The following is a 56,579-nucleotide window of genomic DNA, read 5'->3' as shown; positions in this document are numbered from 1 at the left end:
GGTGCGCGGCAAAGTAGGCAATCTGCGGCTTGAACGAGCTGGCGTACGGCGCCGTTGCATCGACGATGTCGCGGCAGAATTCGAAAATCGCATCGCTGCGCCCGGCCAGCGCGGCCGGAAACTTCGTCGGCTCGGGGTCGAGGCCGACGCACAGCAGCGAGCCGGTGCGCAGCCAGGCGGCGCCGAGGGTCTGAGTGAAGGAGGTCATGGTGAAATGCTCGCGGAGAGCCGGTATGGGGGAAAACGGCGCGTATTTTACCCGGGTTGGCAGGCAATGCCCCCTGCTACCCGCCCGGCCGGGCCGCCGCGGCAGCAACGCCAGGCGCGCTCGCCGGACGAATGCGGCCCGGGCCCCGAAGCGCCCGGGTAAGTCCTAGGCCCGCGTGCGCGCGCCCTTGCTGCCGCGCGTCCCCGCACGGCCACGTGCCCCGGCGCGATGCGGGCTCGCCGCCGCGCGCATGTCCATGCGCTCGACCGCGAAGGAAAAGCGCCGCACGAGCCGCTCGCCCTGCGCGAGGACCGTCATGCCGTTCGCGTCGCCGCCGCCGCGTAGATTGACCGCGTTGATCGGGTGATCGACCGGCTCGAAGCAGAAGAAGTCCTCGCCCGGCGGCGTGTAGAGCACGTAGTAGTCGGTGTTCGCGCAGATCGAAAGCGAAAGACGCCGGCGCTCCCAGACCACGGCCGCGCGCCCGCTCCAGCCGCTGAAGGCGTGATTCACGAGCTGATCCGGCAACGGATAGGCCACGCCGAACTGCCACGCGGGCGGCGCGGGCACATGGCGCACCGGCAGCCAGTCGTCGCCCGAGAGCCACAGGCCGCTTGCGGGAGCGGAAAGCTCGGTGCTGGCGTCGCGCGCGAGGAACGGATGCACGCCCAACCCGAACGGCAGCGCGTCTCGTCCGGTGTTCTCCACTTCGAGCGCGATCGTGAGCGTCGCACCGTCGAGCGCATAGGTCAGCGCCGAGCGGTACGAATACGGCTCGCCATCACTGTGATCGAGCACGAGACGCACGTTCTCGCGGTCGGCGCTTTCGATGCTCCACGGCGCGAGCCAGCCGTCGCCGTGAATCGGCAACGGCTCGCCCGCACGATTGCGCGGCACTTCGATGTCGCGGCCGCCAAAGTGAAAGCGCCCCGCGCCGATCCGGTTGGAATACGGCAGCAGCGGGTAGCACGCGAGTTCGTTCGGGTCCATGCGCGCGCTCACCTGCTCGCAACGCCGGAACACAGGTTCGAGCACGCCTTCGCTGCGCCAGTCGAAACGTGTGATGCCGCCGCCCAGTTGGGGCGCGACGTCGAGTCTCAAGTAAGCGTTGGTGAGCGTCACGCAGGCAACATCGCTGGTTCCGGCAGCACCGATGGCGACCGCCGAGGTACTCGGCCCCGCGATCACCGGATGCGTGGCGGCTTCGAGCCGCGCGCGGCGCGCGGCGGCCGGCGTACCGGCTGCAGGTGCCGCAGTCGCAGCGGCCGGCTGAGCCGCAACGGAGGATGCGGCAGAAGAACTACGGGATCGAGCAGTTTGACGCACAGCGGAATTCGCGACGCTCATGAGCGGCTCCTGGAGAGGCATGAATGTTTGCCGCCCCGGTAGGCGGCGCACGGGCGGCTTGTCTTCCACACGGCGGGCAGCATTGTATTCAATGGCTGCCTGCGTTGGGTTGCCGCCGCTTCTTGTCTTCGCCCTTCTGTGATTCGTACTGGCAAAACTACACGCACTACTGAATAGCCTGCTAATCGACTGTTGCCTGCCTACAACGCCGATGCCCCGGATTCGCGCTGGCGCGCTGTGCCCTGGGGGCCATGCATCGGTCTCTCAAACCTGTGGCGGTCTGCCGCGAAAGAGCGGTTCCGCCAATCCCTCACGGCCCGTCTGGACCACGAACACGCCGCCGGCGTGGGGTTCGCGCGCTAGCGCTTCATCGTCCAGCCCTTCGCGCGCGCTGGTCACATAGAGCGCCGAAAGCCGCGCTCCGCCGAGCGTAACGCAGCTAGGCTGCGACGTGGGAATCTTTACGCGCTCGGTTTCCACGCCATCCGGGCCGTAACGCACCACGCATTCACCACCCCACTGCGCGTTCCAGAGACCGCCTTCGGCATCGACGGTCGAGCCATCCGGCTCGCCTTCGTGATTCGGCACCTGCACAAAGAGGCGATCGTTTGCAATCGTTCCATCGGCCGCGTAATCGCAGGCGCGAATCTCCCGCGTGAAGGAATCGGCGTAATACATGGTCGCGCCATCCGGGCTGAAAGCGATGCTGTTCGAGATCGCCGCTACCGGCAGCGGCAGTTTCTCCAGCGTGAGATCGTGATTGAGCCGATAAAAACCGCCGATCTTCTCGAACGGCTTGCGCTCGTACTTGGTGCCGAAAACAAAGCGCCCCTGGCGGTCGCAGCGGCCGTCGTTCAGACGCGTGGGCAGATCCGGCTCGACCTCGACGATAGGCGTGATCTCGCCCGTTTCCAGATCGAAGAATGCCAGCCGGGAGGCGAGGCCGATCAACAGAAGGTTCGGGTCTTCGCAGAGCGCGAAGCATGCAAGGCGCTCGGGCATCGGCCACGTCTCATGCGAGCCGTCTGCGCCATCGTAGCGCGACAGGCTCGCGCCTTCGATATCGTTCCAGTAGAGCCGCCCGCTGTGCGAGCACCACGTCGCGCCCTCGCCCAGCGTGTTCTGCGCGTCGACGAGCAGTTCGGCAACGGTGCCACGCGTATCGCTCATGCCCAGCCTCCATCGACGACGATCTCTTGCGCCGTGATCATGCGGCTGTCGTCGGCGGCGAGGAAAAGCGCCATGCGCGCGAGGTCTTCGGGCAGCAGTTCGGCGTCGATGCACTGGCCGCGCTTGATGTTTTCGCGTCCTTCGTCGGTGAGCCACAGGCGGCGCTGCTTGTCGGTCATCACCCAACCCGGCAGCAACGAATTCACGCGGATGCCGTACTGGCCGAGATCCTTGGCCAGGCCGCTCGTGAGCCCCTGCACCGCAGACTTGCTCATCACATAGACCGGATAGTCGCTGTTCTTGAGCCTCCAGCTAATCGAGCCGAGGTTGATGATCGAGCCGCGCTTCGCAGCCTTCATGTCCTCGGCCACGGCCTGCGCGGCGAACAGTTGATGGCGCACGTTCACCGCGATGCCCGCGTCGAACGATTCGGGCGTGACGTCCGCTAGCGTGTGACGCTTGTCGTTCGCGGCGTTGTTCACGAGCACTTCGATGGGCCCGAGCGCCGCCTTCACGTTGGCGATGGCGGCGCGCAGCGCGGCGATGTCGGTGAGATCGACGGCCGCGAACAACGGCTTGTGCCGCGAATCGCCAAGCTGGTCGGCCAGCGCCGCGCCCGCGCTCGCGTCGATATCGAAAAAGGCGACGCGCGCGCCCTGCGCCGCGAAGTGCTCGACGAACGACGCGCCGATACCGGTCGCACCGCCCGTGATGAGGACGACGCGATCCGCGAGACTCGGGTAACGCGCGTAGTTTGCGTGCGAGTGTGCACTGGACGACATAAGCTCAGGCTCCTTCGAAGATCGTTTAATCGCGTGCGCCGCGGTTCTTCAACTGATCGAGCAGCACCGCCGCGAGCAGGATCGCGCCGCGCACGAGGTACTGATAGAACGCGTCGATATTGAGCAGGTTCATCACGTTCTCGACCGTACCCATGATCAGCACGCCAATCACCACGCCCGAGATCGTCGCCCGCCCGCCCAGCAGCGAGACGCCACCCAGCACGCACGCGGAAATCACGTTCAGCTCGAACCCTTCGGCCGCGTTCGGCTGGCCCGAGGTGATACGCGCGGCGAGAATCACGCCCGCGAGCGCCGTCACCGCGCCCTGGATCAGGAAGATCCACACGCGCGTACGTTCGACCTTGATGCCCGCGAGACGCGACGCTTCCGGATTGCCGCCGATCGCCAGCGTGTTGCGACCGTACACGGTCTGATTGAGCATCACGCCAAACACGATGAAGCAGATGAGCGTGACCCAGATCGGCAATTGCACGCCGAAGAAAGCCATCGTACCCATCGCGATGAAGGTATCCGACGACACGCCCACCGCCTGACCGTGCGAAACGATAAAGCCAAGACCGCGCACGATTTCCATCGTCGCCAGCGTCGTGATCAGCGCGTTGATGCGCAGATACGCGATCACCGCGCCGTTCACGAAGCCGATCGCCGCGCCCGCCGCCACCGCCGCGACGATCGCGATGAAGGTGTTGTTGGTGGCGTTGAGCACCATCGCGCACAGCACGCCTGCGAATGCGACCGTCGAGCCCACCGAGAGGTCGAAGTCACGCGAGGCGAGACAGAACATCATCGTGCAGGCCACCATGCCGATCTGCGAGACCGACAACGCGAGGCCCAGCATGTTATCGATCGAGAAGAAGTGATCGACGGTCAGCGACATCACGGCAAACATGACCACAAAGATCACGATCAGGCTGTATTCCGTGATCTGCTGCCACCACTTCTGCTTGTCGCTGGACTTCGGGATCAGCGCATCGGCGGCGCTATGCGCCACGCTCTTGGCCGCGTCTGCGGCTTCGGCCGCCAGGTTGTCTCGTTGCATTTGCATCACTCCTTCCCCATCAAGCGGCACGACGCTGCGCGCCTTGCGGCAACGCCAGGTCCAGCACCGCATGTTCGCTCGCCGCGCTGCGCGGCAACTCGCCCGAAATGCGGCCCTCGCGCATCACCACGATGCGGTCCGAGACGCCCAGCACTTCCGGCAATTCCGATGACACCATCACGATCGCGCAACCGCGCTGCGCAAGCTGATAGATGACGTTGTAGATTTCGTGCTTCGCGCCCACGTCGATACCGCGCGTGGGCTCGTCGAGAATCACCACCTTCAGATCGGGTTCCGCCAGCCAGCGCGACAGAATCGCCTTCTGCTGGTTGCCGCCCGAGAGAAAACGGATCTTCTGGCGGCGGCTCGGCGTCTTGATCTTCAGCAGCTTGATGAAGCGATCGGCTGTTTCGGCTTCCTTCTTGCGGTCGAGGAACATGCCCGCGCGCAGGAAATGGCGGCGGCAACTGATGTTGATGTTCTCCGATACCGTTGCCATCGCAACGATCCCCTGCTCCTTGCGGTCTTCGGGGCACAGCACGATGCCATGACGGATCGCGTCGCTTGCGCTCTTCACGCGGATCGTCTTGCCGTCCAGTTCGATCTCGCCCGCACGGCGCTTGTTGGTGCCGTAGATCAGCTGCATCAGCTCGCTGCGGCCCGCGCCCACGAGGCCGAAAAAGCCGACGATCTCGCCCGCCTTGACCTCGAAACTCGCGGGCTGCGCGAGCGGATGCCCTTCGACGCCACGCACCGCGAGGCGCACGTTGCCATGCTCGCGCGGCGAATAGTTGTAGATGTCGCTGATCTCGCGGCCCACCATTTCCGCCACGAGCGTTTCGCGCTTCACCTCTTCGAGCTTCTCGTGCGAAGCGATCTTGCGACCGTCGCGGAAGATCGTGCAGGCGTTGCACAGCTCATAGATCTCGTCCATGCGATGCGAGATGTAGATGAGCGCGCGATTGTCGGCGCGCAGTTCGCGCACGAGCTTGAACAGCACTTCAGTCTCGCGGTGCGAGAGCGAGCTGGTGGGTTCGTCGAGCGCAATCACGCGCGCATTGCGCAACAGCGCCTTGCAGATTTCCACCATCTGCCGCTGCGCGATGGAGAGCTTGCGCAGCTTCGCGGCGGGATCGAGATCCACGCCCATCGCGGCCAGACGCTCGCGCACGAACTTGCGCGCCTCGCCACGCTTCACCCAGCCGAGCGCGTTGGGCAGTGCGCCCAGCAACAGATTCTCCGCGACCGTGAGGTCCGGTACGTATTGCAGTTCCTGGTGAATCACGGCGATGCCCGCGCCGATCGAAGCCGCCGCGTCGGCGAACTTCACTTCGCTGCCGTCCACGAGAATGCGGCCCGAATCGGGCTGATACTCGCCGCCGAGAATCTTCAGCAGCGTGGACTTGCCCGCGCCGTTCTCGCCCATGAGGCCATGCACTTCGCCGGCGTTCACCTCGAACGACACGCTGTCGAGCGCGCGCACGCCGGGGAACACCTTGCCGATATTGTCAAAACGCAGTGTCGCTGACACTTCGGTTTCCTCTCTTTCCCGCTCATTCGATAGGCCGCGCGCGCGGCCAGCCTGTGCTTCATGGGCACGCTGGCCGCCGCTGCGGCGGGAAACACTTCCAGTCACGCTAGCCGCGTGATTACTTCGATGCGAGGCCCATCTGCTCGCGCACCTGGGCCACGTTGTCGCGCGTGGCCAGCATGCCGGTCGTCAGCGTCAGCGCCGGCGGCTCCTTGCCTTGCGTGATCCACGTGTACATCAGGTCCGAAGTCTCTTCGCCGTGACGCTTCGGGCTGATGATGACGGTGCCGTAGAAGCCCGTCGGTTCCGGCTTCTTGAACTCGTTGAGCGCCGAATCCGAGCCGCCGATACCAATGCCGATCATGTTGTCGGCCTTGAAGCCGCGGCCTTCTGCGGCGCGCACGGCGCCCAGCACGGCTTCGTCGTTCAGGCCGTAGGCGACCCAGTGCTTGAACTGCGGGTTCTTCGTCAGCGCGATATTGGCGGCGTTGAAGGCGTTTTCCGTGTCGGTCTTCGCCTGCGGCGCGGCGATAATGTTCGCCTTCGGGAAGCCCGCGGCCACGAGCGCATCGGTTGCGCCGCTCGTGCGGTCGTGTGCGGTCGGCAGTTGCTCGTAGGTCACGTCGATCGCGCCAACGTCCTTCATATCCCAGCCGCGCTTCTTGATCTCTGCGGCGATGCCGTCGCCCACCTGCTTGCCGATGTTGTAGGCGGAAATGCCCATATGCGGCACGGACTCGATCGGCTTGCCCGAGCCATCGACGAGACGGTCGTCGACGGTCATCATCTTGAGCTTGTCGGCCTTGGCCTTGGCGACGATGCCCGGCCCGAGCTTCACGTCAGGCGTGCAGATGATGAAGCCCTGGGCCTTCTGCGCAGCAAGGTTGTCGATCGCGCTCATGACCTTTTCGCCCGACGGCGCGCCGATCTTCACCAGCGTGAAGCCCTTTTGCTTCGCGGCCATCTCGGCGAACTTCCATTCGTCCTGGAACCACGGCTCTTCGGGCTGCTTCACGAGAAAGCCGATCTTCACCGGATCGGCAGCCTGCGCGACGGGCGCCTGAACGAGTACGGCGGTCGTCGCGGCCGCGATCAGCGTGAGGAAAATCCTGCGTTGCATGATGTCAGTCTCCTGTCTTCTTCAGTCACGGGAAGGGTAGCGGCCGCTTTTTTCTGCCTTCGCCCGCGCGCGGCCAGCGCTGCGGCGAAAGTGCTTCGTTGTCTTTACGACGTGTCTCTGCTGCGTTGTCTTGCCTTCGTGCTGCTTTTTATTGCTTGCTTGACTACCTGGGTACTGCGAAATCTCTACGCCTCACGCTATTCGTGATGCAGCGCGGTACGCCCGCCGTCGATCGTGATGCAGCTCGCGTTGATGAACGGCGCTTCATCCGAGGCGAGAAACACGGCAGTCATCGCCACTTCCTCCGGCTTGCCGATGCGCTTCATCGGCGGCAATTCGAGCGTCGCGCGGCGCGCCGCCTCCGGGTCGGGTTGCGCGTTCCACCAGTCGTGCGTCAGTTGCGTCTCGATATAGCCCGGCGCGATTGCGTTCACACGCACGTTCTTCGGCGCGTATTCGATGCCGAGCGCACGCGTGAGGCCAATCACGCCATGCTTGGCGACCGGGTACGGAAAGCAGCCCGGAATGATCTGGAACGCGTGGGTCGAGGCGATGTTGACGATGCTGCCCGCGCGGCGTTCGATCATGCCCGGCAGCACGGCGCGGCAGCCGTTCCACACGCCGTCGAGATCGACGGCGAAACAGCGCCGCCAGTCGTCGTCGGTCATCGTGAGCGGATCGGCGAATACGTTGATGCCCGCGTTGTTCACGAGCACGTCGACGGGGCCGAACGCGCGCTGCGCTTGCTCCACGGCGGCCTGCACCGAGGCGGACTGCGTAACGTCGGTTTGCACGGCCAGCACCTTCGCACCGACATCGCCGGTCGCTGCGGCGATCTCCTGAGCCGTAGCTTGCGCGGTCGCGAGGTCGAGTTCGGCGAGCACCACGGCCGCGCCCTCGGCGGCAAACGCGCGCGCGATCGCCGCGCCGATGCCGCGTCCAGCGCCCGTCACGAGTGCAACCTTGCCCGTCAGACGGTTCACGCCGTCACTCCTTGCGCCCTGGCCGTTTCGAGCCAGCCGGCGATAAACGCGAGCGCGTTGGCGCGCGTCGCGGCCACGTCCTGGCCCGGCTTGTAGAGCGCCGAGCCAAGACCGAAGCCGCTCGCGCCCGCCGCCAGTTGCGGCCCCATGTTGTCGGGCTTCACGCCGCCCACCGGCAACAGCGGCACGACCGGCGGAATCACGGCGCGCCAGGCCTTCGTCACTTCGGGGCCGAGTTGCTCGGCCGGGAACATCTTGAGGCCGTCCGCGCCGCACTTGAGCGCTGCGAACGCTTCGGTCGGCGTGGCGACGCCCGGCACGCAAGCGAGGCCTTGCAGCTTCGCGGCAAGGATCACCTCGGTGTCCGCGTGCGGCATCACGATCAGTTCACCGCCCGCGGCCTTCACGTCGCGCACGCGCTCGGTCGACAGCACGGTGCCTGCGCCGATCATCGCGTCGGCAGGCAGCGTCGCGCGCAGCGCTGCGATGCTTTCGAGCGGCGACGGCGAGTTGAGCGGCACCTCGATGATCCGGAAACCCGCCTCGTAGATCGCGCGGCCGTGCTGGGCGGCCTCGGCGGGCTTGATGCCGCGCACGATCGCGATCATCCGGCACGCGGCGAACGCGGCCACGAAGCCAGCGTGAGGCGTGTACGGAGCGGGCAGGTTCAGTTCGGGTTGCATGTACGTGTCCTGTAAATGACGTTGGCAGTCGTGGCTTGTCAGACGTTGTTCAAGCGCCGGCGTTGACGAGGCCCGCGCGCACCGCGATGCACCAGAGGCCGCGCTCGGTCGCGCCGCGCACGATCTCGGCGCCCGTGCAGCCGAACTGCGCCAGCGCCTGCCGATAGCGCTCGCACAAGGCATCGGCCCCGATCAGCCGCGGCGCGCAGGCAGAAAGCGCGACGTCGCGGCGCGCCAGCACCGCTTCGAGCCCGGCGAGTTCGTGGCCGATCACGAGACCCGAGAGATAGTCGGGTTGTTCGTCGGCGGCCAGTTGGTCGGTCAAACCCAGCGTGCGTGTGCTGAACGCGGTGGCGAGCAGCCCCGCGCTGCCGTGTTCGCGCGCCACCGTCACGCCACGCAGAAACGCGGCCGTGTCCGGCGCGGCCGGGTGCTTCATGGTGCGGCCGAGAATCGTGTGCGCCGTGAGCGCCGCGTAGACTTCGCCCGTCATGAAGGTATAGAAACGCGCGATGCGCGCGTCTTCCAGCACCGCCCATTTCGCGTGCGTGCCCGGCAGGCCGATGAGCGCCGTCTGGGCTGTCGGTGTGCCCTGCCCCTGAGCGCTCCCGGTTTGCGCGAGCATCGCGCCAAGGATCTGCGTTTCCTCGCCGCGCATGACATTGGGCAGCGCGCCTGGCTCCAGCACGCCGGGCACCACGGCGATCTCGGCGCCGCATGCCGCGCGCACCTTGACGATGCCGGCCACGAGCGCGTCCTCGCCTGCGGGCGTTTCCACGTAAGGCGCCTGTACCCAGCCCTGCGCGCTGCCCACCATGCCCGCGGCCAGCACGGGCAGCGACGGCGCTTGCGCGAGCCACACGCCGCACGCTTCGTCGAATGCGGCGTCGAAACCGCCCTCTTCGGCCGGTACCGGCAGATTCATGATTCCCGCCGTCGACATACGGGTGTCGAGCACCTTGCCCGCCGCATCGAAGAGATACGCGCGCAGCGACGTCGTGCCCCAATCGAGCGCGATCAGTGCGGCCTTACCTGGTTTGCCGTGTTCCATGTGCTGTTCTGTCGTGCGGCCGGTCATCGGCGAATCCTGCGCGTGGCGGGCTGCGGCGCGCGCCAGCCGAGTTCCTGCGAAATCGCCCGCGCCTCGCGCTGCAAGACCGGAATCAGTTCGTCCATGCGTTCGAGCGGCATGTAGGGAATCGTGCTCGCCACCGAGAGCGCCGCGACGATCGCACCCGAAGCGTCGCGCACCGGCGCCGCCACGCAGCGGATCGAAATTTCGTTCTCCTCCAGATCGAAGGTATAGCCACCTGCCGAGTAGGTGGCCATGCGCTTGATGAAGGTGTCGGGGTCGAGGCTGTGATCGGGGCGGAAACTCACGGCGGCCAGCGTGCGCCGCGACGCTTCGAACAGATCGCGCCAGGACTGCGGCGTGAGGTCGAGCATCATCGCCTTGCCGATGCCGGTCGAGGCGAGCGGCATGCGGTGCCCCACGCGCGAGCGCATTTCGAGGCCGCGCTGGCCGGGGATCTTGTCGATGTAGAGCACATCGTCGCCGTCGCGCACGCCGAGGTGGATCGTGTCGAGCGTGGCGTCGGCGAGGGCTTCGAGGTGCGTACGGGCGACAGCCGTGAGCGGCATCTGTTCGAGCGCGATGGTGCCCAGTTCGATCAGCTTCGGGCCGAGCAGATAGCCGCCCTGCACCTGGCGCAGATAGCGCGCCTGCACGAGGCTCGACACGAGCCGGTGCGTGGTGCTGCGCGTGGTGCCGAGCACCGCGCCGAAGGAGCGCAGATCGCGCACGCCGGCCGCAGCGGCTTCGAGGATCGCGAGACCGCGCAGCAGCGTCTGCGTGCCGGCTTGCGCCGAACCGTCGAGCAGCGTGCCGGGCAGACCGACGATCTCGTCGGTGGCGGCGCGGCCTTTCGGTTGCAGAGGCGGTTGCGCTTGCGGGGCTTTCGGCGGCTGGACGGGTTCGTCGACGCTGTCGAGGCGTTCCGCGAGATTCGGGGACATCGCTTTATTCATGGCGAGTGTCGATCAAGGAAAACGGGAGATGAACGCGCGGCGTCAGACGACGGCGCGCGGGCCACGGTTCGGGGTGCTGCGGCGCGCTTTGGCGCAGGACGGCGGACGGCACGAGGCCGCGCACTTCGCGGGCTGGAACATGGCAAACGTCTCCGGTTTGGCCCGCTAAAACACGCGTTAGACGCGCTTGCGGACTTTTTCTTTAGGTCTGGCCGATGGGGTTCGACGCGCGGTCTTGCGATCTTGCGGACTGCGATGCACGTCGTATCGGATGGATCGGATTGTAGGGCGGTTTTTCCGGGATCTCCAATATGTGATTGGGTCGCTCATATATTGGGAATTTCAGTCTTATCCGGATGGATAACGTTACGGCGATCTTGATGGAATCGAGGGCGCGATCGCCCGTCCCTCCAGAGACTTGAGCCATGTCATCCCCGGCGTGTGCCGGGGTCGCTCAACGCTCTGGAGGACATATAAAATTTTGTATAACCTCAAACTTGAAAAGCGCGTGAGGTTCTGCGGCAGCGCGTTAGCCGATCTTCAGACATTTCCCGTCAACGCCCGCAAAGAGGCCGGACGGCAGATTCGTCTCGTGCAGGGGGAGAAGAGCCGGACGACTGGAAGCCGGTCAATCCGGTCGGGCCGGGTACGCGTGAAATCCGTGTTCGGGACAGAGGTAACGCGTACCGCGTCCTCTACGTGGCAACGTTTCGCGACGCAGTCTACGTACTGCATTGCTTTCAGAAGAAGACCGACAAGATTCCCTTTGCCGATATGTCGTTAGCCGCCCGGCGATATCGTGCAATACGGGCGACAAGCAACCAGGAGCATGAACCATGAAGTTCGAAACCTTCGACAACGTATGGGACGCCATCGAGGACACACCCGGTGCAGCGGCGAACATGGAAATGCGCTGTCAGTTGATGTTTGCGCTCGAGGAGCACATCAAGCGTCACCAGATGACGCAGGCGCAGGCCGCGGCGCTCTTCGGCGTCACGCAACCGCGCGTCTCCGACCTCATGCGCGGCAAGATCGGGCGCTTCGGTATCGACATGCTCGTCAACATGGCCGCAACGGCTGGCATGAAGATCGAGCTGAGAATCCATGAAGGGCCGCCGCGCAAAGCCAATGCGCAAGAAAAAACGGCCACCCGATAACCCGGGCAGCCGCTCTCAGACTCTCAACGCGTGACGCATTTCACGCCACGCCAGCCTCACTTGCCGGCCGGCGCCTTGTACGCAATGCAATCCACTTCGACCTTGCAGTCCACCACCATGCTCGACTGCACGCAGGCGCGTGCGGGCGGATGCTCGCCGAAGTATTCGCGGAACACCTTGTTGAAGGACTGGAAGTCGCGCGCGTCGTCGAGCCACACGCCGCAACGCACGACGTGCTCCGCGCCGTAGCCGGCTTCCTTCAGGATGGCGAAGACATTCTGAAGGGTCTTGTGCGACTGCTCAACGATACCGCCGTTGATCACCTCGCCGTTTTCCATCGGCGTCTGGCCCGACACATACAGCCAGCCGTCGGCTTCCACTGCGCGCGCGAACGGCAGGTGTTGCCCGCCCTGGCCCTTACCGCCTTCCGCTCCAATTCGTTTCATCTTTTGCTCCTTTGCGTTCGTGCGGCGCGCGAGCAAGGTGCCGCGCGCCGGGGTCTAAATTGAGTGCCTAGAATGGCGTGGCGTCCGTGCCGGTTTCCCGCTTGCCGCGCGCGACGAAATGGCCCGCGCGCTCGCCCGTGGGCTGGCCATCGCGGTATGAGAGCACGCCGTTCACCCACACTGCGTCGATACCTTCAGCCACCTGCTGCGGCTTGTCGAAGGTCGCCGCATCGCGCACCGTGGCGGGATCGAACAGCACGAGGTCGGCATGCCAGCCCACGTGCACCTCGCCGCGCTGTGCGAGACCGAAGCGCCGCGCCGTCAGCCCGGTCATCTTGCGCACCGCCTCTTCGAGCGGCAGCAGCTTCGCGTCGCGCGCGTAATGGCCGAGTACCCGCGGAAACGCGCCCCACAGTCGCGGATGCGGCAGCGGATCGTTGGGCAGACCATCGGAGCCCACCATCGTCGCCGGGTGCGAGAGGATGCGGCGCACGTCGTCCTCGGACATGTTGTGATAGACCGCGCCGGCCGGTTGCAGACGCTTGCCGGCTTCCTGCTGCGACACACCCCATTCGGCGGCGATGTCCTTGATGAGCTTGCCCGCCTGCTCGGGATGCGGCGTCGACCACGTGATCGTGATGTCGATGTCGCCCGTCACCTGCTTCAGATCGAGCGTCGACGAGCTGCGGCTGTACGGATAGCAGTCGCAACCCACCGGCTGATACTTGCGCGCGCCATCCAGCGACGCCAGCACTTCCGTGCTGCGCCCCCAGTTCGACGGACCTGCGCATTTCAGATGCGAAATCACGACCGGCACGCGCGCATGCTTGCCGATGTGATACGCCTCCTCCATCGCCTCGAGGATCGCATCGAATTCGGTGCGCATATGCGTCGTGTAGAGCGCGCCCGCGAGCGCGAGCGGTTCGGCGAGCGTGGCGACTTCTTCCGTCGACGCCTCATAAGCCGAGCCATAAGCGAGCCCCGTCGACAGGCCGAGCGCGCCGTTGGCCAGCGCTTCTTCGAGCTGCTCGCGCATCGCGTTGATCTCCGCGCCAGTCGCCGCGCGCTTGAGATCGTCGAGATGGTTGTTGCGCAGCGCCGTGTGGCCGACCAGCGCGCCGACGTTCACGGCGGGCTTCGCCGCATTCACGGCCGCCACGTACGCCGCGAAGGTCGGGTACTGGAACGCCTCGCGCGCGCCGAGCAGATTCATCGGATCAGGCGGATCGCCCTTGAGCGAAACCGGTGAGGCACTGATCCCGCAGTTGCCGACGATTACCGTCGTCACGCCCTGGCTGATCTTGGGCAGCATCTGTGGCGAGCCGATCACATGGGTGTCGTCGTGCGTGTGCACGTCGATGAACCCAGGCGCCAGCGCGCGGCCATTGGCCTCGACCACTTCTTCGGCGAGCCAGTTCGACAGATTGCCGATGGCGACGATGCGTCCGTCGCGCAGCGCCACGTCGCGTTCGACGGGCGGCGCGCCCGTGCCGTCATAAAGCATGGCGCCAACGATCAAGGTGTCGGCAGCTTCGGGATGCGAATGCATGTCAGGGTCTCCTGTCGATCCCATACGTAGGTGTGTCAAACGTGGTCGTTCAACTTCAATCGGGAAACTTCAGTCGCCGAGCGGCTGCCGCTCGCCGCCGCGCCCGGCCGTGCCGCGATGCGCGTCGAGCGTGTGCTTCATGCGGCGCAGCAATTCGCGGCTCTCCTCGGGCTGCGCCAGCGCAAGCTCGGTGACGAGTACGTCGAGCGCCATCATCATCGCGTAACGCGACGACGACGGCTTGTAGATGAAATCGGTCTCGCTCGCGACGATCGGCACGAGCCAGTCGGCGAGCGCGGCCAGCGGCGACGCGGGCGCGGTGAGTGCGATCAGCTTCGCGCCGTAGTCGCGCGCGATGCGGCAGGCGTCGAGCAGTTCGGGCACGCGGCCGGTCACCGAAAGCGCGACGACCACGCAATCGGGCGAAAGCGTGCTCGCGACCATGCGCTGCAACAAGCTGTCCTGATACGACGCGACCGGACGGCCGAGACGCACGAGTCGAAAACGCATTTCGTCGGCGAGCGCGCTGGAACCGCCACCCATGCCGAACACGTAAATCATGCGTGCCTGCGCGAGCGCGGCGGCGGCGTCCGCGAACGGCGCCTGGCGCAGCAGTTCGTGGTTGCGCGCGAGCGCGCCGTGGATCTCTTCGTACACGCGCGTGGCGAGCGATTCGTCGCCCGGCGAGTCGTCGCCCGAGAGACTGGTCGACGAAGCGGTGTCCGCCCGCGCCTTGCGGCGCTTGCTCTTGTCTACGTCCTTCTTTGCACCATTGCCTGAGACCTCGCCGGGCGAGGCGCGCAGAAAACGTTCGCCCACGGCGGCGGCCTGGGCCAGTCGCAGCTTGAGTTCACGCACGTCGTGGCAACCCACGGTCTTGGCGAAGCGCGTAACCGACGCCACGCTCACGCCCGCGCGCCGCGCCAGTTCGCCAATACTTGCGCGCGCGGCGGCAGCAAGGTCATCGAGAATCAGGGCGGCGACGTCGCGCTCGGCCGGACGCAGATCCGGCACGCATTGCGCGATGCGCGCCACGATATCGAAACGGCCAGGCTCGGCGGCGGAATTCATGAGAGTCAGGCAGGATGAGAGAAAGGGCAACGAAGAATGTCTGTTAATAAATAACATTTCACGCAGAGATGGTACTTTGTGTACTATCTCCGAGTCAACGCCAGAAGCTGTCGACACTGTAATATCAGGCGTTATGGAGCATATGGAGCGAACTAAAATGAAAGTTACAAACTATCAGAGTGCGACGATCGACCCGAACAGCAAGGGCCTCGGCAACGTGCCCGGCGCGAGCGTGCCGCTTGGCGACGCTGGGCGCCTCGAATGGAATCTGCTCGCCGAGGACGTGAGTCTGCCGGCCGCCGTTCTGTATGCGGATCGCGTCGAGCACAACCTCAAGTGGATGCAGGAATTCGTCACGCGCTACGGCGTGAAGCTCGCGCCGCACGGCAAAACTACGATGGCGCCGCAACTGTTCCGCCGCCAGATCGAAACCGGTGCGTGGGGCATCACGCTCGCCACGGCGCATCAAACGCGCGCGGCGTATCGCGGCGGCATCTCGCGCGTGCTGATGGCCAACCAGCTGGTGGGGCGCCGCAACATGGCGATCATCGCCGAACTGCTGAGCGACGCGGACTTCGAGTTCTTCTGCCTCGTCGATTCGGTCGCAGGCGTCGAGCAACTGGGCGAATTTTTCCGTGGCGCTCACCGCACGCTCAACGTGCTGCTGGAACTGGGCGTACCGCGCGGGCGCACCGGCGTGCGTGACGCCGAAACGCGCCGCGCTGTGCTGGAGGCGATCGAGCGCTACCCGGATTCGCTCAAGCTCGCGGGCGTGGAGATTTACGAAGGGGTTTTGAAGGAAGAAAGCGAAGTGCGCACCTTCCTGCGCGACGCCCTCAACGTGACCGAAGAACTCACCGCGGCAGGCCGCTTCGCGCGCACGCCGGCGCTGCTCTCGGGCGCGGGATCGGCGTGGTACGACATCGTCGCCGAGGAATTCGCCAAGGCCACGCAAGCGGGCACGATCGACGTCGTGTTGCGCCCGGGCTGCTATCTGACGCACGACGTGGGCGTCTACAAGCAGGCGCAGTCGGACATCCTCATGCGCAATCCGGTTGCGCGCGAAATGGGGGTGGCGCTGCTGCCTGCGCTCCAGCTATGGGCGTGCGTGCAGTCGATCCCGGAACCGGGCCGCGCGATCATCGGCTTCGGCAAACGCGATGCGGCGTTCGATGCGGGCTTTCCGGAGCCGTCGCGGCACTACCGCCCGTCGCGTGACGGCGAGGTGCACGGCGCGCCGCGCGAGATCGACGCGAAGGAAGGCTGGCAGGTGTTCCAGATGATGGATCAGCACGCCTATCTGCAGATTCCCGCTGGCGCGGACATTCAGGTCGGCGACATGATCGGCTTCGATATCTCCCACCCTTGCCTCACCTTCGACAAGTGGCGTCAGGTGCTGATGGTCGACGACCAGTATCGTGTGACGGAAGTGATCGAAACGTTCTTCTGATCGATCTGCGCTTCTCGCGCACTTTCAGTCGATCGCGGCGGCGCCCGGCGCGCCGCCCTCTTGCGCAATCCGCGCCACGGCCACGCCGATGCGCTCCTCCATCATGCGCAGCGCGCCCGAGAGCGCATTGAGCGCATCGTCGGGCAACGACATGGTCACTTCCAGGAAATCGTTGCGGCGCGGCAGCCCCGCCTCCACGACGTCGCGCCCGGCCTTCGTGAGTTTGACGTTGGTGATGCGGTTATCGCGCTCGTCGGCGCTGCGGGCGATCCAGCCGAGCGACTCCAGCGGCTTGAGCTGCCGCGTGAGCGCGCCCGGGTCCACGCGCAGGCGCTCGACGAGCCGCTTCTGCGACGACGCGCCGTCCTGCTCGTGCAAGGCGAGCAGAATGCGCCAGCGCGGCAGCGGATGCCCCACCTGCGCCTCGAATGCCGACATGAACGCGCGATAAGTGCGTCCGAATTGCTGGACGATGGCGATGCGATCCTGTGCTTCCATGCTGTATTTTCCTGGCTGAATTCAGCCTGATTCCTGATTTCCGGATGCGTTTTAGGCACGCCCTCAATCGGCGTGGATCACCGGCTCGAGCTTGCGCTGCAGCTTGACCGGCGGCACGCGCCGCGTTTGCCAGACCGACAGCAGCGCCACGGCCGCCGCCACGGCGATACCCAGATGGATCGCGCCGACCAGCGCCTCGCGCGCGGCCTCGAGCAGCGGCGCGCCATTGTGCCCGGCCTTCATCAGTTCGCCAACGAGCGAGGACTGGGCGTTCCGGTTGATGAGAATCTGCGGATCGGCGAGCTGCGGGAACCAGTGCAGCGCGCCATCGGCGTCGAGCGCCTTGTGCACGCCGCTCGAATAGAGCTGCGTGACGAGCGTCCCGGTCAGCGCCGTGCCGATCATCCCGCCGATCATGCGCAGCGATTGCAGCAGCGCGGTGGCGATGCCCAGATGCTCGCGGCCCGCGGTCTGCTGCGCGAATACCGTGAGATTCGGCATCACGAAACCAAGGCCGAGCCCACCGACGATCATCACCGCCATCAACAGCCAGCGCGGCGTTTCGTGCGACGCCAGCGCCACCGCGAAACACGCGAACGCCAGCATCGAAAAGCCGATGTAGAGCATGCGGTTCGGATTGCGAATGCGCGACACGATGCGCCCATTCGCAATACTGCCGATCGTGATGAAGACCACCAGCGGCGTGATGACGACGCCCGCCTCGTTCGGCGTCATGCCGAAGCCGCCCTGGAACAGCAGCGGCGCGTAGAACAACAGCGAGAACATCGTGAAGCCGCCCAGCACCGCGAGCTTGAAGAGCGCGTTGAGGCTCGCGTTGCGGAACATGTCGACGGGCAGGATCGCCTGCGGGCAGCGCCGCTCCCATTGCCACAGCGCCCAGCCCGAAGCGGCGGCCAGCGCCAGCAGCCCGAGCGCCGCGAGCGTCACGCCATGCTCGGGCAAGCGCTCGACGAAAAGCTGCAAGCTGCCGAGCGTCACGGCGATCAGCAGCGCGCCGGGCCAGTCGAGGCGCATGCGCTCCTTGTGCGTCACGTGGCGCAGATGCGGCAGATAGCGCCAGACGAAAAACAGCGAGAGCAGACCGACCGGCAGATTCACGTAGAACACCGAACGCCAGCCGTAGTACTGGGTGAGAAAGCCGCCGAGCGACGGCCCGACCGCATTGGCGATGCCGAACGCCGAACTCATCAGCACCTGCCAGCGCAGGCGCACGACCGAATCGGGAAAGAGATCGGGGATGCAGGCGAACGCGGTGCCCACCAGCATGCCGCCGCCGATGCCCTGCAGCCCGCGCGCGATCACGAGAAACATCATGCTGTTGGCCGCGCCGCATAGCACCGAGGCGAGCGTGAAAACGACGATCGACGCAATCACGAAGGGCTTGCGGCCGTAGTAGTCGCCGAGTCGACCAAAAATGGGGACGGTGATCACCGAGGTGAGCAGATAGGAGGTCGCGACCCACGCGTAGAGTTCGAAGCCGCGCAATTCGGCGACGATGGTGGGCAGCGCGGTGCCGACGACGGTCTGGTCGAGCGCAACCAGCATGGTCACGAACGACACGCCGAGCATCGCCAGCAGCGACTCCCGGAACGGCAGCACCTGGCCGCTAGAGTGATGGGCGGCGGTATGAACGGCCATTTTTTGATCCTGCAACGATTGACGCGTCAAAGGATTCACATCTTAGCATGCCCGATCCTCGATAAACTGGGGGTCGAGCGGCGTTCGCCGCACCGTCTTGCGGGAGACTTATGGCGTCATTCACCGAATTTTCCGAATCCGACCTCGCCGCGCTCAGGCACGCGAAGCACGAGCTGGAAACGCCGCCGCTCGGCATGAAGCTCGCCGCGATCGTCGGCGCGCCGATTGAAAAGTTGATCGCCAGGTTGCCTGCGGTGGCGAACGACAAGGTCAACGACGCGACCCAGGCAGCGTTGCGCAAATGCCTGCAAATCGCGCTCAAGACGCTCGGCAAACAGGGCGAGAACACCCTCGCGGTGGTCGCACCCGCGAAGCCAAGCAATCTGCTGCACAAGTTCGCGGTGGCGACCACGGGCGCGGCGGGCGGCGCATTCGGCCTCTTCGCGCTACCGGTCGAGTTGCCGGTGACGACGACGCTGATGTTCCGCTCGATCTGCGACATCGCGCGCAGCGAGGGCGAAGACCTCACGAGCCCGGACGCGCAACTCCAGTGCCTCACGGTGTTCGGCATGGGCGGGCGCTCCACCGCCGACGACGAAGCCGACTTCGGTTACTTCGTCGTGCGCGGCGCGCTGGCGCAGGCGGTCTCGAAAGCTTCGTCGGAGATGGCCACCAAGGGCTTCGCGGCGCAGGGTTCGGCGGCGCTTCTCAAACTGATGCAGACGGTAGCCGCACGCTTTTCCGTCCAGGTGAGCGAGCAGGTGGCGGCAAAGTCGATACCGGCGATCGGCGCGGTGCTCGGAGCGATGGTGAACACGGTGTTCATCGACCACTTCCAGAACGTCGCGCATGGCCACTTCACCGTGCGCCGGCTCGAGCGCCGCTACGGGGAAGCCGCCGTACATGCGGCCTATGAAGAGATCGAGGTCTCGCTCGATTGAGCGGTTGCGTCGCGCCCCGGCGGCGCGCTCTTTTGCGCGCGCGCGGTCGCGTCGATGGCCGTCACGCGCTTGACGAAGCGCGCCGAATCGTCGAGCGCGCGGCGCGCCTCCGGCATGAACGGCGCGTAGATCGGCCAGATATGCGGCAGACCGCGCCCGATCTCGCATTCGACCTGAACACCGGCCGCGCGGGCGCGCTGCGCCACGCGCAGAGTGTCGTCGAGGAGCGTTTCGGTGCTGCCGGCCAACATGAAGAGTGGCGGCAAGCCCTGAAATTCGGCATAGAGCGGCGAGACGTAGGGATCGGTCGCACTCGCCGCGCCCAGATACAGCGCGGCGACGCGCGCGAACACGTCGCCGCAGAACATCGGATCGCGGCCATCGTTCGTGCGGATCGACTCGCCCGTCACGGCCAGGTCGGTCCACGGCGAGTAGAGCAGCGCCCCCGCTGGCAATCGCACACCGGCATCGCGCAGAGCAACCAGCGTGGCGAGCGCGAGGCCGCCCCCCGCCGAATCGCCTGCAATCACGAGCGATTCGGGCCGCACGCCATCGGCGAGCAAACGCCGGTAGGCTGCCAGCGCGTCGTCGAGCGCCGCGGGAAATGGATGCTCGGGTGCGAGCCGATAGTCGAGCGAAAAGACGTCGGCATCGGCACGCGTGGCAAGGCCAAAGGTGATCGCACGATGCGTCTTCGGCGAACAGAAGTAATAGCCGCCGCCGTGCAGATAGAGCACCGTGCGCGGCGCGCCGCCCTCGCGCACGAGCCACTCGCCGCGCAACGGCGCATCGCCAGGCGCGCCCGCACTCAACGGCTCGCCAGTCTGCTCGCGCAATTGCCAGCCCTGGGGCACCTGCGGCAGCCACAAGCGTTTCGAGGTGCCCGCGCGCGTGCGGGCGACATCGATCGGAGCACGCGTCACGGGCAGAAAACGGCGGCGCAGCGTCCAGCAGATAAAACGGTTTTGCAGGCTCATGACGTGGTGCGCCTTCCGTTAGCCCATCCTGTCAAGCGATCATCCGGCCATCGCTTTAGTTGGCGGGCAGCACCTGGCCGCGAATCTCGCCCGAGGGATTTTGTTGCGTGTGCACGTTGAAGTACCACTGCCCGGCCATCAGATCGGTGACCTGTTTGTCGTTGAGCGTAGCGGAACCCTTGATCGGACTGGCCGTTTCACCCTTCGGAATCGGCACCTGCACGTTCGCATTCTGGCCGACTGGAGCGGGGCCGTGGAAATGCGCGGCCGTCACCGGCGTCGAAAGGCCCTCGTAGGTGATGGTCCAGGTCAGCGATTTGGTGGAGGTATCGAACGTGGCATTGAGCATGCCGTGACCGTGACTCACGCGGGGCGGCACTTCGCTGGAAGGTTCGAGATCGGCCTTCAGCGCGACGGTGTCGGCGAAGGCGGCGCTGGAGCCGAGGACGCAGAGTGCGAGAGCAAATTGCAGCGAACGAAGCGCTTTCATCAGGATTTCTCCATTTGTTGTGACGCGCTGCACCACAAGGAACAGAGGGCCGCAGCCGCGTAGCCACATGCTAGAGCAAATCCGTCAAAATTGTTCGATGCTGCATGGCCTGCGGCAACTCGGGCATACAGGCGCAACACAGGAAAAACACAGGCAAAAAAAAGGAGCACCGCGAACGGTGCTCCTAACCCAAGTACTACCTTCTACTGAACTACCCGTTTGTGTATGCGGCCCGGTTCTATGTCGGACCGACGACATCCTTCGAACAACACGCCAATTAGAAGCGGTGACGAATACCCGTCGAGACGATGCCCTGGTTCTTCGACGACGAAAGGCCGCCGCTCGAGGTGTAGCCGACTTGCGTCAGACCCACCGCGTTCGCACCGGCGCCCCACACGCCCACGCCTTCCAGGTAGACGTCGGTGCGCTTCGAGAGCGCGTAGTCGGCTTGCAGGCCGAACTGGTTCCAGTGCGCCGAGTTGCTGCCCGTGCCTGCGTTGAGGATGTCGCCGTTGGCGTTCGTGTACGTGTACATCGCGCCGATACCGAGTGCCGGCGTCAGGTCGTAGTGCAAGTTGGCTTCGAGGTTGTTGAAGCGCAGCGATTCGCCGCCGCCGTTCAGGCGCGTCTGCGTGAACACCACGCCAGCGACGGCCGGGCCAAACGTATAGCTCGCGCCGGCGCCCCACGTGCGCTGACGCTGCGTTGCGCCGAGGGGATCATTGACGACGGCGCCCGCGGCATTGCGGTCCATGCCCTGCGCCTGCAGGTAAGCTGCGCCAAGACGCAGACCGTTGTAGTTGTAGCCCATGCCGGCGCTGTACGCACGGTTGTTGGCGAAGCCGCCAGCCTGGTTCGAGAACGCATACGCGCCGCCGAACTGGAAGCCGGAAAGGTTCGGGCTCGTGTACTTGATCGCGTTATTCAGCGAGAACGTGCCATTGCCGTTGTCGTTGTCGAGCGTGTGCGCGAAGTAGGTGCCGCCCCAGCTGCCGACGGCGGTAAGCGGCGCGACGTAGTCGACCACGGAGTCGAACTGGCGACCGAGCGTCACCGTGCCGTACTGTGCTTGCGACAGGCCAACGTACGACTGACGATTGAACAGGCCGCCGTTCTGCTTGCCGTTCGTGACGTCGAAGCCGCTTTCGAGGGTGAAGATCGCCTTCAGACCGCCGCCGAGATCCTCAGCGCCGCGCAGGCCCCAACGGCTAGCCTGAACGTTGCCGCTCGTCATGGCGTAGTTTGCGTTGCCGCCCACGTTGGTCGTGTAGGTGAAACCGGCATCGACCACGCCGTAGAGCGTCACGCTGCTTTGTGCGTACGATGCCGAAGCAAAAGTCGCGGCGACTGCGGCCGCGATAACCAGACTCTTTTTCATTGCGCTTCCTTTGATGCGTAGCCTTACGGCTGAAATGTGGACCGCTGTGCCGGCAATGCACCGGCTCGCTCAATCCTCAGCGCCACATTCAGGCGGCGCCGGATTAGTAGGCAAGCCGAAGTTTATGGGCGTCGGTTCAGGCAGCCACACCACTCAAAGGCAAAAGGCTTTTTGAAAAAGTCGAACATTTTTTATGCGATATGCGCGATCGCTTGATGCGCAAAGCATTCGCTCAATCTCGATTTCCCATCGCAGCGCTGGCTCGGCAATCTATCCCGATATAACGTTGTCACAAGGCAACACGCAACAGCACGCGGCAACACGATCAATTTGGGACAAGCCGCCGATTCGGATCAATCCCATTCCGTGAGCGCATGTGCCTCGGTACGATCCGGCAATGCTTGCGTCGTCGTCCTGCAGCGAGCCTCATTCCATTTCCGATGAACAGCGCTCGCGCGCTGCTGCATTCCATGTCGAAGCCTCCCAAGACCATCAATCAGCTTCAGGCAATGCGCGTGTTCCTGAGCGTTGCCGAGCACGGCTCGTTTGGCCGTGCCGCAGCAAGTCTCGCGCTGTCGAATGCGGTGGTGACGCGCTACGTCGCGCTGCTTGAAGTGCATCTGCACACGCGTCTGATCAACCGTAATACGCGCAGCATTTCGCTCACTGAAGCAGGCAACGCGTACGCACAGGTATGCCGGCAGGTGATAGAGGATCTGGAGCGCGTCGAAACGCAGATCGCGCATGGCGTGTCGGTGCCATCGGGCACATTGCGCGTGGTCGCGCATGCTTCGTTCTCGCTGCATGGCCTCACGCCGCTGCTCAAGCAATATCTCGCCGAGTGCGATCAGGTGCGCCTCGCGCTCACGCTGCTGCATCGGCCGGTCGATCTCATTGAGGAAGGTTTCGATGTCGGCATCGTGGCGCCCCGTCAGGTGAGCGGGGGCACGCTGATCCGGCGCCCGCTCGTGACGGTCGCGCCGGTCGCCGTCGCGTCGCCCGCCTATCTCGAAACGCATCGCGCGCCCAAACATCCGGCCGAGCTCGCACGACACACCCTGCTTGCGCCATCAGCCGACATCCACGGCAACGAATGGCACTTCGATGGCGCTGATGGCGCGCGCGTGCCGGTGCTGATCGACGCGGCCTATGCCGTGAACAATTCGGTGATGTTGCGCCAGGCGGCGCTCGCGGGAATGGGCGTCACGATCCTGCCGGCGAACCAGGTGGCCGCCGATCTCGCACAGGGCGCACTCGTGCGCGTGCTCGCCAACTACGAAATCCGCGGCGCCGACAAGGAACTATCGCTGGTCTATCCGGGCCGCCGGCACGTGCCCGCCAAAACACGCTCGTTCGTCGATTTCACGGTGGACTGGTTCCGACAGAACGACGCGACGCGTTAGCCGATTATCAGCACAACGTGTAATAGTTAATTGATCGTTTTTATCTCGATTTCTGGCGGCTCGCGAACTATCCTCTTGTTTGCGAGAAGTGACTCTTCATCGAAGGGTCTCCAAGCTTGAACGCGGCTCCGGCCGCGTTTTTTTTCGCCTGTTTTTGGCGTTATTCCACATAACAGGCGGCCCCGCATTCATTTCTGACAGCGCCGCCAGTTTCGCGTCATTTTCAGATCATCTTCCGCATGAAGCGATCCCTCAGCCGAGCAATGCGGCCTGCTGTTCGATGCCATCGAGCATGTCATGGCAGGTGCGCATGAGCGCCAGACCTTCTTCGCGTAGCTGCTGCGGCGTGTGACAGTTCATGTGACGCCGGTAGGTTTCGAGCACGGCGAGCAACGCCGGATAGTGCAGCACGCCCACCGCGCCCGCAAGCCGGTGATGCCACTCGCGCAGCCGCGCAAGATCGACCCCATCCAGCAGTTCCGGCAGCGCATTGAGGTCGTCGCGCACCGCGCTCACGAATGACCCGAGCAGCGTCTTCACCGTCGCCTCACTGCCCCACACCTGAATCATGTGCGCGAGATCGAGCGGCTTGCCCGCGCCGTTCACGCTGTTCGCACTGCCCGCCGCACCATCGCGCGCTGTCTCGCGGGTGCCTTGCGCATCGGGCTCGCTCGCCGCAGCGCGTTCTTGCACTGTGCGATGCACGCCCTCCGCGCCGAACCAGCGCGCAAGATACTCACGCAGCGTCGCGACGCGTGTGGGTTTGATCAGGCAATCGTCCATGCCCGCTTCGCTGCACAGACGCATGTTTTCGGGCGCGGTGTTCGCCGTGATGCCGAGAATAGGCAGGCGCGTTGCGCCTTGTGCCTCTCTTCCCGCGCCCTTGCGTTGGACACGCGCGGCCTCGATCTCCCGCACGCGTCGCGCGAGGTCGTAGCCTGAAACGTTCGGCATATGACAATCGGTGATGAGGCAGCCGTAGCGCGTCTTCTTCAACGCATCGAGCGCCTGGGCACCGTCGTCGACGACATCGCACGCGAAGCCAAGCAGCGCAAGCTGATGACGAATCAACTCCTGATTGACCGGATGATCCTCCGCGACCAGAATCAGCCGTCCCGCCTCGCGCTCCCTCTCGCGATCGGGTGCGGCGAGCGCGGTTTCGGTGGCGAGAGCGGGCTGCGCCGCAGTCACAGGCAGACCGGTAATCGCCATCGCACACGCCGCACCGAGTCCGCGCCACGATAGAGGGTTGATGCTCACACGCACACAGCCGTCCGCCACCCGGTAACCGCTCGGCTTCGGCTTTTCCGTCAGGTGGATGAGCGGCACGCCCAGGCCGTCGAGCTCGGCCGCCAGCGACTCCGACGTGAACACGAGGTCCACGCCGTCTCGCGCCGCCAGCTTGCGCAGCGCATTGAGCGCACGACGCGCCGACTCCGCACGCGACATGCGCATGCCAAGCGACACGCCAAAGTGCATGAGCGCCTCGGCCACGGGCGCGTCGTCGCAAAGGACGACCGCGCGCTTGTCGCGCAGGCCGTTCGCGTGGCCGGCCTGAACTTCCACAGGCAATTCGATATGCAGTGTCAGGCAGGTGCCCAGGCCCACTTCGCTGCGCAATTCGAGTGCGCCGCCCATCAGCGCGGCGAGCTTGCGGCAGATCGTGAGACCGAGCCCCGTGCCGCCGAAGCGCCGCGTGGTTGAGGTTTCCGCCTGGACAAAGGGTTCGAAGAGCTGCGCTTGCGCCTCGTGCGCGATGCCGATGCCCGTATCGGCCACCGAAATCGATACACGTTGACGTTGCGGCTCGCGCACGGCGTTCGCGGCCACGCTCACGCTGACTTCGCCGTGCGGCGTGAACTTGATCGCATTACTGAGCAGATTAAAGAGTATCTGCCGCAGTCTCACGCTGTCGCCACGCAATTGCGCAGCCACGTTCGCACCGACATCCACGCGCACCTTGAGCCCTTTCTCGTGCGCGCGCCCGGCAAGCAGTCCCACGGCGTTGTCGACCAGCTCACGCAAATCGAACGGCTCGGAGGCGATCACGAGCCGCCCCGCCTGGATCTTCGAATAGTCGAGCAGATCGTCGAGGATTTGCAACAGTGCCCCCGCCGACTCGTGCACCATGCCGACCATCTGCGACTGGTCTGGGTTGAGCGGCGTGCGCTCCAGCACCTCCATGAGGCCCAGCACGCCGTTCATCGGCGTGCGAATTTCGTGGCTCATCATGGCGAGGAAATCGTCTTTCGCACGCGAGGCGGCTTCCGCCAGATCGCGCGCGCGCGATAGTTCGGCGGCGCGCGCGTGCTCGACATTCGCGTCCACCGCGTAGCCGCTCCAGACCACTGCGCCGTCTTCCGCGCGGCGCGGCACGAACTCCGCACGCACCCACGGCTGCCCGGCCGCGCCGCGCAGGCGGAATTCGGTGTTGACCGGCGTGAGCAGGCGCGCCGATCGTTCGAGCGCCACCACGAGCCGCGCGCGGTCGCCACGGTACACGCGCGCCAGATCGAGCGCGCGGGTGCGCATGCGCTGTGTGGCGGCCTCGCCAAGCAATCGCTGCGTGTCGCCGCCCAGGTACGGAAACGTGTACTGCTCGTCAGGCCCGCGGCGCAACTGGAACACGATCGCGGGCAGCGAGCGCGTGACATCCGAAAGCAGCCGCTCGGACGCGCGCGCACGCATTTCGGCGCGGCGAATGTCAGTGATGTCGATCATTGTGCCGAGCACGCAAAACGGCCGATCGCGCGCGTCACGGCATAGACGCGTCCAGAAAATGCCGTGGCGCCGCCCCGCTTCGTGCATGCCCGGGGCGAGCGCCTCGTCGAACGTGAATTCGACGCGCTGCCCTTCCCCCTCCTCGATGGTCTTTGCATAGAGCGCGTCCATGAGGCGGCTGTTCTGTTCGCCCCAGGCCGACACGGCGCCGCCGGTGCGACCCAGCACTTCGTCGCGGCGCAGACCGGTCGCCTCCTCGAAAGCGCGGTTCACCGCCAGGTAGCGGTTCTCCAGATCGCGCGCACCGAGCGGGTACGGAATCATCTCCGTCATGGAGTCCTGCAGCTCGACCTGCTTCGCGAGCACCTGCTCGGCGCGGCGGCGTCGGCGCATCTCGCGCTGCAGCAGCACGTAGGCGCGCAACGTCACGAGCAGCACCACGCCAAAGGCGATCAGGAGCGGCAGCAGCCGCAACGCGTTCATGCTCCAGCCGCCACTGCGCCCGGACGCGGCCGCAGTCCAGCGATTGCGGATGACCTGCTGATCGGCCGGCGACATCGCGTCGAGCGCGCGATCGATCAGCATCTTGAGCGGCGCGAGGTCGCCACGCACCGCGAAGGCCGCCGAATCGTCAGTGCCGATCGCGCCCACCACCTTGAGCGTTTCGAGGTATTGCCGGCTGAGGGGGCCGTCGAGCGCAGCGGCGTCGCCCACCAGCAAATCGGCATCACCACGCTGGACCTGCGCGAGTCCCGCTTCGAGCGTTGCGGCGCGCTCGGTGCTCAGCGGCAACGCCGTGCCGAACAACTGTTGCGCGGAGGGCGCGTGCGGCGCCAGGACGACGCGGCGATCGGCGTAATCCTTGAGGCTGCGCGACATCGGCTCGTCGCGGCGCCCAACGATCACGAGCGGATAGTGCTCGAAGGGCTGCGTGTAGAGCGCGCCCGCGGGCAGGCCGCCGTCGCCGCCGGCGGTCGCGAGCATCGCGAACTCGCCGCGCCGGAATGCCGCGCCGGCGTCCAGCCAGCTTGCGATCGGTACGGGCTCGAACGTGATGCCGAGTGTGCGGCTCAGATAGTCGAGATAGTCGTTCGCCATGCCCGCCGCACGGCCGTGGCGGCTCGCGTAGCTAAAGGGCAGCCAGCCCGGATCGAAGCCGACCTTCAGCGGCGGCAGCGAGCGCAGCCACGCGCGCTCGTCAGGTGCGAGGACGAATGGGGAGGCGCGCGGCCCTGTGCTGCGCACCTCACCTGCGTCGAGCCAGCGCGTGCGCAACGCCGCAGCGACTGCCGGACGCACACCGCCGGCGGCCACGTTCAACTGATCGCGCAACGGCAGTTTCGAGACCGGCACGCCAAAGCGCAGTTCGCGCACATTGAAGTTCTCCTCGAAGGCCACGCGCAGGCCACGGTAGGCAGCGAGGGAAAGCTGGTAACGCACGACCGGAGCGAAGCCGACATAGACATCGGCGTCGCCCTGGACGAGCGCGCTCAATGCGGCGCTGGTAGTGGCGAATGTGAGGATATCGGCATGCGAAAAGCGCTCGCGCAGGACCGCTTCAAGCACATAACCGCGTTCGACGGCAATGCGCACATGCGCCTCGCGCAGCGCCCCGGTCGCAAGCGTCGTATAGCCGGCACGCGTGACAACGGCGCTATTGCCTCTCAGATACGGCACGGTGAAGGCAAGACAACGCTCACGCTGCGGGGTGCGCGCGATACTCATGACGACATCGATTTCGGCCGCGCACGCGCCCGCGAGCAGCGCACTGACGCTCGGATACACGCGCGGCACGAGCTGTACACCCGGGCCGACAAGCTGGCGCAGGTAGTCGGCGCTGAATCCGCTCACGGTGTTGCCGTCGAGCACCTCCAGCGGCGCCCAGCCACCGGCCACGACGCCCACGGTGAGGTTGGACGCAACAACGCCCGAAGCGGACGTCGGAGCACGCGCTGCCGCGGACGCGACCTGGACTTGCGAGGCGGACTGCGGCGCGCGCGCGATGACGCCGGCCGGCTGCCCGGCGAGCGTAGCGAAGGTCCCGCCCGAAGCCAGCGCGACGCCTGGCAGGCAAACAAGCAACAACAGCAGGCGTGGCGCGCTACGCAACAGCGCGCGCGGCAGAGCGCGCGCTGCGAGTGCAAGAACAAGAGCAAGCAAAAGGAAGGAGCGGAAGGCGCGAAAGACAAGCGCGAGTGGCGTATCGTTCAGCGGCGCGCCCATCTCTACGACCCGGCTGTTCATGCGCCACCGGACTGCTCGCCCGCTGCGGACAAGGTGCGCAGGCGGTGGCGCATCGCCACGCGATAAAAGACACCGGCCGCGATGCCGCCCAGCATGGGTGCGGCCCAAAACAGCCAGAGCTGGTCGAGCGCCCAGTCGCCGACGAACAGCGCAGGTCCGGTCGAGCGCGCCGGATTCAGGCCACCGTTGCTCACGGGAATCGCAATCAGATAGGCCACCGCGAAGCAGGCACCGAGCGCGGCTGGCGCCAGACGGCGCCGTTGCGGCGAATCCGACATCACGAGGTGAAGCAGTGCGAAGGCGAACGTCAGGGCCAGTTCGACGATGAGCACGGCGGTGAACGCATAGTCACCGGGTGAATGCTCGTCATAACCGTTGCTGCCGAAGTCGGAGACCGCGAAGGCAAAGCCCGGGCGACCGCTAGCGACCGCGGCTAGCAACGCTGCGCCGGCGAATGCACCGGCTGTCTGCGCGAGGATATACAGCGCGACATCGCGTGTGGGAAAGCGGCCTGAGATTGCGTAACCGATCGTGACGGCAGGATTGAAGTGCGCACTGGCCGCGCGCCCGCAGGCGCAGCTTGCCACGGCGAGAGCAAGACCGAAGGCGGCAGCCATGCCGAAGCCGTTCCAGCCTTGCGTGGGCGCGCTCACGTTGAGCGCCGTGCCCGCGCAGCCCGCGAACACGAGCCATGCCGTGCCTGCGGCTTCGACCGCCAAACGCTTGCCGAGCTTCATCGTCCTGTGTCCCCATCCGGTTACTTCGCGCTAGCCGGCACCGGTGTTGCTGCCTTGTTGCTGCCTTATCGGAAACGGGATCGGAGGATTCGCGATGCCCGACAGTTCGCGCGTCGAGCTGAAAATTATGATCAGACGTGTTCTCTGATTAGATAGGACAACTCCTAAAATCCGGAAGAAAATGCAACGCGTAGCGCGCGATTAAATCTGACAGGTAGACGGTGCGCCACGACGCGCCGCATAGGCGCGTCGCTCAGGTCAGACCTATCTGCATCGCGAAATCGATCAGATCACGCTCCGACAAGAGACCGAGCTTGCGCATGGTGCTGCGCTTCTGCGTGCTGATGGTCTTGGTGCTGCGCCCGAATCGCTGCGCGATGTTGCCGATCGGCATGCCCTGGGCGTAGAGCTGGAACACTTCCCACTCACGCACGCTCGGTACGCCCTGAGTTCGCGCCATCTGCGCACTCACGCGCTCGAGCGTCGTGCGCGCGAATGGCGACAGGTACGAGGCGCCCGCGCTGGCCGCGTCGATCGCAGGCAGTAGCGCATGCGACGCGTCGCGTTTGTCGACGATGGCACATCGCCCTTCCTGATGTAGTCCGCCGAGTATCACGCCGCTCGACACCATCGTCAGCACGACGACAGCCGGCCCGGTGCGTGAGCGCACGAGCCGCCGCAACATCGCGAGCGAGCTGTAGTAGCCATGCATACCGGGCATGCAGACGTCGGCGACCACGACGTCGCAGGCATGCGCGTCGAGCTCACAGGCGAGCGCATGGGTGTCGCAGGCCTGCGCCACGACGGCCATGCGGCCCGTGCCGTTCAATAAGCCCGTGACGCCGACACGCACGCATTCGTGGTCGTCGGCGACGATCACGCGCAGCGGCGCGCCATACGCAGGGTGTTCGTCACGGGGCCGACATGCACAGGTCGCGCGCACAGCGATACCGCGAGCAGGCGCGATCCCGCTCACTCGTCCGCCTCGTCCTGCACGACACCGCACTCGATCGCGAAGCGATACAGCTCGATATCGCTCGTGAGCGCCAGCTTCTTCATGGCTGCGCATTTCTGCGCACTGATGGTCTTTACGCTGCGCCCGAGCAGATTGGCGATTTCGGTAACGCCAAGGCCAGTGGCGTAATACGAGAGTACTTCGTACTCGCGCCGCGACAGCACCCTGTGCACATGCTCACGCCGCTCCTCGCGCGCGGCTTTTTCGAGCAGATCGCGGATTGCCGGCCCGACATATTGCTCCTGGGCCATAGCGGAAGCGATGGCGAGCGGAATCAGGTCGATACGGTCTCGCTTGCTGAGCAGGCCTTCGATGTCGAGTTCGAGCGCTTCGCGCAACACGCGAGCGTCGTCGTCCATCGTAAGCACCACAACGGGTTTGCCCACATGCTCACGTTGAAAGCTGCGAATCGCGTCGCGGCCCTCATCGTATCCGTCGCCTGGCATATGCAGATCCATGACGACGAGATCGAATTCGTGCCGCGCCGCTTCGTCGAAGAGTTGCGCCACGGTTTGCGCGCGCGCAACGATATCCACGTTCGGGAGCGTGGCGATCAGGTTGTCGAGCGCGAACAGGACCAGCGGATGGTCGTCGGCCACGAGGATGCGCAAGGACGTGGCGGGCTTGCCAGCATCTGCGGCGACCGGCTGCGCTGCGCCACGCTCGGCGCCCTCGCGCCCGAATCCCGACGACAGATGCACAGACCACACCTGGGCCTGAGTGTGTGGCATAGCTCTCATAGCAGACCGTGAGCCCTCACGAACGCAAACAGGCCAGCGTCGTTGCTCACGCCAAGTTTCGCCATCGCATCACGCTTCTGGCGACTCACCGTGCGGACGTCGCGATCGAGCGCACGGGCGATCTCTGTGATCGTGCGACCGTGTACGAACTGGCGGACGACTTCCGATTCTCGCGGTGAAAGACGCGGCACGCGCGTGCTTTCGGCGCGCTCCGTGCCCGCCGCCGCAAGCTCTTCCAGGATCGAGCGGCTCACGTAGCGCAGGCCATTGCCTGCGCCGCGCACGGCGCCCGTCAGTTCCTCCATTGGTTCGCTCTTTCGGATTAACGCCGTGACGCCGGTATTCATGACAGCGCGCAGGATGGCAACGTTCGCAATACTCGTGAGCACGACAATGCGCAATTGCGGCCAGTCACGCCGCAAACGCCGCACGAGGTTCAGACCATCTTCTGCTTCACCCGGCACGCCGGGCATCGTGAGGTCGGTGAGCACGACGTCGCACGGCACCGTTTCAAGCGTGCGGAAAAGCGCGCGTGGGCCGGATGCCTCGCCGACGACCTGGATATCTCCGGCCTCTTCGAGTGCGGAGCGCACACCAAGCAATACGAATGGATGATCGTCTGCGAGGACGACTCTGAGTTTCAAGTTGGCTCTCTCTCGATGGGATAGGGATATCGGATCGGCCGATGTGCGCCCGATCCGCGACCGGAAAGCGCCCTTGTCTTGGTTGCGAAAAGCGCAACTTATCTAAAAACCCCATATGAACATTGATTAAAGATTGCCAGAATCAGAAATGTCCTAATCGTCAAACTTCCATAAAGTTAATTATCGAATCAGTTATGCGAAGTAAATCATTGTGATTCGCATATTTCACGTTTTCGCTTAAGACACCGTGTCATCCAATGAAAATCAAACCGTTGCACCACTCCGAGCGCTGCGCCCCGTTTGCTGAGCCGAAGGCGAAGCCTCGATGCCGCCTTGCGTCCCGCTCGCGCGCGCCGGGTTCGATACCGCCGGCGCGAATGCGGGCCACGCGAGCGCCGCGCAGGCCGTGGCAGCCCCCCACACCGCGGGCCACCCCGACACAGCAAGCAGCCACGGTATGGCGGACGGTGCGACCCAGAACGCGATGAATGCGCCCGTGTTGCCCATCGCGAGCGCGCTGCCAACCCGATCCTGGCCCGCCAGCGTCGCGAGTTCGGTAAAGGCCACGCCGTGCCATGCCGACGCGGCGATCCCGCCCGCCACAAGCAGCACGGATAGCGCGATCGAGAGCGACAGCGACAAGTCAGGACCATGCCGAACTGCGTGCATGCAAAACGCCGTCGCTGCGGCCAGCAGGGCGAAGAGCACGACGGTGAGGGCCGCACAGGTGCGTAGCCAGGCGCCACGGTTCCCGTGCCGGTCGGTCCATCGGCCGCTCCAGACGCGCAAAACCGCTGCGCCAGCCTGCACCACCGCGAGCGACACGCCGATCGCCATACCACCCACATGGACAAAATCGTGCAAAAACACGCTCGCAAACGAAATCACGGCGACCTGTGGCATGCACAGAGCCGCGATACCGCCGACCAGACGCCAGACCTGCGCGCGACGCAAAGGCGAGCGCGTACGCGCCTGGCCGTCCGACGCTGCGCGAGCCGCCGCGTCCGGGGCTACGGCGTCGGGTTCATGCACCCAGAGAATCGTGAGGATTGCAGAGAATAGGCACATTGCCGCGAGTGCACCATACACCCAGGCGAATCCTGCGTAAGCGGCCAGCGCAGGCAGCAACAGCGCGCCGATGCCCGCGCCTGTCGGCACCGCGGTCTGCCGGATACTCATCGCGAGACCGCGCTCGGCCGGCCCGAACCACGCCATGACGGCGCGCCCACTCGAGCCATTGACGCTGCCGCCCAGCAATCCAATGGCGAGAAATCCCGCCGCCAGCGCGTGCGGCCCCGGCACGTTGAACGCACCCGGCGCGCCCCAGCCCGCCATGATGGCAAGCGCCGCCATCGTCGAGCCCAACCCCATTAGCAGCACGCGCCGGTCGCCCCAGCGATCGGTTAGCAATCCCCAGGGTAGTTCGCTCAGCACGATGCCAAGCCCGAGCATGCCGAGCACGAGGCCGAGCTCGCCCGTGTCGATGCGATAGGCCGAGCGAATCCACACCGCCGTCGCCGGAATTCCCGAAAACGCCGCCGCAAAACTGGCGTTGGCCATGACCCCGGCGCCCAGTACTTTCCATCGATGCGACGTCTCGCGTCGGTTCGCCTGATGCATGATGACCTCCATAAAGGCATTGACTCAGGCCATGCTAAGGGCGCAACATCGTTCGGAAAAGTTGGAAAATCAAATCATTTAAATCGGAATTTCCGAAACTTTAGACATGAACGCACGCGGTCTCGATCTCGCGCAGTTACGCACCTTCCTCGCCGTCACCGAAGCGGGCAGCGTCTCGGGTGCCGCCGAGCGCGTATTCCTTTCGCAGTCCTCGGTGAGCGAGCAGTTGAAGAAGCTGGAAGAGCGCATCGGTCAGCCGCTGTTCGTGCGCAGCAAGCAAGGCGTCGCGCCCACGCCTGCGGGTGCGAAGCTCGTGGAGCACGCGCGCCGCATCGTCGCGATGTGCGACATCGCGTTCGACGACATGCTGGGGCGCTCGCTCGACGGCGAGGTGCGTATCGCCATCACCGATTACTACCGGCCGCACGACGTGGCCGCGATCATCCGGCGCTTCGCGAGCCAGCATCCGCGCCTGCGTCTGCACGTGACGGTGCTGCCCAGCGCCGTGATCGAGGCGAGCGCCGGGGACAACGTCTTCGATATCGGTCTCTCGCTGCGCATGGTCGATGCCCCGGCGTCGCGCGCGACGGCAAAAGCGGCGCAAGCGGCCCACGCCAAAGGCGGCCAGAGCACCGTGATCCGGCGAGAGAAGCTACTGTGGGTGGGCGCGCGCGAGACCCTGCGTGACCATGCGTCGCTCGCACCGCCGTGGCCGCTGGTGCTGTTGCCCTCCACCTGCCAGTTGCAGCGCTATGTGGTGAAGCTGCTCGAACGCGCGCGCATGCCGTATCTGATTTCGCATTCGGCGTCGGGCGTCGCCGGGTTGCAGCTGGCGCTCAAGGCGGGACTGGGGATTTCCTGCCTGAATGAATCGGCGATCGGCGAGGGCGTGGAGGTCTGCCCCGCGTCATTCGGTCTGCCGGCGCTGCCTGCGGCGGAATTTCATCTGCTGCCGGGGCAGCCCGGCGAGAGCGCGCACGTGACGCACGCGCGCGAGGCGCTCGCGGGCCTGCTGGGCTAGCCGGCCCGGCTCAATGGTTCGGTAGGGCGCCTCAGGCTTTCGCGCTCACCAGGTCGGCGAAACGCAGCAGATCGACATTGCCGCCCGAAATCACGATGCCCACGCGCTTGCCGCGCAGGTCCAGCTTGCGCTGCAAGACCGCCGCCGCCGCGAGGCACCCCGTCGGCTCGATCACGAGTTTCATGCGGCTCGCGAAGAACTTCATCGTCTCGACGAGTTCGGCATCGCTCACCGTGACGATCTCCTGCACGCGCTCGCGGATCACGGCGAAGGTGTGGTTGCCCAGATGTTGCGTCTGGGCGCCGTCGGCGATCGTTTTGGGCGTGTCGATGTGGACGATCTCGCCCGCCTGGAAGCTGCGCTGGCCGTCGTTGCCCGCTTCCGGTTCCACGCCGATCACCGTGCAGCGCGGCGCAAGCGCGTGCGCCACCGTGGCGCACCCGGAGAGCAGGCCGCCGCCGCCGAGCGGGGTGAGCAACACGTCCAGCTCGCCCGCGTCCTCGAACAGCTCCTTGGCCGCCGTGCCCTGCCCCGCCATGACATGCGGATGATCGTAGGGCGGAATCAGCGTGAGGCCGCGCTCCGCGGCAAGACGCTGGCCCAGTGCTTCGCGGTCTTCGGTATAGCGGTCGTAGAACACGACTTCGCCGCCATAACCGCGCGTGGCCTCGACTTTCACCGTCGGCGCGTCGTGCGGCATCACGATCACCGCTTTCACGCCGAGCAGTTGTGCCGACAGCGCGATTGCCTGGGCATGGTTGCCCGACGAGAACGTAATGACGCCGCCCTGCTTCTGCTGCGGCGTGAACTGCGCGATGGCGTTGTAGGCGCCGCGAAACTTGAAGGCGCCCATGCGCTGAAAGTTTTCGCACTTGAAGAACAGCTCCGCGCCCGCGAGGGCGTTCGCGGTGCGCGACGTCATCACGGGCGTGCGGTGCGCGACGCCGCGAATGCGCTCATGGGCGGCGGCAACATCTTCGAAGGTGATCGGCAAAGTGCTCATGGTCGGTGCTCGCTGGGCAGGTAGGTGTAGACGGTCGGGCGCGCCACGCCGAGTGTTCGCGCGACTTCGGCAAGCGCGTGGCGCAGGTTCAAATGGCCGCTTTCGGCGAGTTCGCGCACCGCTTCGCGGCGCTGTGCGAGCGTCATGCCGATGGGCGTGGTGTTGCGCGCAGCGGCAAAGCGCTCGAGCGCGGCGCGGATGGTTTCGCGCACCTCGCCATTGGCGTGCGGCGCGAGCGTTTCGGTGACGGGCGCAGCCGGGCCGGTCTGCATCAGTTGCCCAAGGCCCGCCGTGACGGCGCCGAGCAACGAGACATCCATGTTCAGGCAGATGGCCGCGACGCACTCGCCCGCACTGTTCTTCAGGCCGATCGAGGTGCTCTTGACCGCCCGGCCATCAGGGAAGCGATTCGGGTAGTTGGCGACGACGTCAGGGAAGCCCGGGTCGGCGATGCGCGCGAGCCCCATTTCGGTGGCGGCGTCGCCGACCTGACGGCCCGACAGATTGTTGGCGATGGCGACGACCGAATGCTCGGGCGCCGTGAGATCGTGCAGCACCACCTCGACGAGCGGCGCGAGTGTCTGGCCGAGCGCCTCGACGATCTTGCGGCCCTCGCGCAGGAGGAGCTCGGCGTCACGTTGATTCTGGCGCTGGGTTGCGCCGGGTTGGGCTGGCTTCGTCATGCATGACATTTTGACGGTTTACGACAAAATGTCAAACTCTGACATCGTCTCCTAATGGGCAGACGTTCCCCGCAGACTTACTTGCTCGAGAAAAAGCGGGCGAGAAAAGCCGTGACGAGATTGCGCGCACTGGCGCGTGGGGACGCCGACGCAGCAGGAATCTGTTGCAGGCGGGTGAGATCGATAAGCGGGCTGGGACTCAAGGCTGGACTCCGGTTCGACGCAGCGACATGCCACGCCTCAGGGAGAAACAGCTTAGGGAGGCCGCGCTGGCGCCTGAATCGGACGAATACGAAAAACGCCCTTGCAGCGGCCGGCTGCAAGGGCGTTTTGATCAGGCTACTGCGGGAGGTACTGCGCGGGTGAGCGCTTAGAACGGAATATCGTCGTCCATTTCGTCGAAGCCGCCACCTGCGGGCGCGCTCGGACGGCCACCGCCGCTCGCGCCGCCACCGCTCGAACGCGGAGCGCCACCGCCGCCGCTGTTGCCACCTGCGGCACGGCCACCGCCGCGCGGCGCGCTGTCACGGCTGTAACCGCCGTCATCGCCCATGTCGGCGCCTGCCGACGCGCCGCCGCTGCGGCCGCCCAGCATCTGCATCTGGTCTGCGACGATTTCCGTCGAGTAACGGTCCGTGCCGTCCTGCGCCTGCCACTTGCGCGTGCGGATACGGCCTTCGATGTACACCGACGAACCCTTCTTCAGGTATTCCGAGACGATCTCGGCCAGACGGCCGAAGAACGCCACACGGTGCCATTCGGTCATTTCCTTGAACTCGCCGGACGCCTTGTCCTTGTAGCGGTCGGTCGTCGCGAGGCGGATGTTCGCCACGGCGTCGCCGCTCGGCAGATAGCGCACTTCCGGCTCGGCGCCGAGATTGCCGACGAGGATCACCTTGTTCACGGATGCCATGAAATTCTCCTGTTGATTCAGTTGCGAGGAGCGGCCGCGCCCGCGTTGCGCCAGGCGCACGCATCGCAGTCATTGTGCGACTGCCGGGCACGGATTGCCTCCGCGAAATGTGTGTTGCCGCGAAACGCGTGCGAGTGCGCGCGTTCGCTTCGAGTCAGATTCAGGCCCGCTTGACTTCAGCGCGCTTGGGCGGGGCCTTCATGTTGGCCGCGATTATAAGCCAGCACGCCACCAGCCCCGAGCACGTGTAGAAAACCGCGCTCGCGCCGTCGTGCTTGAGCATCCAGCCGCCCACCACGCCGCCCAGCGCAAGGCCAATCGACTGGGTGGTGTTGTAGACGCCCGTGGCCGCGCCCTTGCGGTTGCCCGGCGCGAGCTTCGACACCAGCGAGGGCTGCGACGCTTCCAGAATATTGAAGCCGAGGAAGTAGACGAACAGAACGGCCGCCACGATTGCAATGGTATGCGCAAGCGAGCCCAGCAGCAGCTGGCCGATCAGGATAAGCCCAATGGCCGATACCACCACCGCCTTCATCTTGCCCTTCTTCTCCGCCGCGATGATGGCAGGCACCATCAGCACGAAAGACAGGCCCATCACCGGCAGGTAAATCTTCCAGTGCGAGGCAACCGGCAGGCCTGCGTCCACGAGCAGACGCGGCACGACGAGGAACAGCGCCGTCTGCGTGGCATGCAGCACCAGCACGCCGAAGTTCAGGCGCAGCAGTTCGACGTTGTGCAGGACTTCGGAAAACGGCGCGCGCACGTGAACCGGCTTGGGCGCATCGGGCACCACCCACAGCACCACGCCCACGGCGAGGATCGAGAACACGCCCACCAGCGTGAACAGTCCGCTCATGCCGAGCCAGTGGAACACGATGGGCGCGCCCACGATCGCCACCGCGAAGGACATGCCGATCGAGCCGCCCACCATCGCCATGGCCTTGGTGCGGTGCTCTTCGGAAGTCAGGTCGGCGATGAAGGCGAGCACGGCCGACGACACCGCCCCCATGCCCTGGATCACCCGGCCGACGATGATCCACGTCATGTCGTGGGCGCCCGCCGCGACGAAGCTGCCGATCGCGAAGATCACGAGGCCGGCGGCGATCACGGGCTTGCGTCCGACCTTGTCGGAGATCCAGCCATAGAAGATATAGAGCAGGGACTGCGTGACACCGTAAGCGCCCAGCGCGATGCCGACCAGCAGCACGTTGTCACCGCCGGGAATGGTTTTCGCGTAGACCGAAAACACCGGCATGATCATGAACAGGCCCAGCATGCGCAGCGCGAAGATCGCGGCAAGCGACACAGTCGCGCGCACTTCGGGCGCGCTCATGCGTGAAGAAGTAGCGGGAGAGTTGGAGGACATCGGAGCGTTTTATGATTAGGCCGCCGCTGCCCGCCGGTCGTGCACGCGCATTGGCGCCGACCGTGGCCCGGCGATTGCCCGGGTCGCATGCAAGAGCTGTCGATTCGCTTGCAGGGTCCTCGGGCGAGCGTGTAAGACACACGTCAGGACCCTTTCAAAGACCGTCAGCAAGCCGTAACGGCGGTCTGGAAAAGTCGTTATAGTAGCAGGTTTAGCCTCCCTCTCTCCCGCAGGTTCATGGAACAGATCCGTATCCGTGGGGCCCGAACCCACAACCTGAAGAACGTCAATCTGGACCTGCCGCGCCACAAGCTCGTGGTGATCACCGGGCTGTCGGGCTCGGGCAAGTCCTCACTGGCCTTCGACACGCTTTACGCGGAAGGCCAGCGCCGTTACGTGGAAAGCCTGTCGGCCTACGCGCGCCAGTTCCTGCAACTGATGGAGAAGCCCGACGTCGACCTGATCGAGGGTCTGTCGCCGGCCATCTCCATCGAGCAGAAAGCGACCTCGCACAATCCGCGTTCGACGGTCGGCACGGTCACCGAAATTCACGACTACCTGCGACTTCTTTACGCACGTATCGGCACGCCGTTCTGCCCGGACCACGAGATTCCGCTGGAGGCGCAAAGCGTCTCGCAGATGGTGGACGCCGCGCTCGCGCTGCCCGAAGACACCCGGCTGATGATCCTCGCACCCGTGGTCGTGGACCGCAAGGGCGAGCACGCCGAACTCTTCGACGACATGCAGGCGCAGGGTTTCGTGCGCTTTCGGGTGCGCTCGGGCGGCGGCACCGCCAACGAGGGCGAGGCGAAGATCTACGAGGTCGAGTCGCTGCCCAAGCTCAAGAAGAGCGAGCGCCACACCATCGACGTGGTGGTGGACCGCCTCAAGGTGCGGGCGGACATGAAGCAGCGCCTGGCCGAGTCGTTCGAGACCGCGCTGCGTCTGGCCGAGGGCCGCGCCGTCGCGCTCGAGATGGACACGAACAAGGAGCATCTCTTCAGCTCGAAGTTCGCCTGCCCGATCTGCTCGTACTCGCTGCCGGAGCTGGAGCCGCGCCTGTTCTCGTTCAACAACCCGATGGGCGCGTGCCCGGAGTGCGATGGCCTCGGCCAGATCACCTTCTTCGATCCGAAGCGGGTCGTCGCGCATCCGTCGCTCTCGCTCGCCGCGGGCGCGGTGAAGGGCTGGGACCGGCGCAACCAGTTCTACTTCCAGATGCTGCAGAGTCTCGCGGCGTTCTATGACTTCGATATCGACACCGCGTTCGAAGAACTGCCCGAGAAGGTGCGCAAGATCCTGCTGTACGGTTCGGGCAAGCAGGAGATCCCGTTCTCGTACATCAACGAGCGCGGCCGCACCTCGGTGCGCGAGCACGTGTTCGAAGGGATCATCCCGAACCTGGAGCGCCGCTACCGCGAGACCGATTCGTCCGCGGTACGCGAGGAACTGTCGAAATACCAGAACAACCAGGCCTGCCCGCACTGCGAAGGCACGCGCCTGCGCCGCGAGGCGCGCTTCGTGCGCATCGGCGCGGATGCCGACGCACGCGCCATCTACGAAGTGAGCGGCTGGCCGCTGCGCGACACGCTCGGCTACTTCCAGACGCTGCGCCTCGAAGGCGCCAAGCGCGAGATCGCCGACAAGGTGGTCAAGGAAATCGTCGCGCGGCTGATGTTCCTGAATAACGTCGGGCTCGATTACCTGTCGCTCGAACGCAGCGCCGAAACGCTCTCGGGCGGCGAAGCGCAGCGCATTCGCCTCGCTTCGCAGATCGGCTCGGGTCTCACGGGCGTGATGTACGTGCTCGACGAGCCGTCGATCGGCCTGCACCAGCGCGACAACGACCGCCTGATCTCCACGCTCAAGCATCTGCGCGACCTCGGCAATTCGGTGATCGTGGTCGAGCACGACGAGGACATGATCCGCATGGCGGATTACGTGGTCGATATGGGGCCGGGCGCAGGCGTGCATGGCGGCATGGTGATTGCTGAAGGTACGCCCAAGGAAGTGGAACAGGATCCGGCCTCGATGACGGGCCAGTACCTGTCGGGCGCGCGTCGCATCGACTACCCGGACGAGCGCAAGGAAGCCGACGAGCGCCACCTGCGTATCGTCGAGGCCTACGGCAACAACCTGAAGCACGTCACGCTCGATCTGCCGGTGGGCCTGCTCACCTGCATCACGGGCGTCTCGGGCTCGGGCAAGTCCACGCTGATCAACGACACGCTGTACCACGCAGTCTCGCAACATCTGTACGGATCGTCGGCGGAACCGGCGCCGTTCGAGGCGATCGAGGGGCTGGAGCATTTCGACAAGGTCATCAACGTCGACCAGTCGCCGATCGGCCGCACACCGCGTTCGAACCCGGCCACCTACACGGGCCTCTTCACGCCCATCCGCGAACTGTTCGCGGGCGTGCCGGCGGCCAAGGAGCGCGGCTACGAATCCGGCCGCTTCTCGTTCAACGTGAAGGGCGGGCGCTGCGAAAGCTGCCAGGGCGATGGCGTGCTGAAGGTGGAAATGCACTTCCTGCCCGATGTCTACGTGCCCTGCGATGTCTGCCACGGCAAGCGCTACAACCGCGAGACGCTGGAGATTCAGTACAAGGGCCGGAACATCAGCGAAGTGCTCGACATGACGGTCGAGCAGGCCTACGAGTTCTTCAAGGCGGTGCCGGTGGTGGCGCGCAAGCTCAAGACCTTGCTGGACGTGGGTCTGGGCTATATCCGCCTGGGCCAGTCGGCCACCACGCTCTCGGGCGGCGAGGCGCAGCGCGTGAAGCTGTCGCTGGAATTGTCGAAGCGCGATACGGGCCGCACGCTCTACATCCTCGACGAGCCGACCACGGGTCTGCACTTCCACGATATCGCGCTGCTGCTGGAAGTGATCCACCGGCTTCGCGATCAGGGCAATACCGTGGTGATCATCGAGCATAATCTCGATGTCATCAAAACCGCGGACTGGGTCATCGACATGGGCCCCGAAGGGGGCGCGGGCGGCGGCCAGATCGTGGCGCAAGGCACGCCCGAGCAGGTGGCGAAGTCGAAGGCAAGCTTCACGGGCCGCTATCTCGCGCCGCTACTCAAGGGCGCGAACGGCGAAGTCGCGGCGCTCGACACGGCGTCGGGACAATAAGCAGTCAGGAAGACTGCGGACACAACGGGACGGGGGCGCACACGCGCCCCCGCGGTCTGGAGACGGAATACACGCAACATGGCCAAGCGCAACGAAGCGACCGACGCGACGCAAGACAAGCAACAAGTGCGCGATCTGCGGCCGAGACCCGTCAGGCTCACGAGCGACATGAGCCTGCCGAAGCTCTCGGCGGTGGAGATTGGCAGCTATATCGCCGCGCTCGGCGGTATGTGGGCGGTGCTGCATCTGAACCTGCTCGGCGCGCTGCTCGCCGGCATGCTCGTCTATCAGCTCGTCCACACCATTTCGCCGCTGATCGAGCGGCGCATGTCGAGCAGCCGCGCGCGCTGGCTCTCGGTGGTGCTGGTGTCCATCGTGATCGTCGGCGTGCTCACGGGTCTCACGGTGGGCGTCATCGAGCAGTTCGAAAACGATGTGCCTAGCGTGCAGAAGGTCATGGCGCAGATGATGACCTTCGTCGATCAGGCGCGCGGGCGCATTCCCGACGCCGTCGCCGCCTATCTGCCCGTGGACGTCGCGCAGATGAAGCTCAAGGCGCTCGCGCTCATGCACGAGCACGCTACACAGCTCGGCCAGGGTGGCAAGAACGCCGCGCGCATCCTCGGGCATATCGTGATCGGCATGATCATCGGCGCGATCATCGCGATTGGCGCGCAGAAGAACGCCACGCGGCTGCCGCTCTCGACCGCCTTCGTCGCGCGCGTGGCGCGCTTCGCGGATGCGTTCCGCCGCATTGTGTTCGCACAGGTGAAGATTTCGGCGATCAACACGGTGTTCACGGGCCTGTTCCTGCTGCTCGTGCTGCCGGTGTTCCATGCGCCGCTGCCGCTCGCGAAGATGCTGGTGGTGGTGACCTTCGTGGTGGGCCTGTTGCCGGTGATCGGCAACCTCATTTCGAACACGCTGATCGTCGCCATCGCGCTCACGGTGAGCCTGCCCGCGGCCGTCACGGCGCTGGCGTTCCTGATCGTGATCCACAAGCTCGAATACTTCCTGAACGCGCGTATCGTGGGTGGCCAGATCGAGGCGCGCACGTGGGAACTGCTGATGGCGATGCTGGTGATGGAAGCGGCGTTTGGCATTCAGGGCGTGATCGCCGCGCCGATTTTTTACGCGTATATCAAGCGTGAGCTGATTTATTTGCGGCTGGTTTGAGTCGCGCGCAGTTCAATGAAAAATGGCCCCTTCCGGGGCCATTTGTCTTCACAGCAGCGCAAACCACCCAGATCAGCGGAACACCACCGTCTTGTGCCCGTTGAGCAGAATGCGATGCTCAACATGCCACTTCACCGCGCGCGCGAGCGTCACGCACTCCACGTCGCGGCCGATCGCTGTGAGTTGGTCCGGCGTCATGTTGTGATCCACGCGCTCGACTTCCTGCTCGATGATCGGGCCTTCATCGAGGTCGGACGTCACATAGTGCGCCGTCGCGCCGATCAGCTTCACGCCGCGGTCGAACGCCTGGTAGTACGGCTTCGCGCCCTTGAAGCTCGGCAGGAACGAGTGGTGAATGTTGATCGCGCGGCCTTCGAGCGCGCTGCACAGTTGCGGCGACAGAATCTGCATGTAGCGCGCGAGCACCACCAGATCGGCACCCGCGTTGTTCACCACGTCCAGCACGCGCGCTTCCTGCGCGGCCTTGTCCGCTTCCGTGCCGCCAAGCAGCGGGAAGTGATGGAACGGGATGTTGTAGCTCGCCGCCAGCTGATAGAAGTCCTTGTGATTCGAAATGATCGCGGGGATTTCGATCGGCAACTGGCCGGTGCGGTAGCGGAACAGCAGGTCGTTCAGGCAATGGCCGATCTTCGAGACCATGATGACGACGCGCGGCTTCACGTTCGCGTCGTGCAGCTCCCAGCGCATGCTGAACTCATCCGCGAGCGGCGCGAACGCTGCGCGCAGGCCTTCGAGGCCTGGGTCGCCGCCCACTTGCTGGAAGTGCACGCGCATGAAGAACTCGCCCGTGTGGCTGTCGCCGAACTGGGCCGAATCGAGAATGTTGCTGCCGCGCTCGAACAGGAAACCCGACACGGCATGCACGATGCCAGGCCGGTCGGCGCACGACAGTTTGAGAATGAAGCTGTGATCGGTCGACATGACCTTGGTAACTCCCGTCATTTCTTTCTGATTCAAAAGGGCTAGTTAAAAACCCAACGCCCTTTCACAGCGTCGGTGGTTCGAAGATCGCGGCAATGCCTTCGCACGCGTCTTCGTCGATCCATTGGCGGCGCAGCAGCAGGTCGAGCGTCGCGAGGCTCGCGTCGACCGTCATGCGCCCTTCCTCGATCCAGCGCGCGGCTTCGTCGATGCGCGCGAGGCGATGCTCGCCCACTTCGCCATCCTGATTGTGCGGCACGAAATCGTGTGGCAGCACGAGGTCGTAGACAAAGATCTGCTCGGCCTGGGTGCCCTCGGGCAGCGACTGCAGAACATGCACGGTGCGGCCCGGCGTGGCGCGCGCGGCCAGTTCGGCAGCGATGCCCGCCTCTTCCCAGCATTCCTTGGCCAGCGTCGCTTCGACGCCCAGGCCCCAGCCGATGCCGCCCGCGACGACATTGTCGAGCATGCCTGGATCGGTCGCCTTGGTGTCGCTGCGGCGCGCGATCCAGAGTTGCGGCGCGCTGGCCGCATATTCTACGACGCCATTCAGATGCACCGCCCAGGTCATCGTGCCGAAGAAACGCGAGGCGGCGCGCTCGATATAGGCGAGCGGCGGTGCGTCGAACGCATTGCGGATCGCGTAGGTTTCGTCGCGCCAGCCCGGAATGCGGCCCTCGGCGGCAAGCGCGCCGATCACCGAGCCGAGCGCGGCGCTGCGCGCCGTCACGTTGTCGAATTGCGCGTCGAGCGTGACGCGCGCATCCGGGCCGGCATCGACGATCGTAAAGACGTCGGGCCAGCGCGCGAGCAGCGCGACGTCGGCGCGGCGAATCCAGCCCACGCGTTCGTCGCCGAAATGGAACGGCAGATGCGCGCTAACGTCGAAACGGCGCGCGTCGATGAGGCAAGGCAGGGTCATCCCGGAAAACTCCAGACTTCAGGCAACAAGCGAACAACAAGCGGCCAACGAGCGTTAGTCGCGCAGCGCAATGCGCATGCCGATGGCGATAAAGGTGAGGCCAGCCAGACGGTCGAGCCACACGCCCGCACGCGGCCGGCGCTTGAGCCAGCCGCCGATGGTGCCCGCGCACAGGCCGAACACCGAGAACACCACGACCGTCTGCAACATGAAGACGAGACCCAGTTCGAGCATCTGCAACGTCACGCTCTGCGCGCCGCTTTGTGCCCCTTGCGTATCGACGAATTGCGGCAGGAACACCACGAAGAACAGCGTCACCTTCGGGTTCATGACGTTGCCGATCACGCTCTGGCGAAAGATCGTCGAGAGCGGCTGACGCGGGCGGTCACCGGCGGCGGCCAGGCCCTGGCTGCGCAACGCCTTCACGCCGATCCAGATCAGATACGCGGCGCCCGCGAGTTTGAGAATCTGGAACGCGTGCGGCGACGAGCGCAACACGGCGGCAATCCCGAGCGCGGCGAGCGTCGTATGGAACGTCACGCCCGCCGCGAAGCCGAGCGCGGCCACGAGGCCCGCGGCGCGGCCCTGGGAGATGCCGCGCGCGAGCACCTGGAGATTGTCCGGGCCGGGCGCGAAGGTGATGGCAAGCGAAGTCGCGAGAAAGAGCGCGAAGTTGGGCATGGCCGCTCCGTGGGATTAATGTCCGCCGAACGAGGTGATGGCGAAAAGCGGCAGGCCCGCTTCGGTGAGCAGCTTCGAGCCGCCCAGCTCCGGCAGGTCGATGATCGCCGCGCCCTCCACCACCGTGGCGCCCAGGCGCTCGAGCAGGCGCTTGCCCGCGAGCATGGTGCCACCCGTGGCGATCAGGTCGTCGACGATCACGACGCGGTCACCCTTGCCTACAGCGTCTTCATGGATCTCGACGGTCGATTCGCCGTATTCGAGCTTGTAGGTTTCGGACACTGTCTTGTACGGCAGCTTGCCGATCTTGCGGATCGGCACGAAGCCCACGTTCAGTTCATAGGCCACGATCGGGCCGATGATGAAGCCGCGCGCATCCAGACCCGCGATGCAGTCGAGCTTCATGTCCACGTAACGCTCGACGAACAGGTCGATCAGCACGCGCAGGCCCTTCGGATCGCCGATCAGCGGCGTGATGTCGCGGAACTGCACTCCCGGCTGAGGCCAGTCGGGCACCGTGCGGATCAGGCTGTTTACGAACTGCGCAGGATCGGCGCTCGCGTTCGCAGGTGCGTTGGACATGATTTCTCCGGGTAATGACAGGAATAAAGAAGCTGCGCAGATAAACGGGGCGGGACCCCGTTGGACCCTTCAGGCCGCCGCCGCGCCCGCCTTGCGATGGCGCGACAGACGCTCCTCGGCCTGCGCGAGCTGCTCGGGCAGGCCGCGCAGCACGACGATGTCGGCCTCGCGAAGCCGGGTCGAGGGATCGGGCTCCACGCCGCGAATGCCGTGACGGCGAATCGCCGTCACCTCCACGCCGAGGTCGAACAGGCCCAGCTCGTCGAGCGTGCGGCCCACGGCGTCGGCGCGCGGATCGACCGGTACGGATTGTAGCCGCACCTGCTCGTGACCGTCCTCGCCGGCATCGTCGGTGCCGTGGAAATAGCCCCGCAGGAGGCTGTAACGCTCGTCGCGCAACTCCTCCACGCGGCGCACGACGCGGCGCATCGGCACGCCCATCAGCACCAGCATGTGCGAGGCGAGCATCAGGCTGCCTTCCACGATCTCCGGAATCACCTCGGTCGCGCCCGCTGCGAGCAGACGTTCGAGATCGGCGTCGTCGACGGTGCGCACGATCACGGGCAGCGTCGGCTCCAGTTCGTGGATGTGATGGAGCACGCGAAACGCCGACTGCGTGTTCGCATAGGTGATCGCCACGGCCGCCGCGCGGTGGATGCCCGCCGCGACCAGCGACTCGCGGCGCGCCGCATCGCCGAACACCACCGATTCACCCGCCGCCGCCGCGGCCGCCACGCGGTCCGGGTCGAGGTCGAGCGCCACGTACGAAAGCCCTTCGTATTCGAGCATGCGCGCGAGGTTCTGCCCGGCGCGGCCATAGCCGCAGACGATCACGTGGCCGCTCTGTTTGATGCTCTGCGTGGCGATGCGCGTCATCATCAGCGACTGCTGCATCCATTCGGTCGAGGACAGACGCAGCACGATGCGGTCGGCGTTCTGGATCAGGAAGGGCGCGGCCAGCATCGAGAGCAGCATCGCCGCGAGGATCGCCTGAAGCAGCGTGGGATCGACCAGATGCTTGTCCAGAATGAGGTTGAGCAGCACGAAGCCGAATTCGCCGGCCTGCGCGAGCCCGAGACCGGTGCGCATGGCAACGCCCGGCGAGGCGCCGAAAAGACGCGTGAGCGCCGTGATCAGCACGGCCTTGAGCACGATCGGCGCGATCAGGAACGCGCCGACCATGAGCGGGTGCTGCCAGATCACATGCGGATTGAGCAGCATGCCGGTGGTCACGAAGAACAGACCCAGCAGCACGTCGCGAAACGGCTTGATGTCCTCTTCCACCTGATGTTTGTAGGGCGTCTCGGCGATCAACATGCCCGCGATGAACGCGCCCAGCGCGAGCGAGAGGCCGAATTTATCGGTGATGAACGCCGCGCCCAGCGTGACGAGCAGCACGTTCAGCACGAACAGCTCCTGCGAGCGGCGCCGCGCGACGATGGTAAACCAGCGCGTCATGAACTTCTGGCCGACGAACAGCAGGATGCCGAGCGCGAGCACGATCTTGATGGCGGCCATGCCGAGCGATTCGATCAGCGAAGTCGACGAGCCGCCGAACGCCGCGATCACGATCAGCAGCGGCACCACGGCCAGATCCTGGAACAGCAGCACGCCGAGAATATTGCGGCCATGCTCCGACTCGATCTCCAGCCGCTCCGCCAGCATCTTGCTGACGATGGCCGTGGACGACATGGCGAGCGCCCCGCCCAGCGCCACGCAGGCCTGCCACGTGATGTGCACCCACGGCTCGAGCGCGAGCCCGACCAGCAGCGCGACCGCGATCGTCCCCACGACCTGCGAGAGCCCGAGCCCGAACACGGCGCGCCGCATCGCGCGCAGCTTGGAGAGCGAAAACTCCAGCCCGATCGAGAACATCAGGAACACGACGCCGAATTCCGCCAGATTTTGCGCGCCTTCCGTGTTCGGCACGATGCCGAGCGCACGCGGCCCGACCAGAATGCCGACCGAGAGGTAGCCCAGCATCGGTGGCAGGTTCAGGTAACGGAACAGCACGACGCCGACCACCGAGGCGAGCAGCAGAAACAACGTCATTTCCAGCGGGGAGATCATCGTGTGAAGCGTCCTCGTTCTTATGCGTTGCCGAAAGTGCGTCTCGAATGCGCGTGACCGGCGGTGAAAAATTTGCCCACGCCGGTCGGGTCCATGATCGGCGCAAACGATGCGAATTGGGAAGTGCCGCGGATGGACCGCGGGGGCGTCCGAAAGAACGCCCAAAGGGTGATCAAAGGGTGCTGCCGGGGGAAGCCGAGGCAATGAAAACCAGCGGCTCGCGGGCTGGGGGCGCCGGCGCGGCGCGCATACGCCTTTGCTATACTCCCCGGATGATAGCGAAAATCAATGGCGACCGGGCGCTGAAGCTCGCTCGCGACGTGCTCGACATCGAAGCTGACGCCGTGCGCGGGCTTCGCGACCGGCTCGACGACAACTTCGTCAGCGCGGTCGACCTCATCCTCAGTTGCCGCGGACGCGTTGTCGTTTCCGGCATCGGCAAATCGGGCCACATTGCCCGCAAGCTCGCGGCCACGCTGGCCTCCACGGGCACGCCGGCCTTCTTCGTGCATCCCGCCGAAGCGAGCCACGGCGACCTGGGCATGGTGACCGCCGACGACGTGTTTATCGGCCTGTCCAACTCCGGCGAATCCGAAGAGCTCGTGGCGATCCTGCCGCTCGTCAAGCGCATCGGCGCGAAGCTGATCGGCATGACGGGCAATCGCCCGCAATCGACGCTCGGCAAGCTTTCCGATGTCCATCTGGACGCAGGCGTCGAAAAAGAAGCCTGCCCGCTGAATCTCGCGCCCACCGCCAGCACCACGGCGGCGCTCGCGCTCTCCGACGCGCTCGCGGTCGCCGTGCTCGACGCACGCGGCTTCGGCGCCGACGACTTCGCGCGCTCGCATCCGGGCGGCGCGCTCGGCCGGCGTCTGCTCACCTACGTGCGCGACGTGATGCGCACCGGCGAGGCCATCCCGAAAGTGCGCGACGACGCCACGGTGCGCGACGCACTGATGCAACTCACGGCGCGGCGCATGGGCATGACCGCGATCGTCGACACCAACGACCACGTCGCCGGCATCTTCACCGACGGCGACCTGCGCCGCGTGCTCGAGCGCGCGGGCGATTTCCGCGATCTGCCGATCGCCGACGTCATGACCAAGGGCCCGCGCACCATCGGTCCCGATCAACTTGCCGTCGAAGCCGTGGAACTGATGGAGCGCCATCGCATCAATCAGATGCTGGTGGTGGACGCCGAAGGCGTACTCATCGGCGCACTCAACATGCACGACCTGTTCTCCAAAAAGGTGATCTGATGGCGGCTTCCGGCCTTGATGCGAATGCGCGCGCCGCGCGTGTTCGACTGATGATTTTCGACGTCGACGGCGTGCTCACCGACGGCGGCCTGCTGTTTACCGGCGCGGGCGACACCATGAAGGACTTCAATTCGCTCGACGGCCACGGCGCGAAGCTGCTGCGCGAAGCCGGCATCGACACGGCCATCATCACCGGGCGCAAGTCCGAGATCGTCGCCGTGCGCGCGAAAGAACTGCGCATCACGCATCTGTATCAGGGCGTCGAGGACAAGCGCGTCGCGTTCAAGCAACTGCTCGCCGAAACCGGCTTCACGCCCGAACAATGCGGCTATATGGGCGACGACTGGCCCGATCTCGCCGTGATGCTCCAGTGCGGCTTTGGCGCCGCGCCGGCTAATGCGCACACAGAAGTGCTCGCGCGCGCCCATTGGGTCACCGATAAAACCGGCGGCCACGGCGCCGTGCGCGAAGTCACCGACCTGATCCTGCGTGCCCAGGGCCACTACGACGCGATGCTCGCGGCGGCCTGCGCGGCTGAATCGCCGGACGCCGGGGCATCCCGATGAACCAGAAGTTCCGCCTCACCTCGCTGATTCCGATCGTCTGCGTGGCATTCCTCGCCGGCTTCACCTGGTGGCTGTTCCAGGCCGTCAAGCCGCACGAGAACGAGGCGGCGCCGCGTCCGCTCACGCATTCGCCGGACTATTTCGCCGACAACTTTTCGGTGTCCGAGCTCGACCAGTCGGGCGCGACGCAGTACCGCCTGACCGCCACCCACATGGTGCATTACGAGGACGACCAGGACAGCGACCTCACGATGCCCGCGGTGCGCGCGTTCCAGCCCGGCAAGCCGGTCGTCACGGCCACGGGCAAGCGCGGCACGGTCAACGCCGACGCATCGATCGTCAATCTGTACGACGATGCACGCATCCTGCGCGCGGCCGGCTACGGCGACCCCGAAATGCAAGCTGATTCCGAGCATTTCCGCGTGCTGGTGAACGACGATGTGATCCTGACCGAAAAGCCGGTTAAACTTCGTCGCGGCCTGTCGGTCATGACGGCCACCAACGGCATGAACTACAACAACGTCACCCGGGTCATCCAGCTCTACGGCAACGTCCGCGGCGCGATCGCCCCGGCTGATTCCGGCGGCTCGTCCTGATCCCCCGGGCCGTCCACGCAAGGCTTGATTGCATGAACGATTTGCTTCCCCGTCCCTTGTCCGGCCTGCCGCGCGCCGAGCGCTGGCGCCGCGCCGCGTTCGCGACGCTGGGCGCGCTCGCCCTCGCGCTGCCGCTCGCGGGCTTCGCCCCGGCGGCACACGCCGAACGCGCCGACAAGGACAAGCCGCTCAACATCGAAGCGGACAACATGACCTATGACGACCTCAAGCAGCAGACCATCTTCACCGGTCACGTGGTCGCCACCAAGGGTACGATCCTGATCAAGGCCGACAAGCTCGTCGTCACCCAGGATCCGCAGGGTTACCAGTACGCCACCGGCACCGTCGCGCCGGGCACGCCCGCCGCGAACCTCGCCTACTTCCGCCAGAAGCGCGAAGGCCTCGACGAGTACGTCGACGGTACGGCCGAGCGCATCGACTACGACGGCAAGCAGGACCTCACCACGCTCACGACGCGCGCGACCGTGCGCCGCCTGCAAGGCCTGTCCACGGTGATGGACCAGGTCCACGGCAGCGTCGTGACCTATGACGGCCAGAACGACTTCTATACTGCGAAGTCGGGTTCGGACGTCGCGGGTCCGGGCAATCCGAAGGGCCGTGTGCGCGCGACGCTGTCGCCGCGCAACGGCGGCGCGCAGCCGCTCACGGGCTCCCCGGCCACGCTCGCGCCCTCCACGAAGATTCAGGAAGCGCCGCAACAGTGAACATCGCCACCGCCTCCCCCATCCATCAGCGCCCGGCCGCGGGCAAGACGAGTTCGCTCGTCGTGCGCAACCTCAAGAAGCGCTATGGCTCGCGTACCGTGGTCAAGGACGTCTCGCTCGACGTGAAAAGCGGCGAAGTGGTCGGGCTGCTCGGTCCGAACGGTGCGGGCAAGACCACCTCGTTCTACATGATCGTGGGGCTCGTACCGCTCGACGCGGGCGAAATCGACCTCGACGGCCAGTCCATCAGCCTTTTGCCGATCCACAAGCGCGCGGCGCTCGGCCTGTCGTATCTGCCGCAGGAAGCTTCGGTGTTCCGCAAGCTCACCGTGGAAGAGAACATCCGCGCGGTGCTCGAGTTGCAGAAGGACGAAAACGGCAAGAGCCTGTCGAAGGACGCCATCGCGACGCGCTCCGAAGCGCTGCTCGACGAACTCCAGATCGCGCATCTGCGCGAGAACCCGGCGCTCTCGCTGTCGGGCGGCGAGCGCCGCCGCGTGGAAATCGCGCGTGCTCTGGCGACGGACCCGAGCTTCATCCTGCTCGACGAACCGTTCGCGGGCGTGGACCCGATCGCCGTGCTCGAAATCCAGAAGATCGTGAAGTTCCTGAAGCAGCGCAATATCGGCGTGCTGATCACGGACCACAACGTGCGCGAAACGCTCGGCATCTGCGACCACGCTTACATCATCAGCGACGGCACCGTGCTCGCGTCCGGCGCGCCTGGCGAGATCATCGAGAACGAAAGCGTGCGCCGCGTCTATCTCGGCGAACACTTCCGCATGTAATACGGCCACCCGGGCGCAGCGCGCGCCCGGAACCGGCTTGTCGTCCCCTGGCGCCAGCTTCTGCCTCGCGCCCCACGCTTCCCCCTGAGTTTTCCGTTGTGTTTGCCCGCCGCTGCGCGTGAGCGCGATGCGCTATCGTGAGTGCGCGCAGCGCGCCCTGCGTTGCACGCTCGACCTGCCTGCGCCCCGCTGTTTGCGCACCAAATTCGCCCCTGCAGCCGTGGCGGCACCATGGCGGGGCACGCGCGTTTTCGCGGATGTCGCGTGGTATCGCACGCGTGGCAAACTCTTTACAATGAATCGCACATTGCCATGAAAGCCAGCCTCCAACTCCGCCTCTCGCAGCATCTTGCGCTCACGCCGCAACTGCAGCAGTCCATCCGGCTGCTACAGCTGTCGACGCTCGAATTGCAGCAGGAGGTCGCCACGGCGATCTCGCAGAACCCGCTGCTCGAGAACGAAGACGACTGGATCGCAAGCCCGCTGCGCGTCGCCGCGGACGGCTCGCTCATCGCCCAGCCGCCGCAGCCCTCGGGCGCGGAGCCGATGCAGGGCGCAAGCAATGGCACGAGTTCGTCGAGCAGCGAGCGCGAAAGCGGCGATGGCGAGCCGCGCAGCGTGGACGACTACGACGGCCTCGGCGGCGACGCCAACGGCGACTCGAGCCAATGGAACCTCGACGACTACGGTCGCTCGGGCAGCGCCTCCGACGACGACGACCTGCCGCCGCTGCAAATTCACGAATCCACTACCACGCTGCGCGATCACCTGATGGCGCAACTGCGCGAAACGAATGCGAGCCCACGCGATCGGGCGCTCATTACGTTCCTGATCGAATCGCTCGACGACGACGGCTACCTCGGCACGACGTGCGAGGAAATTCTTGCCGATATCCCGGAAGAACTCGATGTCGATGGCGACGAACTGAACGCGGCACTCGCCTTGCTGCATAGCTTCGACCCCGCCGGCGTGGGGGCGCGCTCCGCTTCCGAGTGCCTCAAGCTACAGCTGTTGCGCGTCAATTCGTCGCCAACGCGCACGCTTGCGCTCGAGATCGTGTCGAACCATCTGGAACTGCTCGCGGCGCGCGATTTCACTCGCTTGCGCAAGCAACTGAAGACCGGCGACGACGAACTGCGTGACGCGCATGTGCTGATCCGCTCGCTCGAACCGTTCCCGGGCGCGGCATACGGCAAGGCCGAAGCCGACTACGTGGTGCCGGACATCATGGTGAAGAAGACGGGTCAGAACTGGTTCGCAGAACTGAACCCCGAAGTGGTGCCCAAGCTGCGCATCAACCATCTTTACGCGAATATCCTGCGCAACAACCGGGGGGACCCGGGTAGCGGCTCGCTGCGCCAGCAGTTGCAGGAAGCGCGCTGGCTCATCAAGAACATCCAGCAGCGCTTCGAAACGATCCTGCGCGTGGCGCAGGCTATCGTCGAGCGTCAGAAGAACTTTTTCGTGCACGGCGAGATCGCCATGCGCCCCTTGGTTTTGCGGGAGATTGCTGATACGCTGGGCCTACACGAATCAACTGTCTCGCGTGTGACAACCGGTAAATACATGCTGACTCCGTTCGGGACACTTGAATTTAAGTACTTCTTCGGATCGCATGTATCAACGGACACGGGAGGCGCCGCATCGTCTACCGCGATCCGTGCGCTCATCAAGCAACTCATAGGAGCCGAGAACACCAAATCCCCTCTTTCGGACAGCCGCATTGCTGAACTGTTGGCTGAACAGGGTTTCGTGGTTGCGCGACGGACCGTCGCGAAATACCGCGAGGCGCTGAAGATTCCAGCGGTCAATTTGCGCAAGTCTCTTTGAGCCTGTTCCGGCCTTTACGGAGCAGGCGTTTTCCGGCCGCAACGCCAGTTGGCGGACATGGCCGGCCGCGCTAGTCGTTCGTAGCAGGCCTTTCGGGGAGCCTCACGCATCGGCAAGTCAGTCGACCGGCACAGCCGCGCTTCACGCGTCACGCGGCCATCAGCCTGGAGAAGCACTATGAATCTGAAGATCAGTGGACACCATCTCGAAGTAACGCCAGCGTTGCGAGAATATGTGATCACCAAACTGGACAGGGTGCTAAGGCATTTCGATCAGGTCATCGATGGCAATGTGGTCCTCTCGGTCGACAACCACAAGGAAAAGGACAAGAGACAGAAGGTTGAAGTGAACCTTCATCTGAAAGGCAAGGATATCTTCGTTGAGAGCTGCAATGGCGACATGTATGCCGCCATCGATCTCGTGGTCGATAAACTCGATCGCCAGGTTGTGCGTCACAAGGATCGCGTGCAAGGACATCAACACGAAGCGCTCAAGCATCAACCGCAAGTTCAGATCGAACTGCCGCCGCAATGATGCGATGAAGGCGCGACAAGCGATTCGGGGCTTTCGATACGGCCCCGAATCAAAGCGGATCCACCGCTTGATTCACTTCGAATCCCAACGCGCCAACGAAGCCGCCCCCAAGGGCGGCTTTTTTGATGACTGTCTGCTGGACGCGTGCGGCATCGAACGGTGTTTTCGGGTGCAACCGTGCAACAATGGTTGCGCCAATGCATGGCGCATCGCACCATCGGCCAGTACGCTTGATCTATAATGGTCCAGTCGCTTTCGGGGTATCACGTCCCCACGGTCCCGGCTCCGCGCTGGTTGTGCCAATCGAGGCGCCGGCCACGCACGCATCGTCAGGTGCGCCCAGGCATGTATGCCTTGCGCATCCGTCGTGTGGTTTGTCGGGGTGAGGAGCATTTCAGGCCACGTTTTCGCCTGCCAACATGAATCGTTTAGCCAAAATACTTCCCATCGAGAACGTCGTCGTCGGCCTGTCCGTTACCAGCAAGAAACGCGTATTCGAACAAGCTGGCCTGATCTTCGAAAACCAGAACGGCATCGCTCGCAGCACGGTTACCGACAATCTGTTCGCGCGTGAGCGCCTCGGCTCCACCGGTCTCGGTGAAGGCGTGGCGATCCCGCACGGCCGCATCAAGGGCCTGAAGCAGCCGCTCGCCGCGTTCGTGCGTCTTGCCGAACCGATCGCCTTCGAGGCGCCGGACGGCCAGCCCGTGTCGCTGCTCATCTTCCTGCTCGTGCCCGAACAGGCCACGCAGCAGCATCTTGAAATCCTGTCCGAGATCGCCCAACTGCTGTCGGATCGCGAAACCCGCGAGCGCCTGCACACGGAAGAAGATCGCGAGACGTTGCATCGCCTGCTCACCCAGTGGCAACCTTGATGTAGTGCGACGTTCGCGCCTGCGTTGCGCTTGCCTGGCTCTCGCAGCCGGTGAGTGCTGTGCACGCATGCGCGCGCCGCCCATCCGTGAAAACACGGGACAACCGGGTGCGACAGGTAGCCGTTAATACAGTGATAACACTGTAGAAAGAACGGCAAGGCAGCGGTAAAAAGCGATGTATCGAAGCACGAGTCGCAAGGCTCGAGCAGTCGAGCCTGAGTAGTCAAGCGAGTCACTGCGGAGTCATCGACTCATGGACACATCCAGCATCAACGCCCAAAGCATCTTCGACGACAACGCCACCACGCTGAAGCTCAGCTGGCTGACGGGGCACGAAGGCTGGGAACGCGGCTTTTCGGCCGAAACCGTGGCCACGGCGACGGCGAGCGCCGACCTCGTCGGCCACTTGAACCTGATCCACCCGAACCGCATCCAGGTGCTCGGCGACGCGGAAGTGCACTACTACCAGCGTCAGACCGACGAAGACCGTTCGCGCCACATGGCCGAACTGATCGCGCTGGAGCCGCCGTTCCTCGTGGTCGCCGACGGCATGACTGCGCCGCCCGAGCTGGTGCTGCGCTGTACCCGCTCTTCGACACCGCTTTTCACCACGCCGATGTCGGCGGCCACCGTCATCGACAGCCTGCGCCTCTACATGTCGCGCATCCTCGCGCCGCGCGCGACGCTGCATGGCGTGTTCCTCGACATTCTCGGCATGGGCGTGCTGCTCACGGGCGACTCGGGCCTCGGCAAGAGCGAACTCGGCCTCGAACTCATCAGCCGTGGCCACGGCCTTGTCGCCGACGATGCCGTGGACTTCGTGCGCCTCGGCCCCGATTTCGTCGAAGGCCGTTGCCCGCCGCTGCTGCAGAATCTGCTCGAAGTGCGTGGCCTCGGTCTGCTCGACATCAAGACGATCTTCGGTGAGACGGCCGTGCGCCGGAAGATGAAGCTCAAGCTGATCGTGCAACTCGTGCGCCGTCCGGACGGCGAATTCCAGCGCCTGCCGCTGGAGAGCCAGACCGTCGATGTGCTCGGCCTGCCCATCAGCAAGGTCACGATCCAGGTGGCCGCAGGCCGCAACCTTGCGGTGCTGGTCGAGGCCGCCGTGCGCAACACGATCCTGCAACTGCGCGGCATCGACACATTGCGTGACTTCATGGACCGTCAGCGCCTTGCGATGCAAGACCCCGACAGCCAGTTCCCCGGCAAGCTGATCTAGGAACGCACGCGGGACGGTGCTACGTAGCGCCGCCC

52 protein-coding genes and 1 pseudogene (1 of these 53 only partly in view) are annotated in these 56,579 nt (G+C 65.1%); 18 read left to right on the top strand and 35 right to left on the bottom strand.

Annotated features, from left to right (window positions below; translation table 11 throughout):
- From pyrF to U5782_RS11620, 11 genes are all read right to left on the bottom strand, one after another.
- Positions 1-208 carry the start of an orotidine-5'-phosphate decarboxylase gene (pyrF, locus tag U5782_RS11670; RefSeq protein ID WP_322043950.1) on the bottom strand. 608 nt of this gene lie to the left of the window's left edge, so only the first 208 of its 816 coding nucleotides appear in the window; its start codon is at positions 206-208; its stop codon lies beyond the left edge, outside the window.
- Between the two features lie 165 nt (positions 209-373).
- On the bottom strand, positions 374-1,555 hold the full coding sequence (locus tag U5782_RS11665) for an aldose 1-epimerase (RefSeq protein WP_322043949.1): 1,182 nt from the start codon (positions 1,553-1,555) through the stop codon (positions 374-376).
- Positions 1,556-1,819: 264 nt separating this feature from the next.
- A complete protein-coding gene (locus tag U5782_RS11660; RefSeq protein WP_322043948.1) occupies positions 1,820-2,725 on the bottom strand; it encodes an SMP-30/gluconolactonase/LRE family protein in 906 nt (301 codons plus the stop codon).
- Positions 2,722-3,507: an SDR family NAD(P)-dependent oxidoreductase gene (locus U5782_RS11655; RefSeq protein WP_322043947.1), complete on the bottom strand. Its 786-nt coding sequence runs from the start codon at positions 3,505-3,507 to the stop codon at positions 2,722-2,724. Before U5782_RS11655 ends, U5782_RS11660 begins: the two co-directional genes overlap by 4 nt.
- A gap of 25 nt (positions 3,508-3,532) precedes the next feature.
- Positions 3,533-4,573 (bottom strand): L-arabinose ABC transporter permease AraH, encoded by a 1,041-nt coding sequence (araH, locus tag U5782_RS11650; RefSeq protein ID WP_322043946.1) that lies wholly within the window; start codon positions 4,571-4,573, stop codon positions 3,533-3,535.
- Positions 4,574-4,586: 13 nt separating this feature from the next.
- Positions 4,587-6,098 (bottom strand): L-arabinose ABC transporter ATP-binding protein AraG, encoded by a 1,512-nt coding sequence (gene araG, locus U5782_RS11645; RefSeq protein WP_322043945.1) that lies wholly within the window; start codon positions 6,096-6,098, stop codon positions 4,587-4,589.
- A 118-nt stretch (positions 6,099-6,216) separates the two neighbouring features.
- Positions 6,217-7,218, bottom strand: a complete 1,002-nt coding sequence (locus tag U5782_RS11640) for an arabinose ABC transporter substrate-binding protein (RefSeq protein ID WP_322043944.1) — start codon at positions 7,216-7,218, stop codon at positions 6,217-6,219.
- Between the two features lie 197 nt (positions 7,219-7,415).
- A complete protein-coding gene (locus tag U5782_RS11635) occupies positions 7,416-8,201 on the bottom strand; it encodes an SDR family oxidoreductase (protein WP_322043943.1) in 786 nt (261 codons plus the stop codon).
- The gene (locus U5782_RS11630; RefSeq protein WP_322043942.1) at positions 8,198-8,884 is read right to left on the bottom strand and encodes a 2-dehydro-3-deoxy-6-phosphogalactonate aldolase; all 687 of its coding nucleotides are present in this window, start codon (positions 8,882-8,884) and stop codon (positions 8,198-8,200) included. Before U5782_RS11630 ends, U5782_RS11635 begins: the two co-directional genes overlap by 4 nt.
- A 49-nt stretch (positions 8,885-8,933) precedes the next feature.
- Positions 8,934-9,962: a 2-dehydro-3-deoxygalactonokinase gene (locus U5782_RS11625; protein ID WP_322043941.1), complete on the bottom strand. Its 1,029-nt coding sequence runs from the start codon at positions 9,960-9,962 to the stop codon at positions 8,934-8,936.
- On the bottom strand, positions 9,959-10,912 hold the full coding sequence (locus U5782_RS11620; RefSeq protein ID WP_322043940.1) for an IclR family transcriptional regulator: 954 nt from the start codon (positions 10,910-10,912) through the stop codon (positions 9,959-9,961). The genes U5782_RS11625 and U5782_RS11620 overlap by 4 nt, the downstream gene beginning before the upstream one ends.
- Positions 10,913-10,940: 28 nt before the next feature.
- Between U5782_RS11620 and U5782_RS11615 the strand changes: the two genes are divergently transcribed.
- The 3 genes and pseudogenes from U5782_RS11615 (at position 10,941) to U5782_RS11605 (ending at position 12,069) form a co-directional block, all read left to right on the top strand.
- Positions 10,941-11,081, top strand: coding sequence for a hypothetical protein (locus tag U5782_RS11615; protein WP_322043939.1), 141 nt, complete (start codon positions 10,941-10,943; stop codon positions 11,079-11,081).
- 312 nt (positions 11,082-11,393) lie between these two features.
- Positions 11,394-11,752: pseudogene (locus U5782_RS11610) on the top strand (type II toxin-antitoxin system RelE/ParE family toxin).
- Entirely contained in the window at positions 11,749-12,069 is a 321-nt protein-coding gene (locus U5782_RS11605) for a helix-turn-helix domain-containing protein (protein WP_322043938.1), read from the top strand. Before U5782_RS11610 ends, U5782_RS11605 begins: the two are co-directional and overlap by 4 nt.
- 56 nt (positions 12,070-12,125) lie before the next feature.
- On the opposite strand, the gene U5782_RS11600 is transcribed toward U5782_RS11605, so the two are convergent.
- From U5782_RS11600 to U5782_RS11590, 3 genes are all read right to left on the bottom strand, one after another.
- Positions 12,126-12,515 (bottom strand): RidA family protein, encoded by a 390-nt coding sequence (locus tag U5782_RS11600; RefSeq protein WP_322043937.1) that lies wholly within the window; start codon positions 12,513-12,515, stop codon positions 12,126-12,128.
- Between the two features lie 67 nt (positions 12,516-12,582).
- Positions 12,583-14,064, bottom strand: coding sequence for a D-aminoacylase (locus U5782_RS11595; protein ID WP_322043936.1), 1,482 nt, complete (start codon positions 14,062-14,064; stop codon positions 12,583-12,585).
- A 69-nt stretch (positions 14,065-14,133) separates the two neighbouring features.
- Positions 14,134-15,135 carry a MurR/RpiR family transcriptional regulator gene (locus U5782_RS11590; protein WP_322043935.1) on the bottom strand — a complete coding sequence of 334 codons (1,002 nt, stop codon included), beginning with the start codon at positions 15,133-15,135 and terminating at the stop codon, positions 14,134-14,136.
- Between the two features lie 157 nt (positions 15,136-15,292).
- On the opposite strand from U5782_RS11590, the gene U5782_RS11585 reads away from it, so the two are divergent.
- Entirely contained in the window at positions 15,293-16,585 is a 1,293-nt protein-coding gene (locus tag U5782_RS11585; protein WP_322043934.1) for an amino acid deaminase, read from the top strand.
- A gap of 24 nt (positions 16,586-16,609) precedes the next feature.
- Here U5782_RS11585 and U5782_RS11580 read toward each other — a convergent pair whose 3' ends face one another.
- Positions 16,610-17,083: a MarR family winged helix-turn-helix transcriptional regulator gene (locus U5782_RS11580; protein WP_322043933.1), complete on the bottom strand. Its 474-nt coding sequence runs from the start codon at positions 17,081-17,083 to the stop codon at positions 16,610-16,612.
- A gap of 63 nt (positions 17,084-17,146) precedes the next feature.
- Positions 17,147-18,742 carry an MDR family MFS transporter gene (locus U5782_RS11575; protein ID WP_322043932.1) on the bottom strand — a complete coding sequence of 532 codons (1,596 nt, stop codon included), beginning with the start codon at positions 18,740-18,742 and terminating at the stop codon, positions 17,147-17,149.
- Between the two features lie 110 nt (positions 18,743-18,852).
- On the opposite strand from U5782_RS11575, the gene U5782_RS11570 reads away from it, so the two are divergent.
- On the top strand, positions 18,853-19,683 hold the full coding sequence (locus U5782_RS11570; RefSeq protein ID WP_322043931.1) for an EcsC family protein: 831 nt from the start codon (positions 18,853-18,855) through the stop codon (positions 19,681-19,683).
- Here the strand turns inward: U5782_RS11570 and U5782_RS11565 are convergent.
- The 3 genes from U5782_RS11565 to U5782_RS11555 all read right to left on the bottom strand — a co-directional run bounded on the left by U5782_RS11565 (position 19,653) and on the right by U5782_RS11555 (position 22,528).
- A complete protein-coding gene (locus U5782_RS11565) occupies positions 19,653-20,660 on the bottom strand; it encodes an alpha/beta hydrolase (RefSeq protein ID WP_322043930.1) in 1,008 nt (335 codons plus the stop codon). The genes U5782_RS11570 and U5782_RS11565 overlap by 31 nt on opposite strands.
- Positions 20,661-20,715: 55 nt before the next feature.
- Positions 20,716-21,150, bottom strand: coding sequence for a CHRD domain-containing protein (locus U5782_RS11560; protein WP_322043929.1), 435 nt, complete (start codon positions 21,148-21,150; stop codon positions 20,716-20,718).
- A gap of 277 nt (positions 21,151-21,427) precedes the next feature.
- Entirely contained in the window at positions 21,428-22,528 is a 1,101-nt protein-coding gene (locus tag U5782_RS11555; RefSeq protein ID WP_322043928.1) for a porin, read from the bottom strand.
- 470 nt (positions 22,529-22,998) lie between these two features.
- Here U5782_RS11555 and U5782_RS11550 point away from each other — a divergent pair, with 470 nt between their 5' ends.
- Positions 22,999-23,931 carry a LysR family transcriptional regulator gene (locus tag U5782_RS11550; protein WP_322043927.1) on the top strand — a complete coding sequence of 311 codons (933 nt, stop codon included), beginning with the start codon at positions 22,999-23,001 and terminating at the stop codon, positions 23,929-23,931.
- A 252-nt stretch (positions 23,932-24,183) separates the two neighbouring features.
- On the opposite strand, the gene U5782_RS11545 is transcribed toward U5782_RS11550, so the two are convergent.
- The 6 genes from U5782_RS11545 to U5782_RS11520 form a co-directional block, all read right to left on the bottom strand.
- Complete coding sequence (locus U5782_RS11545) at positions 24,184-28,896, bottom strand: ATP-binding protein (protein WP_322043926.1); 4,713 nt, start codon at positions 28,894-28,896, stop codon at positions 24,184-24,186.
- Complete coding sequence (locus U5782_RS11540; protein ID WP_322043925.1) at positions 28,893-29,633, bottom strand: aquaporin; 741 nt, start codon at positions 29,631-29,633, stop codon at positions 28,893-28,895. The genes U5782_RS11545 and U5782_RS11540 overlap by 4 nt, the downstream gene beginning before the upstream one ends.
- Before the next feature lie 253 nt (positions 29,634-29,886).
- Positions 29,887-30,609, bottom strand: a complete 723-nt coding sequence (locus U5782_RS11535; protein ID WP_322043924.1) for a response regulator transcription factor — start codon at positions 30,607-30,609, stop codon at positions 29,887-29,889.
- Positions 30,606-31,379 carry a response regulator transcription factor gene (locus U5782_RS11530; protein WP_322043923.1) on the bottom strand — a complete coding sequence of 258 codons (774 nt, stop codon included), beginning with the start codon at positions 31,377-31,379 and terminating at the stop codon, positions 30,606-30,608. Before U5782_RS11530 ends, U5782_RS11535 begins: the two co-directional genes overlap by 4 nt.
- Before the next feature lie 5 nt (positions 31,380-31,384).
- On the bottom strand, positions 31,385-32,032 hold the full coding sequence (locus U5782_RS11525; RefSeq protein WP_322043922.1) for a response regulator transcription factor: 648 nt from the start codon (positions 32,030-32,032) through the stop codon (positions 31,385-31,387).
- 264 nt (positions 32,033-32,296) lie between these two features.
- Positions 32,297-33,652, bottom strand: coding sequence for an MFS transporter (locus U5782_RS11520; protein ID WP_322043921.1), 1,356 nt, complete (start codon positions 33,650-33,652; stop codon positions 32,297-32,299).
- A 106-nt stretch (positions 33,653-33,758) separates the two neighbouring features.
- Between U5782_RS11520 and U5782_RS11515 the strand changes: the two genes are divergently transcribed.
- Positions 33,759-34,673: a LysR family transcriptional regulator gene (locus U5782_RS11515; RefSeq protein ID WP_322043920.1), complete on the top strand. Its 915-nt coding sequence runs from the start codon at positions 33,759-33,761 to the stop codon at positions 34,671-34,673.
- Between the two features lie 31 nt (positions 34,674-34,704).
- Here the strand turns inward: U5782_RS11515 and U5782_RS11510 are convergent, their stop codons facing one another.
- From U5782_RS11510 to U5782_RS11490, 5 genes are all read right to left on the bottom strand, one after another.
- A complete protein-coding gene (locus U5782_RS11510) occupies positions 34,705-35,676 on the bottom strand; it encodes a threo-3-hydroxy-L-aspartate ammonia-lyase (protein ID WP_322043919.1) in 972 nt (323 codons plus the stop codon).
- Positions 35,673-36,359: a transcriptional regulator gene (locus tag U5782_RS11505; RefSeq protein WP_322043918.1), complete on the bottom strand. Its 687-nt coding sequence runs from the start codon at positions 36,357-36,359 to the stop codon at positions 35,673-35,675. The genes U5782_RS11510 and U5782_RS11505 overlap by 4 nt, the downstream gene beginning before the upstream one ends.
- Positions 36,360-36,436: 77 nt before the next feature.
- Positions 36,437-36,562, bottom strand: a complete 126-nt coding sequence (locus U5782_RS11500) for a hypothetical protein (RefSeq protein WP_322043917.1) — start codon at positions 36,560-36,562, stop codon at positions 36,437-36,439.
- A 167-nt stretch (positions 36,563-36,729) separates the two neighbouring features.
- Positions 36,730-37,272, bottom strand: a complete 543-nt coding sequence (locus U5782_RS11495) for a single-stranded DNA-binding protein (protein ID WP_322043916.1) — start codon at positions 37,270-37,272, stop codon at positions 36,730-36,732.
- 160 nt (positions 37,273-37,432) lie between these two features.
- Positions 37,433-38,605, bottom strand: a complete 1,173-nt coding sequence (locus tag U5782_RS11490; RefSeq protein WP_322043976.1) for an MFS transporter — start codon at positions 38,603-38,605, stop codon at positions 37,433-37,435.
- Positions 38,606-38,875: 270 nt separating this feature from the next.
- On the opposite strand from U5782_RS11490, the gene uvrA reads away from it, so the two are divergent.
- Together uvrA and U5782_RS11480 are read left to right on the top strand one after the other, a co-directional pair.
- Positions 38,876-41,776, top strand: coding sequence for an excinuclease ABC subunit UvrA (gene uvrA / locus U5782_RS11485; RefSeq protein ID WP_322043915.1), 2,901 nt, complete (start codon positions 38,876-38,878; stop codon positions 41,774-41,776).
- A 78-nt stretch (positions 41,777-41,854) separates the two neighbouring features.
- Positions 41,855-42,952, top strand: coding sequence for an AI-2E family transporter (locus tag U5782_RS11480; RefSeq protein ID WP_322043914.1), 1,098 nt, complete (start codon positions 41,855-41,857; stop codon positions 42,950-42,952).
- A 72-nt stretch (positions 42,953-43,024) separates the two neighbouring features.
- On the opposite strand, the gene purU is transcribed toward U5782_RS11480, so the two are convergent.
- From purU to U5782_RS11455, 5 genes are all read right to left on the bottom strand, one after another.
- Positions 43,025-43,894: a formyltetrahydrofolate deformylase gene (purU, locus tag U5782_RS11475; protein ID WP_322043913.1), complete on the bottom strand. Its 870-nt coding sequence runs from the start codon at positions 43,892-43,894 to the stop codon at positions 43,025-43,027.
- A gap of 64 nt (positions 43,895-43,958) precedes the next feature.
- Positions 43,959-44,816, bottom strand: a complete 858-nt coding sequence (locus tag U5782_RS11470) for an NUDIX hydrolase (protein WP_322043912.1) — start codon at positions 44,814-44,816, stop codon at positions 43,959-43,961.
- Positions 44,817-44,870: 54 nt separating this feature from the next.
- On the bottom strand, positions 44,871-45,497 hold the full coding sequence (locus tag U5782_RS11465; protein WP_322043911.1) for a LysE family translocator: 627 nt from the start codon (positions 45,495-45,497) through the stop codon (positions 44,871-44,873).
- Positions 45,498-45,512: 15 nt separating this feature from the next.
- A complete protein-coding gene (locus U5782_RS11460; protein WP_322043910.1) occupies positions 45,513-46,079 on the bottom strand; it encodes an adenine phosphoribosyltransferase in 567 nt (188 codons plus the stop codon).
- Positions 46,080-46,148: 69 nt separating this feature from the next.
- On the bottom strand, positions 46,149-48,149 hold the full coding sequence (locus tag U5782_RS11455) for a cation:proton antiporter (protein WP_322043909.1): 2,001 nt from the start codon (positions 48,147-48,149) through the stop codon (positions 46,149-46,151).
- A 272-nt stretch (positions 48,150-48,421) separates the two neighbouring features.
- Here U5782_RS11455 and kdsD point away from each other — a divergent pair, with 272 nt between their 5' ends.
- The 9 genes from kdsD to hprK all read left to right on the top strand — a co-directional run bounded on the left by kdsD (position 48,422) and on the right by hprK (position 56,544).
- Positions 48,422-49,408 carry an arabinose 5-phosphate isomerase KdsD gene (gene kdsD, locus U5782_RS11450; protein ID WP_322043975.1) on the top strand — a complete coding sequence of 329 codons (987 nt, stop codon included), beginning with the start codon at positions 48,422-48,424 and terminating at the stop codon, positions 49,406-49,408.
- Positions 49,408-49,974, top strand: coding sequence for an HAD family hydrolase (locus U5782_RS11445; protein ID WP_322043908.1), 567 nt, complete (start codon positions 49,408-49,410; stop codon positions 49,972-49,974). Before kdsD ends, U5782_RS11445 begins: the two co-directional genes overlap by 1 nt.
- Positions 49,971-50,570, top strand: coding sequence for an LPS export ABC transporter periplasmic protein LptC (gene lptC / locus U5782_RS11440; RefSeq protein WP_322043907.1), 600 nt, complete (start codon positions 49,971-49,973; stop codon positions 50,568-50,570). Before U5782_RS11445 ends, lptC begins: the two co-directional genes overlap by 4 nt.
- A 32-nt stretch (positions 50,571-50,602) precedes the next feature.
- Entirely contained in the window at positions 50,603-51,295 is a 693-nt protein-coding gene (gene lptA, locus U5782_RS11435; RefSeq protein WP_322043906.1) for a lipopolysaccharide transport periplasmic protein LptA, read from the top strand.
- A 20-nt stretch (positions 51,296-51,315) separates the two neighbouring features.
- Positions 51,316-52,083 carry an LPS export ABC transporter ATP-binding protein gene (gene lptB, locus U5782_RS11430; protein ID WP_322043974.1) on the top strand — a complete coding sequence of 256 codons (768 nt, stop codon included), beginning with the start codon at positions 51,316-51,318 and terminating at the stop codon, positions 52,081-52,083.
- A 312-nt stretch (positions 52,084-52,395) separates the two neighbouring features.
- Complete coding sequence (locus U5782_RS11425) at positions 52,396-53,913, top strand: RNA polymerase factor sigma-54 (protein ID WP_322043905.1); 1,518 nt, start codon at positions 52,396-52,398, stop codon at positions 53,911-53,913.
- 177 nt (positions 53,914-54,090) lie between these two features.
- Positions 54,091-54,447, top strand: coding sequence for a ribosome hibernation-promoting factor, HPF/YfiA family (gene hpf, locus U5782_RS11420; RefSeq protein ID WP_027815676.1), 357 nt, complete (start codon positions 54,091-54,093; stop codon positions 54,445-54,447).
- Between the two features lie 419 nt (positions 54,448-54,866).
- On the top strand, positions 54,867-55,322 hold the full coding sequence (gene ptsN / locus U5782_RS11415) for a PTS IIA-like nitrogen regulatory protein PtsN (RefSeq protein ID WP_027815677.1): 456 nt from the start codon (positions 54,867-54,869) through the stop codon (positions 55,320-55,322).
- A 253-nt stretch (positions 55,323-55,575) separates the two neighbouring features.
- Positions 55,576-56,544, top strand: coding sequence for an HPr(Ser) kinase/phosphatase (gene hprK, locus U5782_RS11410; RefSeq protein WP_027815678.1), 969 nt, complete (start codon positions 55,576-55,578; stop codon positions 56,542-56,544).
- Positions 56,545-56,579 lie beyond the last annotated feature (35 nt).

The organism is Paraburkholderia sp. J67 (assembly GCF_905220265.1).
In the GTDB taxonomy this organism is placed as follows: Bacteria; Pseudomonadota; Gammaproteobacteria; order Burkholderiales; family Burkholderiaceae; genus Paraburkholderia.
Note: the sequence above shows the minus strand (reverse complement) of the source record. Positions and strands in the feature narration are given on the sequence as shown.

What these genes read in the sequence shown, in the direction of transcription:
- U5782_RS11505 (WP_322043918.1), bottom strand. Translation starts at nt 36,359, where the DNA reads ATGACGAAGCCAGCCCAACCCGGCGCAACCCAGCGCCAGAATCAACGT.
- U5782_RS11495 (WP_322043916.1), bottom strand. Translation starts at nt 37,272, where the DNA reads ATGGCATCCGTGAACAAGGTGATCCTCGTCGGCAATCTCGGCGCCGAG.
- U5782_RS11540 (WP_322043925.1), bottom strand. Translation starts at nt 29,633, where the DNA reads ATGAAGCTCGGCAAGCGTTTGGCGGTCGAAGCCGCAGGCACGGCATGG.
- U5782_RS11640 (WP_322043944.1), bottom strand. Translation starts at nt 7,218, where the DNA reads ATGCAACGCAGGATTTTCCTCACGCTGATCGCGGCCGCGACGACCGCC.
- U5782_RS11510 (WP_322043919.1), bottom strand. Translation starts at nt 35,676, where the DNA reads ATGAGCACTTTGCCGATCACCTTCGAAGATGTTGCCGCCGCCCATGAG.
- U5782_RS11560 (WP_322043929.1), bottom strand. Translation starts at nt 21,150, where the DNA reads ATGAAAGCGCTTCGTTCGCTGCAATTTGCTCTCGCACTCTGCGTCCTC.
- U5782_RS11600 (WP_322043937.1), bottom strand. Translation starts at nt 12,515, where the DNA reads ATGAAACGAATTGGAGCGGAAGGCGGTAAGGGCCAGGGCGGGCAACAC.
- U5782_RS11585 (WP_322043934.1), top strand. Translation starts at nt 15,293, where the DNA reads ATGAAAGTTACAAACTATCAGAGTGCGACGATCGACCCGAACAGCAAG.
- U5782_RS11545 (WP_322043926.1), bottom strand. Translation starts at nt 28,896, where the DNA reads ATGAACAGCCGGGTCGTAGAGATGGGCGCGCCGCTGAACGATACGCCA.
- U5782_RS11570 (WP_322043931.1), top strand. Translation starts at nt 18,853, where the DNA reads ATGGCGTCATTCACCGAATTTTCCGAATCCGACCTCGCCGCGCTCAGG.
- U5782_RS11655 (WP_322043947.1), bottom strand. Translation starts at nt 3,507, where the DNA reads ATGTCGTCCAGTGCACACTCGCACGCAAACTACGCGCGTTACCCGAGT.
- U5782_RS11615 (WP_322043939.1), top strand. Translation starts at nt 10,941, where the DNA reads ATGAACGCGCGGCGTCAGACGACGGCGCGCGGGCCACGGTTCGGGGTG.
- lptA (WP_322043906.1), top strand. Translation starts at nt 50,603, where the DNA reads ATGAACGATTTGCTTCCCCGTCCCTTGTCCGGCCTGCCGCGCGCCGAG.
- araH (WP_322043946.1), bottom strand. Translation starts at nt 4,573, where the DNA reads ATGCAAATGCAACGAGACAACCTGGCGGCCGAAGCCGCAGACGCGGCC.
- U5782_RS11425 (WP_322043905.1), top strand. Translation starts at nt 52,396, where the DNA reads ATGAAAGCCAGCCTCCAACTCCGCCTCTCGCAGCATCTTGCGCTCACG.
- U5782_RS11520 (WP_322043921.1), bottom strand. Translation starts at nt 33,652, where the DNA reads ATGCATCAGGCGAACCGACGCGAGACGTCGCATCGATGGAAAGTACTG.
- U5782_RS11590 (WP_322043935.1), bottom strand. Translation starts at nt 15,135, where the DNA reads ATGAATTCCGCCGCCGAGCCTGGCCGTTTCGATATCGTGGCGCGCATC.
- U5782_RS11625 (WP_322043941.1), bottom strand. Translation starts at nt 9,962, where the DNA reads ATGACCGGCCGCACGACAGAACAGCACATGGAACACGGCAAACCAGGT.
- U5782_RS11555 (WP_322043928.1), bottom strand. Translation starts at nt 22,528, where the DNA reads ATGAAAAAGAGTCTGGTTATCGCGGCCGCAGTCGCCGCGACTTTTGCT.
- U5782_RS11575 (WP_322043932.1), bottom strand. Translation starts at nt 18,742, where the DNA reads ATGGCCGTTCATACCGCCGCCCATCACTCTAGCGGCCAGGTGCTGCCG.
- U5782_RS11605 (WP_322043938.1), top strand. Translation starts at nt 11,749, where the DNA reads ATGAAGTTCGAAACCTTCGACAACGTATGGGACGCCATCGAGGACACA.
- kdsD (WP_322043975.1), top strand. Translation starts at nt 48,422, where the DNA reads ATGATAGCGAAAATCAATGGCGACCGGGCGCTGAAGCTCGCTCGCGAC.
- U5782_RS11465 (WP_322043911.1), bottom strand. Translation starts at nt 45,497, where the DNA reads ATGCCCAACTTCGCGCTCTTTCTCGCGACTTCGCTTGCCATCACCTTC.
- U5782_RS11490 (WP_322043976.1), bottom strand. Translation starts at nt 38,605, where the DNA reads ATGAGCGCGCCCGAAGTGCGCGCGACTGTGTCGCTTGCCGCGATCTTC.
- uvrA (WP_322043915.1), top strand. Translation starts at nt 38,876, where the DNA reads ATGGAACAGATCCGTATCCGTGGGGCCCGAACCCACAACCTGAAGAAC.
- ptsN (WP_027815677.1), top strand. Translation starts at nt 54,867, where the DNA reads ATGAATCGTTTAGCCAAAATACTTCCCATCGAGAACGTCGTCGTCGGC.
- U5782_RS11660 (WP_322043948.1), bottom strand. Translation starts at nt 2,725, where the DNA reads ATGAGCGATACGCGTGGCACCGTTGCCGAACTGCTCGTCGACGCGCAG.
- U5782_RS11470 (WP_322043912.1), bottom strand. Translation starts at nt 44,816, where the DNA reads ATGACCCTGCCTTGCCTCATCGACGCGCGCCGTTTCGACGTTAGCGCG.
- U5782_RS11515 (WP_322043920.1), top strand. Translation starts at nt 33,759, where the DNA reads ATGAACGCACGCGGTCTCGATCTCGCGCAGTTACGCACCTTCCTCGCC.
- U5782_RS11630 (WP_322043942.1), bottom strand. Translation starts at nt 8,884, where the DNA reads ATGCAACCCGAACTGAACCTGCCCGCTCCGTACACGCCTCACGCTGGC.
- U5782_RS11455 (WP_322043909.1), bottom strand. Translation starts at nt 48,149, where the DNA reads ATGATCTCCCCGCTGGAAATGACGTTGTTTCTGCTGCTCGCCTCGGTG.
- U5782_RS11580 (WP_322043933.1), bottom strand. Translation starts at nt 17,083, where the DNA reads ATGGAAGCACAGGATCGCATCGCCATCGTCCAGCAATTCGGACGCACT.
- purU (WP_322043913.1), bottom strand. Translation starts at nt 43,894, where the DNA reads ATGTCGACCGATCACAGCTTCATTCTCAAACTGTCGTGCGCCGACCGG.
- hpf (WP_027815676.1), top strand. Translation starts at nt 54,091, where the DNA reads ATGAATCTGAAGATCAGTGGACACCATCTCGAAGTAACGCCAGCGTTG.
- lptC (WP_322043907.1), top strand. Translation starts at nt 49,971, where the DNA reads ATGAACCAGAAGTTCCGCCTCACCTCGCTGATTCCGATCGTCTGCGTG.
- U5782_RS11620 (WP_322043940.1), bottom strand. Translation starts at nt 10,912, where the DNA reads ATGAATAAAGCGATGTCCCCGAATCTCGCGGAACGCCTCGACAGCGTC.
- U5782_RS11445 (WP_322043908.1), top strand. Translation starts at nt 49,408, where the DNA reads ATGGCGGCTTCCGGCCTTGATGCGAATGCGCGCGCCGCGCGTGTTCGA.
- U5782_RS11460 (WP_322043910.1), bottom strand. Translation starts at nt 46,079, where the DNA reads ATGTCCAACGCACCTGCGAACGCGAGCGCCGATCCTGCGCAGTTCGTA.
- U5782_RS11665 (WP_322043949.1), bottom strand. Translation starts at nt 1,555, where the DNA reads ATGAGCGTCGCGAATTCCGCTGTGCGTCAAACTGCTCGATCCCGTAGT.
- U5782_RS11530 (WP_322043923.1), bottom strand. Translation starts at nt 31,379, where the DNA reads ATGCCACACACTCAGGCCCAGGTGTGGTCTGTGCATCTGTCGTCGGGA.
- U5782_RS11565 (WP_322043930.1), bottom strand. Translation starts at nt 20,660, where the DNA reads ATGAGCCTGCAAAACCGTTTTATCTGCTGGACGCTGCGCCGCCGTTTT.
- U5782_RS11550 (WP_322043927.1), top strand. Translation starts at nt 22,999, where the DNA reads ATGTCGAAGCCTCCCAAGACCATCAATCAGCTTCAGGCAATGCGCGTG.
- hprK (WP_027815678.1), top strand. Translation starts at nt 55,576, where the DNA reads ATGGACACATCCAGCATCAACGCCCAAAGCATCTTCGACGACAACGCC.
- U5782_RS11595 (WP_322043936.1), bottom strand. Translation starts at nt 14,064, where the DNA reads ATGCATTCGCATCCCGAAGCTGCCGACACCTTGATCGTTGGCGCCATG.
- U5782_RS11480 (WP_322043914.1), top strand. Translation starts at nt 41,855, where the DNA reads ATGGCCAAGCGCAACGAAGCGACCGACGCGACGCAAGACAAGCAACAA.